Origin of the sequence: Chryseobacterium sp. JUb7 (assembly GCF_024806495.1) — a bacterium.
Taxonomy (GTDB): Bacteria; Bacteroidota; Bacteroidia; order Flavobacteriales; family Weeksellaceae; genus Chryseobacterium.
The window spans coordinates 57,672-115,342 of record NZ_JANUFF010000013.1 but is presented as its reverse complement, the minus strand read 5'-3'; the positions used below and the strand labels follow the sequence as shown (position 1 = coordinate 115,342).

Below are 57,671 nucleotides of genomic sequence, written 5' to 3'. Positions count from 1 at the left end.
CCTGACCAGAATTATCTTTCGAAATCAGAATGGTTAAAGTCATAAAAAACAAAAAGCAGTCTACTCAGACTGCTTTTTTATTTTGTGAGACAAACTGTATCGTAAAAGTGCTTCCTCTGGATGGCTCAGATTGTAAGGAAAGATTCCCCTGATGCATTTCGATAATTCTTTTGACAATCGATAACCCGATACCGTTTCCTTTTTCAAAATTTTTATTATTTCCTCTATAAAATAAGTCGAATATTTTTAGATGGTCGGCTTCCGAAATGCCAATTCCATGGTCTATAAAACGGATTTCCAGATTTCTGTTCTGAACTTCAATTTCTACATGACAGTTTTTATCAGAAGAATATTTACAGGCATTTTCCATTAAATTAAGAAAAGCAATCTGAAGTAAATAAGGGTTTCCATGAAAATCATAGTTGCTTTCATCTTTATCCGCCATATTATCCATATAATGAATTCCGATTTTATATGTTGAGTTTTTCTGAAGCAAAGCCACTTTGGCATCTGCCAAAATCTCATCCAAACGAAGATCTACAAAGCTGATTTGTGACACATCATAACTCGCTCTTGCAAAATCCAGCAATGCCGATGAAAGCTGTGAGGCATGATTGGCATCCTGTAAGGCATTATCTATCGATATTTTATAGTCATCCAGTGTTATATTTAGTTCTTTAGCAAGCTCAAGTTCAGCAATTAAGGTCGAAAGTGGTGTTCGGAATTCATGGGAAATGGTTGTCACAAATTGTCTGTGATTATTGAATGATTTCTCCAGACGGTTAAAGGTTGAATTAAAAGTTTCGGTGAGTTCGTAGATTTCATCTTTTGCCTTCGGAACAACCAGCCTTTTGTTGAGATTATGTTCCGAAATATCCCGAATCTGTAGAATAATATCCTTTAAAGGTTTCAGTGTATAATAGGAAAATAAAAAGCCGATAATGAAGATAATAGCGATGGAAATGACGTAGATAATGATAACATCTTTTTTAAATTCTTCGATATGAGCTTTCCCGGTAACATCGGTTGCACTTCCTATAACGTAGAAATTCTCACCGTTAAATTCATATTTAATGGCCATATACTGTCGGTCGCTGTTTTGCCAGGTGATCCTGTTTCGATTGGTTTTAATAATTTTATCCAGATATTTCTGGTTGCTTTCCAATGGCGGAATGTCTGTGAATATCAAAGCCTTATTAGCATCATAAACACTGATGTCAGCTTCGTTTAAAAGCTTTTTGTTGCGCTCGTGGAGTTCCCGGATTTTCGAATCATTAATTTTAGCATCAAAAATAAATTCTGATCTCCATGTAATTTTGTATCCCAAACGGTCATTAAACTCATCTTCCCTGTTTTTTTCTGAAACAAAATAAAGCACATAAGCGAAAACAAAAAGAATTCCCGCAGTAAGGATGGCATAATTGAGCGCTGTTCTGGTAGCTATTTTCATGATTGATGTTTAAAAATAAATCCCATTCCGGGTTTGGTATGAATAAGCTTTTCGTTAAAATCTTTGTCGATTTTCTTGCGGAGATAGGCAATGTAAACGTCAATGTAATTGGTTCCCGTGTCAAAATGATTTCCCCAGACATTTTCTGCTATTTCTTCGCGGCTCAAGACTCTTTCTGCGTTGCTCATCAGAAAAACTAAAAGCTTAAATTCCTTTGGGGTAAGGTTGATTTCTTTATCATCTCTGAAAACACGATTTGTATTTTTATTGACGATAAGATTTTGATATTCAATAATATTTGAAAGCTCATTTTTCTTTGGGGAAGAAGATTTTCTTAATAACACTGCTTTTATTCGGGCATACAGTTCTCTGATTTCGAAAGGTTTTACCATATAATCATCTGCTCCGGCATCGAATCCTTCTATTTTTTCATCAATAGTTCCCAAAGCTGTCAACATGATAATCGGAAGATCCGGATTTTTCTGTTTAATGATTTTGCTTAATTCAATGCCGTTCATTTGTGGCAGCATAATATCAGTAATGACTAAATCAAATGAAATTCTTTCTACCATGACCAAGGCATCTTCCGCGTCTTCCGAAATATAAATCTGGTAACCCTGACTTTCCAGCCCTCTTTTTAAAAGCGCAGAAACACGGGTATTGTCTTCTATAATTAAAACTTTCATGTGAAAATTGTTTCAGGACATTATTTCAATCTTAGAATAAAATAATTATTGCCAATAAGTTGATTGTCAGTTGTCCTTAGATTGTTGTACAAAGGTATTCTATATTTTTATTTTAAAAGAACAGATTAATTGTTTTAATAAATTTCTATAGTTTTTCTAATAGTTTTCTAACGATGTTCCTTGTTTTTCGAGCCTAATTTTGTCCCGTTGAAATCAACAACAAGGATTAAGAAAAAGAAAATATTATGAATAAAAAATCTGTTAAAGTCGGGCTCATTTTAATTTCAATAATGAGCGTTTGCTCAAAAGTTGACGCGCAAAAAAAGAACGATTTTAATAATCCGGGACTTACTCATTATCTGAATGATGAGCATACACGATATGTTTCTTTCAGTGGATACGCCGAGCTTTGGGCGAGATATACGCAGCTCAATCCGGGAAGTTTGATTAATAATGAAGCGAAAACTGATGCCTCAGATTTGTCACTTCGAAGAGTAAGGGTAAAAATGACCTACAAACCGACAGAAAAGTTGATGTTTGTTTTGCAGGGCGGGACAACGAACGTGAATGTAAATGCAAAAGGCAGTAACTATTTTGATTTATTGGATGCTTATGCAGAATATGCTTTTAATGATAAAATTGCTTTTGGAGCGGGACGTTCTACCTGGAGAGGGTTGTCCAGATTTACTACTGGACCTTTGAATACTTTATTGTATGATTTACCAGCCTATGCAACTTCCAATGCAGGAGCAACAGACTACACGGTAAGAGAGTTGGGAGCTTATGTGAAAGGTCAGTTAGGTAAATTTGATTATCGATTGGTTGTGGCAGATCCGTATACGATGTCTACTTCGGATCCTAAATATAATGTAGCCACTTTCAGTAAAAATTCGCCTCATAAAGATTTTTCAGGATACTTCAGGTATGCATTTCTGGATACAGAAAATATTTCAACACCTTTTAATTCCGGAACGTATGGCGGAAAAAAGAATGTTTTGAGCTTGGGTGCAGGTTTCGACTATATTCATAATGCAATGTGGCATCAGGATATTGATAAAAATACAGTGAATGATGATATGAAAAGTTTTGCCGTCGATTTATTTTACGATGCTCCATTAAACAAAGAAAAAGGAACTTCTGTAAGTGCTTACGGAATGGCAATGCACAATGATTACGGACCCAATTATATTCGTTACGTAGGAACAAATAACCCTGCAACTTCTGTGGATGCTTCGCTGGCAAGCCTTAACGGAGCAGGAAATGCAATGCCGGTTATCGGAACGGGGAATACTTATTATGTTCAGTTGGGAGGAACATTACCTTATTTAAACAAAGAAAAAAAGAGTCTTCAGCTTCAGCCTGCGGTAGGAATGCAGTTGTCTGATTTGAAAGGACTTCATGATAACGCGATTATTTACGATGCCGGAATTTCTTTGTTAATGAACGGAATGTCTTCGCGATTGACTTTTGATGCTCAAAACAGACCTGTCTTTACGGGGGATGCCAATAATAATGCGGTTGTTTCCGACAGACAGTGGCAGTTTGTTTTAAAATACAGAATTGATTTTAACTAAAAATAATTACAATGGAAAGAAGAAAATTTTTATTCCGTTCAGTGCAGGCTTCAGCGCTGTTGCTGATTTCAGGAAATATGTTTGCGTCTGCTTTACCTATGTTTAATCCTATAAAAAAGAAAAAAGTGTACTTCCACTATTTGTTGTTCTGGCTCAGAAAAGATTTGTCTGCAGCTGAGGTAAAAGAATTTGAAAATTTTTTTGAAGGTCTCAAAAAACTGCCTTATCAAAAAAATCTCCGTTACGGAAAACCGGCAGATTCAAGCCCGAGAAATGTTTTAGATAACACGTTTACATACAATGCTTCCATGGAGTTTGATACGTTGGAAGAACTTGAAGCTTATGGTCAGCTTCCTGAGCATTTGGCTTTGGTAAAAAAATATAAACCATTCTTTGAGAGAATGTTGGTTCATGATACTGTTTACAATTAAAAATAAAGATTTAAATTTATAATGAAAAATTTCGTTAAAGGCATTAGCCTCGTTTTAGCATTAAGCACTGTTGGATTTATGAACGGACAACAAAAAAAGCATAAAAATATAAGCGTAAGCACTGAAAAGACCAGTGAGTTTATTCCCGCGGTAAGACTGGTGAATAATCCTGATGGCTCTTGTACTTTCGAAAAAGGAAAAATTCCCACTTTAAAGCACATGAATACCACGACTTTCTGGATGAGTAATAAAACAGAAGAGTGGGAGAAGAATGCACATCCGGCTCCAAGAAGACAGTACGTAATTACGTTGAAAGGAAATATTAAGTTTAAAGTGACGGATGGTTCTACCTTTATGATTAAGCCGGGAACTATTCTGTTGGCGGAAGATCTGAAAGGAAAAGGGCATAGCTGGGATATGGTAAAAAGTAAAGAATGGGAGAGATTGTATATTCCTATTGCTGAAGATGCCGATGATTTTTTTATTTCGGATAAAGAAGCCGATTAATTTTTGATAATACTTTAGAGTTTTATATACTTCGTACAATGTTAAAAGCAGTCAAATTTGACTGCTTTTTTTATTTCCTCACACATATCAAACAGATTGGGCAGATGTCTGAGCTTAATTTAGAATTTAAGAAAACTTCTTAAAAATCAAGGTAGCATTATGGCCTCCAAATCCAAAAGCATTGCTCAAAGCGTACGTAATATTCTTTTCCTTAGCTTCTCCAAAGACAATATTAAGATCTTTAGGAATATTTTCGTCAATCTTATGAAGATTAATCGTCGGAGGAACAATTCCGTTTTCAATAGCTTTAATCGAGAGAATAGCTTCGGCCGCTCCGGCCGCACCTAATAAGTGACCTGTCATCGATTTTGTAGCACTGATGTCCAGATTTTTACTTCCTTTGAATAATTTATTAATACCATTCAGCTCAACTAAATCTCCCATCGGAGTAGATGTTGCATGGGGATTAATATAATCGATATCATTTATATTGATTTCTGCTTCATTCATTGCCAGTTGCATCGCTTTGATCGCTCCGACTCCATCCGGATGAGGTGCTGTCATATGATAAGCATCGGCTGTCATGGCTGCTCCTACCAATTCTGCGTAGATTTTTGCACCTCTTGCTTTTGCATGTTCATACTCTTCTAAAATTAAAGCTCCTGCGCCTTCACCCATTACAAAACCGTCTCTGTCTGCATCGTAAGGACGGCTTGCCGTTGCAAAATCATCATTTCTTGTAGACATCGCTTTCATAATGGAAAATCCACCTACAGAAGCCGGAGAAATCGCTGCTTCAGAACCGCCGCTCACAATTACTTTAGCTTTTCCTAAACGAATGTAATTGAAAGCATCCATTATTGCAGTATTTCCTGTCGCACAGGCAGAAATCGTAGTATAATTAATTCCCTGAAGACCAAATTTCATAGAAATCATTCCAGAAGCCATATTGGCGATAAATTTAGGAACGAAAAACGGATTGAATCTCGGTGTTCCGTCTCCAGCGGCGAAATTCATCACTTCACTTTCGAAAGTCCACATTCCGCCTTGGCCTGTTCCCCAGATTACGCCGGTGTCAAAAGGATCCATATTTTCCAGTTCAAGTCCCGAATCTTTCAGCGCTTCGGCTGTAGAATACATTGCATATTGTGAAAAAAGATCACTTCTTTTGATTTCGTTGTGCGTTAAATGAGCTTTTGGGTCAAAATTTTTAACCTCACAGGCAAAGTGTACTTTAAATTTTTCTGTATCAAAGTGCGTGATCACATTCGCTCCACTTACTCCGTTGATGCTGTTTTTCCAGAATTCTTCAACATTATTTCCCAAAGGCGTCACTGCGCCAAGACCAGTAATAACAACTCTTTTCATTTAATTATTGATTTTGAATAAATTAGAGGTTCCTCTTGCAATTAATCGTGTTTTGTCTGCGTTCCAAATTTCGCATTCTGCATTTACAAATTGCTTTCCTCTTTTAATGATTTTAGTTTCAGCTACAATATTATCATTTTCTTTTGCAGTTGAAAAATAATCAATGCTATTATTTATGGTTACGATGAATGTTTTTTCATTTAACGAAAACATGGTGGCTCCAATAACATCGTCAAAAATCGCAGCGGTAACTCCTCCATGCAGATTTCCCATAGGATTCAACCATTCCGGTCTTACGGTGTATTGAAATTCCAATTGCCCTTCTTCTACAGATAAAACGATGGGGTTCAGCCATTTCATAAATGGCGATGGTGACTGATCAAATTCCTTTCCGATGAATTGTTTTAATTGTGCTAATCTATCCATAATTTTATTTTTCTAAAATCATCGTTACCCCTTGTCCACGAGCGGCACAAATGGAAATAAATCCTTTCCCGCTTCCTTTTTCGTGTAAAATTTTAGCTAGTGTTCCGATAATTCTTCCGCCTGTTGCTGCAAAAGGGTGGGCTACTGCAAGACTTCCGCCTTTTACGTTTAATTTATTTCTGTCGATTTTTCCTAATGCTTTTTCCAGTCCGAATTTTTTAGCCAGATCATCATTTTCCCAGATTTTCAATGTTGCTAAAACCTGTGCTGCAAACGCTTCATGGATTTCATAATAGTCAAAATCTTCCAGATTCATTCCTGCTTTTTTCAACATTCTTTCGGCTGCAAAAACAGGAGCCAGCAATAAATTTTGTTGATTTTCAACATATTCAATTCCTGCAATTTCTGAGAAAGTGATATACGCCAAAATCGGTAAATTATTCGCTTTTGCCCATTCTTCACTGGCCAACAAAATTGCAGAAGCTCCATCGGTAAACGGGGTAGAGTTTCCGGCAGTTAAAGTTCCATTTTGCTTATCAAAAGCTGGTTTTAATGTTGCTAATTTTTCTAAACTTGTATCGCGACGAAGATTATTGTCTTTATCTAAACCATAAGCCGGAGTTATCATATCATCAAAAAATCCTTCATCATACGCTTTTGCCATGTTTTGGTGACTTCTAAATGCTAGTTCATCTTGGTCTTCACGGGAAATTTCGTAATATTTAGCAGTTATTTCAGTGTGACCACCCATCACCAAACCTGTTTTCGGTTCTTGTCCTTTATAAGGAATCGGCATCCAGTCTTTCAGTTTCGGACTTAATAATTGCTTGATTTTTCCAAATGTAGATTTTTCTTTATTGGCTTTTAACAAAGCTTTTCTCAATCTTGGCGAAGATTCAAATGGAATATTACTCATGGCTTCAACACCACATGCAATTCCGCTTTCGATCTGACCTAAAGCAATTTTATTTCCGATATAAACGGCTGCTTCAATTCCTGTATCGCAGGCCTGCTGTAAATCACAAGCCGGAGTTGCAGGATCCAGAGAAGTATTCATAACGGTTTCTCGGATGAGATTGCTTTCGGAAATATGCTTGATCGTTGCTCCTCCGGCAACTTCGCCGAGAAGTTTTCCTTTAAGATGGTAACGGTCGATTAAACCATTCAGAGCAGGAAGCAGTAAGTCCTGATTTCCTTTGTCTGTGTAAGCGGTATTCATTCTGGCAAACGGAATTCTGTTGTATCCTACAATTGCCACTTTTTTTGTTTCCATAGCGTGAAGTTTATGATGGAAGTATGTTTAATTCATTGTCAATCATCTGGGTGATTTTGTCTAAAGCAAGGTTTAAAAATTTCTCATCTCCTGTAGTTTTGGATAATAAAATTCCCCCCTCGAGAAGCATGATAAAGAGGGAAGCATATTCCTCAGCATTAGCTTTTTCATTTAAATCTCCGTTCTTTTGACCTTGAATAATAACCGATGAAATTTTTGCGGACCAGTCTTCAAATGATTTTTTAACCTGAATTTTAAGACTTGGAAAGATATCATCGGATTCTGTCGCAGCGTTCATCAACGGACAACCGCCATTTGAAAAAACAGATCGCCAGTTTTTTCTGTAAAAATCTACAAAAGCATGAAGTTTATTCATCGTTGTCGGAAATTCATCGCTGAATGATTTCGACATATTTTTACTCAACAAACCAGAGTTGTATTTGTACACTTCAATGGCTAATTCATCTTTGTTGGCGAAGTTTCCGTAGATACTTCCTTTCGTCAGATAGGTTGCCAGCGCAATGTCAGACAAAGTCGTGGAAAGATAACCTTTGGTATTAAACAAAGATGCCGTTTTCTCGATGATGAATTGTTTTGTCTTTTCTGCTTTTGACATTTTCAACTGATTATGATGCAAATATACAAAAATATACCAATCGGTATATTTATTTTGCAATTATAGATTATCTGTTTAATCTATTGGAATTTAATTATTAGAATTTTAATAGAAGACTAGGTCTAATTAATATAAATAGTTTTTTAAGTTTTTGCTAAAGCTGATTTGATGTTTTTAAATGAAAAAACGGGCTAAAGCCCGCTCCTATTGATGTAGAAGTTAGTACTTCTGTTTTTTTGCTATAAAGTTTGGTATTCTTAGTTAGCCAAAGTAGCTTCCAAAGTAATTTCAAAGTTGAAAGCTGCGCTTACAGGGCATCCTTCTTCAGCGATTTTAGCATATTTTTGAAATTCTTCTTCTGAAATTCCAGGAACTTTAGCCGTTAAAGTCAATTCAGATTTTGTGATTTTTCCGATGTTTGGGTCTAAAGTGATTACGGATTTTGTAGTCAATTCTTCAGGAGTATAACCTGCCTGAGATAATTCTGCACTCAATTTCATAGTGAAGCATCCTGCGTGAGCTGCAGCCAGTAATTCTTCAGGATTTGTCCCAACTCCGTCAGCAAAACGGCTGTTAAAAGAATATTGAGTTTGGTTTAATGTCGTACTTTGAGTCGTGATGTGCCCGTTTCCTTCTTTGATGTTACCGTTCCAAACGGCTGTTGCGTTACGTTTCATAATGTTTTTGTTTTATTTAATGTTGTTTGTTTTTGATGATACAAAGATAGAGTGGTTTATAAGTAGAATAAATAGATAAAAAGACCTAAATATTGTACTTTTTTCCCGAGATATAGGTTTTTTTGAAATTGGTAGGTGTATTTCCGATTTTATTGGTAAAAAGCCGGTTGAAATAAGCAGGATCTTCATATCCCAGATCGTAGGCAATTTCTTTGATCGGTTTATCCGTATAAAATAATAGCCTTTTCGCTTCCAGTAGAATTCTGTTTATGATAAGCTGGTTCGGAGATTCAAGATTTAAACTTTTGAATTTATGAGTCAGTGTTTTGGGTGCGATGTGAAGTAAATCGGCATAATCTGCTACATTGTGTTTTTCTCTGAAATGAGTTTCCAGATATCGGCTGAAGTCGCGAAAAATATCCAACTCATTACGGGGTATTTTTACGGTATCATTATCTAAGTTCTGCTTTTTCCATTTTCGGGTAGCCCGGATGATGATTTGTTTTACATAGGTTCTTATCATTTCCTCTGCGGAAGAATCTTTCCATTCCAATTCTTCTTTGATACTTTGAAATAAATTTTTAATGATTATATTTTCATTTTCATCAAGCTCGACAAAAGGAATTTCAAAAACATTATGGAAAAGAAGTCCGTCACAGGCTACTTCTTTATCATGGATCTGAATGCAGTAGAAATCTCTGTTGTAATATAAAAGGGTAGATTCTTTAATACCTTTCTCAATCTTTAAATGCTGATTGGTTAAAAAGAATAAAGTTGGGTTTTCAATTGCATAGTGTTTAAAATCTATGGTGAGCTCATATCCTTCAGGAACGTAAAAAACTTTGATTTCGGATTTGTATTTATTTTCTCTAAGCGTTTGAAGATTGTCTTCAGAAAAAGTTTCGAAACCCAGTTTCTTGTAGTGGTCTTCAAAGATAAGAGTCTGTGACATAGATTTACTTTATATAAAGATACAAAAAAGCATGGCTTCTTAATTATTAAATTATTGAAACCATGCTTTCATTATTTATATTTCCCCACAGATTTCTCAGATTACACGGATTTTCTGTGAGATTTGTGAAATCCGTGGGAAATTAATTTTAATTAAAAGTTTGAAAAATAATTAAATTTAATCATAACTCAAACTCTCAAACACCCAAACTTAAAAAGTCACATCAAGACCAACGTAAAAATTAGCTTTCATAATCGGGGCATATACCATTCCGCCATCAAAATAATTGCCGAAAGGATTTCTGAAGTCTACAATCGCATTTTTCTGATAATAAGAAGTAAGATTTTCACCTCCGACATAGGCTCTGAGCTTTTTGTTGAAATTTCGTGAAACCTGCGCATTCAGAACAGCATATGATTCAGAATAGGTAGGGAGTTGCAATTCTTCAGGATTCGTTGATGTATTGGGGATTCGTTGTTTTCCTACCCAGTTTAAAGTCGTATCAAAGCTCCAGAACCCGCCTTTATTGTTTTTATTGGTTGAATAAGCTAAATTCACAAAACCTCTGTGCTTAGCCATAAACGGAATTTCTCTTCTTCCATCTATATAATCTGCCTGAACATCATAGTATTTGTAAGCCAACCTTACATCAAAATTCTTAAAAGGTGTAAAATCCCACTGCGTCTGAAAAGAATTGGCGAAGGATTTTCCTTCTAAATTGTAAAAAGTCAGCTGTTGAGGAGAGCGGTCTAAATCTACCAATACCTGATCCTGGAAGTCTGTTCTGAAAAAGTCTGCCACAATTGTAGATTTTCTGCCAAAAATTTTAAACTCCTGTTGTAAACTTACCCCATAATTCCATGCAATTTCAGGTTTTAACCCATAAATATTCCCTCCGTTCTGTAAAATCTGAATCGAACGGTTTGATGCAAAATATTGCTGATTTTCAGCAAAAACATTAGCTGTTCTGAAACCTCTTCCTGCAGAAAGCCTTACAATAGTCTGAGGGGTAAAATCATATTTAAAATTTAACCTAGGTGTGAACTGGGTTCCTGCCAGATTGTGGAAATCAACCCGTGCTCCTGCTACCAAAGTATATTTCAAACCTGTTAAAGTATATTCTGCAAAAGCTCCGGGAACAATTTCGTTCCGCTTAAAATTATCAATGAGGTATTTTTCTTCATAACCGTCATACATGAAGCTTCCACCCACTTTATATTTATGATTGGTATTTCCTAAAATGCTTTCAAAAATTAAATTTGAATAATAGGTGTGCTGTTTTCCCGAATAATTTCTAAGCCCGAAAAAACTGTCCTGCTGATGGTACACATACTGGTTCATCCAGCCTAAACTTTGATAAGGTTTTCCTTTGAAAACATAGCCTGTTTTATTCCAAACCTGAAATCTGGAAATATCAATTCCCACTCCGTAAGCAGGTTGATCATCCTGATCTAAACTTTTATCAAAACCCGTTTGTCCTGCAGTTCTGTTGTCTTTGATGAAATTAATTCCGAAATGAGATCCCAATCCCGATTTTTCAAGATCATTATAGTTTAATAGATATGCTGCATTTATCTGGGTTCCTTTCGGTCTGTCCAGAAAACCATCGTTATTCATATCGGTATTCCCAAAAGTTCCGTTTCCGTGAAGCAGAAAGGTCTGGGACCATTTTTCATTAATTGGAGAAACACTTGTAATATTCGCTTCGGCCCGTCCATTGAAATCAGAAAATAAATTAAGTGACGTTTCCGGAGTTTTTGCATTTTTCAGAAGCTCAGTGTTGATTTGTCCCGTAATACTTTCGTAGCCATTTGTTACGGTACTTCCTCCTTTTGTCAGCTGAATGCTTTCAATCCACCTTCCTGGAATAAAATTCAATCCATAGGCAGAGGCCAATCCTCTGATTTCGGGTAGTAATTCTTTTGTTAAGCTGGTGTACTTTTGGTCTAAACCTAACATTTTAAGCTGTTTTGTTCCGGTCACTGCATTGCTGAAAGAAACATCTACAGTCGCATTCGTTTCGAAACTTTCAGATAAATTACAGCAGGCTGCTTTTAATAATTCTTTTTTATCAATATTAAAAACCAGGCCGGCTTCCTTTTTACTCAGAGATGTGGCTGGTTTTCCGCCTATTACGTTAACGCTTTCAATGCTTTTCTCATGGCTGTCAGGATTTTCAGCTGATGAATGATGATTGCTGTGCTCTGAATGTTCAGATTTTGAACCTTCTTCAACATGGACTTTCGGGTTGGCTTCTCCAAAAGGAATTTCACGGTCATACAGGCAGCATCCCGGTAACCCGCTATATACAGAGTCTGTTGATTTATGCTTTTCATTGTCGTGTCCAACGTCTGCGATTTTCTTTAAAATTTTATCTGCAGAAGTTTTTGAGGCGTCAAAATTTAAAGTAACCATCTGCTTTTCTGCGCTCCATTCTGCCGAACTTGCACCTGCGTCTTTAGCTGCCTTTTCAATTCTTACTTTGCATGATTCACAGTTTCCTTTTACATAAAACTCATTCTCTTTTTTGTTGTGATGATCATGATTTTCAGCAGACTTTGGCTGTAAATCTCTTTCGTAATGACAACATCGGGGAAGACTTTCGTACGTTTCATCGGAGGCTTTAAATTTTTCATTATCATGACCGGCTTCTGCAACTTTCCTCATAACATCATCTGCCGGAACGGTAGAATCTGTTTCTAAGGTTAGTGTTTGTAAATCAATCGAATAGACGGCTGTTTTTGCACCTGCTTTTTTAGCTGTGCTTTCGATTCTTTCTTTGCACATTGCACAGTTTCCCTTTACTTTGAACTGGTTTTGAGAAAGGTTTTGAGCTGATATAAATTGTGTAGATAATAGAAATAGACCAAGAATAATCCTGGAAATATATAATTTCATTTGTTTTAAATTTAGATTAATTAAAAAACTGTTCATTAAAAAATAATGAACTTCTGTTGATTGAATTAACCTATTTTTGGCGGTTGCCAGATTTCTTTCAAACGGTCTGAAATATGAGGATCAGAATACTGAAACTGTAAATTTTTGGTTGATTTGTAGTACGAAATCTCCAGTTGAAGGCTCTTTGAAAAAGGCGTTTCGATAAAAGTGTAGCATGCCACACAGGTTGAGCAGCAATCATCATTGCATGACGAAGATTTCTGTTCTTTTCCATGGTTGTCTTTTGAATGTTCTGAATGATCATTCTTACAGCAACTCATTTTTGAATCTGATTTGCAGCATGTCTCTTGCGAAACCTGTAAATAGAAATCATCCTTAGGAATCAGAAAAATCCCCAGGCAGAAAATAATAGCTATGATCTGAAATAATTTCACAGATGCAAAAATACAAAAATTATGGCAAAGCTTCACCTACTTTTACGCCGCAATTGTGCCAAGGTTCTCCATGCGCAGGGTTTAAAGCAGGCTTAGGACCTGTAGGTGCAGGAGTGGAAACTGGAGGAGTGTTCTGGGCAATTTGCTGAACGGGTTGAGGCTGCGGTGCTGCTGGAGCAGGTTTACTGTTTAATGGCTGTCCAACAGGGATATCGCATCTGTGTCCCGGCTGTCCGTGTGGAGGGTTCATTCCTGCGGCTACTTTTACCGGTTTTCCATCGTTTGGAATAACGAATTTGCCTTTAGGTAAAGTATTTGGATCTATCTGAACGGCATTTGGAACATTATTAACGGCAACATTCTGAGCTGCCGGAGCAGGTTTACTGTTCAAAGGCTGTCCGACAGGTATATCGCATCTATGTCCCGGTTGTCCGTGAGGAGGATTCATTCCGGGTGCGGTAACAGCAGCGGAGCTACTTTGGATAGGCTGAAGACCGGATTGATTAAGTAAAGAAGCTTTTGGAGCGTTATTAACAGTAACACCGGGCTGTTGAATAGCAGCTTCTTCTTTGATGTAGGTTGGTCTTTCGTCTTTTTTGCAAGAGACCATAAATATAGAAATAGCGACTAAACTTAAAAATGTATTCTTCATATCCTGTTGGTATGAAACAAAATTAGCAAAACATTTTTAATTGTTTTGCTAATTTTACATTTATAATGATATTTCGGAATTAATTTTTAACTAAAAGTCTAAATCCTTCTCCGTGAACATTGATAATTTCCAATCCTTCATCGTCTTTTAATAATTTACGAAGTTTTGCAATATAAACGTCCATACTTCTGGCTGTGAAATAATTCTCTTTTTTCCAGATTTTTCTTAATGCCAGATCTCTTGGCATAAAGTCGTTTCTGTGAATACAAAGAAGCTTCAGCAGTTCATTTTCTTTGGGTGAAAGTTTATATTCATTATCTCCGACTCTTAATTGTCTCAACATAGAATCAAAGAAGATATTGCTGATTTTAAACTGTTCCTGCTCCTCATTTTCCAATGTAGAGCTTCTTTGAAGTATCGCTTTGATTTTATATAAAAGCAGTTCGGTATCAAATGGTTTAGTGATATAATCATCAGCTCCCAATTGATATCCTTTTAAAATATCCTCTCTCATATTTCTTGCAGTCAGGAAAATGATGGGAGTATTTTTATCAATCTTTTTTACATCTTCGGCTAATGAAAACCCGTCTTTTTTAGGCATCATTACATCAAATATGCAGATGTCGAATTCGTTTTCCGTAAATTCTTTCAATCCCTGCTCTCCATCTGTGGCCAATGTAACCTCGAAGTTATTGATCGTTAAATAATCTTTCAATACTGCTCCGAAACTCTGATCGTCTTCTACTAATAATATTCTGTTGCTCATAGTTTTAAGTAATTAATAATTAACAAGTAAGAATGAATGGTATTCCTTCTCTTTTATAATATTTTGCTTTTGGGTCTTTTTTATAACTGATTTCTGCTTTTGTTTATTTTAACTCATCGGTAATTTTATCGTAAACACACTTCCTTCTCCTTTGTTTGAGTCTACTATAACCTGACCTTTATGTAATTCTACAATCTTTTTTACATAAGAAAGTCCCAAGCCCTGTCCTTTTACATTGTGAATGTTTCCTGTTTCTTCCCTAAAGAATTTTTCGAAAATCTTTGTTTTATTCTGACTTTCCATTCCCATTCCTTTATCTGAAACTTCAATCACATACAGATTTCCTTCGTTGCTGGTTTTTACATGAATTTCAGGTGTTTCCGGAGAGTATTTGTTTGCATTGTCCAATAAATTCACCAACATATTGGAGATGTGGAATTCATCAATTTTAAAGGTGTATTTATCAGCGGTAAATTCCTGTGTAAGAGTACCATTCCTCTGCTGTACAATCAGGTTGAATGATTCAGCTGTTTTCTTGATCAATTCTCTTACATTGGTTTCTCTTAAGAACAGCTTGACTTCATTACGCTCAAGTTTGGACATATTAAGAACGTTTTCAACCTGTTTTTTCATCCTTATATTTTCCTGTTTAATCAGCTCGGAATAATATTTCACCTTATCCGGATTGGTTGCGATTTTGTCATTGGCTAAAGAGTCTGTTGCTACGGAGATCGTGGCCAGTGGCGTTTTAAACTCGTGTGACATATTATTGATGAAATCTGTCTTCACTTCTGCCAGTTTTTTCTGTTTCATCATATAATTAATGGAAATAATGTAAATTCCCAGAATCGTTAATAATGAAAGGAAGGTTCCCAGTAGCATTGGCCAGTTATTCATGGCGAGTGAGTATTCCTTTTTAGGGAAAACAAGGGCCAGATTATATAAGGTTCTTTCTTTTTGATCGGTAAAAAGAGGATAACTGTAAGTGTTATTGTCCTTTTTTTCTTTATAATCCTTATTGACGATACTGGTCAGTGTATTATTTTTATCAATAATTCCATAGCCGAATTTGGCTGAAATCCCTCTTATCTTAAGCTCTTTAGTAATAACAGAATCAAGAATCTTTTCATCAACTCTTTTGGTGATGGGTAAGTTATTACCCAGAATTTTAGCATACTCTTTTAAGGAATAATCACCATTTTCCAGTGCCGTATTGATATCCGCTGTCAGAAGCTCACGGTTTGTCGTGTCTCTTTTTATCTTGTAAGCGGCTTCATCGGTGTATAATTTGGTCAGCTTAATCGAATCTCCCTGCTGCGAAATCGGAAGCTTGGTTTTTTCGATGATATTTTTTGAATATATGATTTGTCGTTGGGCACCCGAATCTTCTACCTGTTGGATGGTCGTTAATGAAGGTTTTTCGCTATTGGCCAAAATATTATTTCTAAAACCTTTATAATCAACGTTTAAATATTTGTCAACTTCAATTTCAGCCATGCTTTTGGAGGTACTTTCCAAAGCGGAGTATACTTTATTGGAAAAATCCTGCTCAAGTGCACCATAATAACGTTTCAGCCAATAAAATTGGAGCGTGACGAAGACAATCAATGAAATTGTCATAAACACCGAAATTATTGGGATGAATTTATTATTCATTAGAGTATTTTATAATGTTTTTGTAAAGATGAATGTTAAAATTAATTATTTTAAGACTTGATAAACAAAAAACGAGCCAAAAAATTGTGTAATTTTTCTTAAAACTGTGTTTTTTAACATTTATTTATAAATTTTTAATTACTTGTCATAGGAAAAGTGCCGTCACAGAATAAAAAACTAGCTTTGTTTAAAACAAAATAGTATTATGGAATCTGATATCATTTTTAACAAAGATTTTGATTCACACAGTGTATATGTCATGAAAATTTACAACACTGATGTTTCAAAAGTGTGGAATTATTTTACCAAATCCGAATTATTGGATCAATGGTGGGCTCCGGAACCCTGGAGGTGTGAAACTAAAAGTCAGGATTTTCGGGAGGGCGGAATCTGGCTGTATTCAATGGTTGGTCCGGAAGGAGAAAGACACTATGCACAGGTAAAATATGGCGAAATTATGGAGCACAGAAGTTTTGACGGTGTTGATACTTTTTGTGATGAAAATGGCCATGTGAATTCTGATTTTCCAGAAGCAAAGTGGTTATTTGGTTTCACAGGAGTAGAAGAGGGAACGAAAGTTACCGTTAATCTTCATTTTCAATCAGAACAAGCGATGAAGCAGTTGCTGGAAATGGGTTTTGAAGAAGGTTTCAAAATGGGACTGAATCAGCTGGAAGAGATTCTGATTTGAGAATTTGAAAATGGAAAAATTTGAAAAAAGATATTTTATAAATAGGAACAGGCATTAGCTAAAACTCAAAATAAAAAAAATGGAAAGTAATTTTTACTTTCCATTTTTTATTCAATACCATTTGAAAATTTTCAAATGATCTTATTTTCAAATTAATTCTTCATCCTGGAAATATTGAATAATTGCCTTTTTCATAAGCAGGGTCTGCTCGTTGGGTTTCAATTCCGGAAGTCCTTCCAGCTGATCAAAATGAGGCCAGCCATCTTCGTAATGCGAGAATTTATAGTATCCGAAAGGTTCTAATAATCTGCAAACGGCAATGTGAAGAATATTTAATTTATCGTCTTTTGTATATTTTTGCTGACCGCTTCCCAATTCCTGAAGACCTATTAAAAATAAATACGTTTCAATAGGAGCATCTTTTTCGGTGTCAAAATTTTCAATGAAAAAATCTTGTATTTTTTTCCAATATTCTGCGTCGTTAATCATAATTTATAAATCAATTCTCCTGATTGTTATTTTTATTTGCCCCTTCATCTTCTGATTTTGAAGAGTCTTGTTTTCTCGCAAGATCAAGAAGTTGTTCATATTTTTCATTTCTCTTTTCTTGCAAATATTCTTTCTTTTCAATCCTATTAATTTTACTTTTTTGAAAAAGATAATAGGCAATTGCAATACATAAAAAAATTACCAGAAGAATCAGCATTTTTAATAATTGTTTTCTAATTTCAATAAGAAGGCATATTCTAATGCATCTTCTTTCAGTGATTCAAATCTTCCGCTGGCACCTCCATGTCCTGAACTCATATCAGTCTTGAAAATCAAAAGATTGTCATCTATTTTTAATTCTCTTAATTTTGCCGTCCACTTTGCCGGCTCCCAATACTGAACCTGAGAATCATGGAGCCCGGTTGTAATCAGGGTGTGAGGATAATTTTTAGCTTCCACATTGTCATAAGGTGAATAGTCTTTCATGTAATGATAATATTCTTCATCATTAGGATTTCCCCATTCATCGTATTCTCCTGTTGTCAAAGGGATTGTTTCATCCAGCATCGTTGTTACAACATCCACAAAAGGAACCTGTGCTACAATTCCGTTGAATAGTGAAGGCTCGTAATTCATCACCGCGCCAACCAGCAGTCCGCCTGCGCTTCCGCCCATTGCATACAAATGTTTTGATGAAGTATAATTTTCTTTAATCAGATATTTTCCGGCGTCAATAAAGTCAAAGAATGTATTTTTCTTAAACAGCATTTTTCCGTCTTCATACCATTCCCGGCCTAAATATTCACCACCTCGGATGTGAGCAATAGCATAAATGAATCCTCTGTCTAAAATTGACAATCTTACATTCGAAAAACTTGCATCAACGGTATGTCCGTAGCTTCCATAGCCATATAAAAGCAAAGGAGTATCTGCCGATTTCTTAGTGTCTTTATGATAGACAAGAGAAATAGGAATTTTAACTTCTCCATCTCTGGATTCTGCCCATATTCTTTCGGAAATATAATTTTCCGGGAGAAACTTTCCGCCCAAAACTTCCTGTTGTTTCAAAAGCTTGGTGGTTTTTTCTTTCATATCATATTCGTAAGTAGAGCTTGGCTGCGTCAGTGAAGTGTAACCATAGCGTAAAACTTCTGTGTCGAATTCAAGATTAACACCGATATAAGCGGTATAAGTAGGATCTGAAAAAGGAAGGTAGTATGAATCCTGTGTTTTTTCGTCAATGATCTTTATCTGTAACAGTCCTTCTTCTCTTTCTTCAAGAACAAGATAGTGTCTGAAAATTTCAAAACCTTCCAACAAAACTTCCGGACGGTGAGGGATAACATCCACCCAGTTTTCCATTCCGCAATTACTGATTTTCGCTTTTACGATTTTAAAATTAAATGCGTCATCTGCATTGGTAATGATATAGAATTCATCTTCGTAATGTTCAACAGAATATTCCAGATCATCAATTCTTGGCTGAATGATTGTCCAGTCTGCAAAAACATTATTGGAAGGAATAAATCTGTGTTCGTCAGAAATCGTGCTTGAGCTTGCGATGAAAATATATTCCAGAGATTTAGTTTTGAAAACATTAACGTCAAAAGTATCATCCTCTTCATGGAAAATTAGAATGTCCTCTGAAGAATCTGTGCCCAATTTATGTCTGTAGACCTTAAATGCCCGCAGGCTTTCATCTTTTCGGATGTAAAAAACATGCTCGTTATCATTGGCCCAGACTGCTTTTCCTGTTGTATTTTCAATTTTATCAGAAAGAATTTCTCCGGTTTTTAAGTCTTTAAAATTTATAGAATAGATTCTTCGGCCTACGTTGTCTTCAGAGAAAGAAACCAGTTCGTTATTCGGGCTTACCGCAAGGCTTCCGACTTCAAAATAACTTTCGCCTTCCGCAAGGATGTTCACATCGACTACGATTTCTTCTTCGTTGTCTAAGCTTTTATATTTTCTACAAAAAATAGGATATTCTTTTCCTTCTTCATATCGAACAATGTACCAATATTCATTAAAGAAATAGGGTAAAGATTCATCATCCTTTTTATAACGGGCTTTCATCTCTTCAAAGAGCTCTTCCTGGAAATCTTCAGTGTCCTTCATGATAAAATCTGCATAAGCATTTTCTTCTTCAAGATATTTTATGACTTCAGGGTTCTCCCTTTCGTTGAGCCAGAAATAATTGTCAATTCTTTTATCTCCGTGTGTTTCCAGTATTTTTTCTATTTTTTTTGCCTGTGGAGCTTTCATTCAAATGTTTTAATTTTTTAACGCGCTGACCTATTTTTCTCCTTGAAAAAGTGGTTTTTGCAGGCGTTTCTTTCAATATTAATTCTTGTTCAAATTTAATTAAAAAAAAACCATCTTTCCTTTATGAAAAGACGGTTAGTTTGTATTTTATATTAAAATTCTACTTATGTAGAGCTTTAATGTATTTTTCCAGTGCCATGGTCATAGATGGTGTTTCCTTTGTAGGAGCCATTAAATCTACCTTTAATCCTGCCTCTTCTGCAGCGGCTGAAGTCGTTGTTCCGAAAACTCCGATCTTCGTTTCATCCTGTTTAAAATCAGGGAAGTTTTGCTGTAAAGATTTAATTCCTTGCGGGCTGAAGAAAATCAGCATATCGTAATCTTTGATATTGATATCAGTAAGATCACTGCAAACAGTTCTGTACATGATAGCTCTCGTCCATTCGATGTTTGCTGAATCTAACGTCTTAATAATATCCGGGCTCAGCACATCAGAAGATGGGAGCAGATATTTTTCCGTCGGGAATTTTTTGAAAAGAGGAGCCAGATCCGAGAAATTTTTCTCTCCAAAACTGATCTTTCTTTTTCTGTAAACAATATGTTTTTGAAGATAGTTGGCAATAGCTTCCGACTGACAGATGTATCTCATCGTGTCTGGAACGGCAAAACGCAATTCCTCAGCCAGTCTGAAATAATGATCAATCGCATTCTTGCTGGTAAAAATAATACCAGTATACTGCGTAAGATCTATCTTCTGTGTTCTAAGTTCTTTGTTGTCAACTCCTTCGACGTGGATAAAAGGACGGAAATCAATCTTTATTTTTTCCTTTTTCGCTATATCCAAGTATGGAGAAGATTCACTAGGCGCTGGTTGTGAAACCAATATAGACTTTATTCTCATCATTGACATTTATTAATAAAACAACAATTTCCAAAGCAACAAAAGTGGTGCGATTTGGAGGGTGCAAATATACAAAAATTTATAATACCATTTTTCAGGTAAGACATTGTTCTTGTGAAATAAATAGAAAAAAACCTTGAAAATGAATACAAAAGAAAAGAACAATAAATAGTAATAAAATATTTTACTTCTGTCTATGGGGAAATAATAGTGGGTTACACATAAAATTATTAGCAAAAAAGACAAAATGAAATAAAATTTTGTGGAGGTAAAATAAAAAACTGGCCATTTTTTTCCATCACCGATGCTTTGGTAAAACAAGAAGCCAAAAGATGATTTTAATAGATAAAATAAAACAACAACTGTTAGAGTATACCCGAATTTGTTCATCTGATAGCCCATAATCTGAAGATCGGCCACATATTTTGGGACCGTCGGTATGTATTGAGACAATAAAACAGCAAGTGTAAGAGCAGATACACAGGAAGTGATGACCCAACTGGGCAGGTTGTTGCTCGCGTCAAAATATTTTTGAAGCAGAAAGTCCTTTAAATTGGCATCTCTTTCTATGACATTCATCATAAAAATGAATAAAAAGATGCAGCCCAGCAGTATAAAAATTACCCAGTCATTGTTCTCAGGTATTCTTACATGGTTTGTGAAATTTTGTGATAACAGCAACGGAATGTTTTTTGCAAAATTATAGATTATTTTGTATAAAATAAAAAGGTTAAATAAACTATCTTTGCAAATTGAAATGAAAAAACTGGTCATTATCCCAACTTATAACGAAAAGGAAAATATTGAAAATATTATTTCCGCGGTTTTTGCATTGGAAGATGACTTTCATATTTTGGTAGTGGATGATACATCTCCCGATGGAACAGCTGAAGTTGTAAAAGATTTACAAAGAAGATTTCCTCACAATTTGCACCTTTCAATAAGGCATGTAAAAGACGGTTTGGGAAAAGCATATATTCATGGGTTCAAATGGGCTCTTCAAAATAATTATGATTATATTTTTGAAATGGATGCCGATTTTTCTCATAACCCCAATGATCTTCCTAAATTATATGAAGCTTGTCTTAATGCAGATATGGCGATTGGTTCCCGTTACTCAAAAGGGGTGAATGTGGTCAATTGGCCAATGGGAAGAGTATTGCTTTCTTATTTTGCATCAAAATATGTAAGATTTATTTTAGGACTTTCAATTCATGATACTACAGCGGGCTTCGTTTGTTTTTCAAGAAATGTTTTGGAGGAAATAGGATTGGATAATGTAAGGTTAAAAGGATATGGGTTTCAGATTGAAATGAAATTCAGAACTTTTAAAAAAGGCTTCAAAATTGTAGAGGTTCCTATTATTTTTACCAACAGAGTGTTGGGAGAAAGTAAAATGAACGGTGGAATTATTCATGAGGCTGTTTTTGGAGTTTTAAATTTAAAATGGAAATCATTAATCAACAGATTATGAAAAAACTGATCTTCATTTTTGTGTTATTAAGCATGTTTTCATGTGGAGATTATGTCGACAAGCCTAAAAATTTGATTGATGCAAAGAAGATGTCCGAAATTATGGCCGATATGTCGATCAGTGATCAGGCTACTTTTCTGTATCCGAATTCAAATATGGAGGCAGGAACAAGGTATGTCCTGAAAACACACAATGTGAAACCTGATGATTTTAATGCAAGCTTCAAATATTACGTCGTTAAAAATAAAATGAAGGGAATAGCTGAAGATGCTCAAAAAATAATATTAGAAAAAGATCCGAAGGCGGATCAATATGTAAAGGACAAGTTGAAGAAAAACGAAAATGTTCCGTCTTTCGCAAGATAATTATGATGCAAAAATTTTTTAATATAGAAAAAACCTCTGAGGGAAAGGCCAGAGCGGGAGAAATTACCACAGATCACGGTAAGATTCAAACGCCCATTTTTATGCCTGTAGGAACAGTAGCAAGTGTAAAGACTGTTCACCAAAGAGAATTAAAAGAAGACATTAAAGCCCAAATTATTTTGGGTAATACATATCATTTATACCTTCGTCCCGGAATGGAGACTATGCAGGATGCCGGAGGATTACATAAATTCATGAACTGGGATCTTCCAATTCTTACAGATTCAGGAGGTTTTCAGGTATTTTCCCTGGCGAGCAGCAGAAAAATGACGGAAGAAGGGGCAAGATTCAAATCTCACATCGATGGAAGCTACCATATGTTCTCCCCGGAAAAGTCAATGGAAATCCAGCGACAGATCGGAGCGGATATTTTTATGGCTTTTGATGAATGTACCCCTTATCCTTGCGAGTACAATCAGGCAAAAACGTCAATGGAACTTACACACCGCTGGTTAAAAAGATGTATTGACTGGACCGAGAATAATCCTGAATTGTATGGCCACAAGCAGAGACTTTTTCCAATTGTTCAGGGGTCTACCTATTCAGATTTAAGAAAAATTTCAGCTGAAGTGATTTCAGAAGCTGGAGCTGAAGGAAATGCAATCGGAGGACTTTCTGTAGGAGAGCCGGAAGAGGAAATGTACAGAATTACAGATGAGGTGACCGATATTTTACCAAAAGAAAAACCGAGATATCTGATGGGAGTAGGAACTCCGTGGAATATTCTGGAGTCTATCGGATTGGGTATTGATATGATGGATTGCGTAATGCCGACCAGAAATGCAAGAAATGCAATGCTTTTTACATGGCAGGGTGTGATGAACATGAAGAATGAAAAGTGGAAAAAAGACTTTTCGCCATTGGATGAATTTGGGACAAGTTTTGTAGATAGAGAGTATTCAAAAGCCTATTTAAGACATTTATTTGTATCTAAGGAATATTTAGCTAAACAAATTGCTTCAATTCATAACTTAGCATTTTATTTAGATCTGGTGAAAGTAGCAAGAGAGCATATTTTAGCCGGAGATTTCTACGAATGGAAAAACTCTGTAGTTCCTGTTCTTAGACAAAGACTTTAAAAAGAGTCTGAAAAAGACCATTTAAATAGGGTAGGACGGAATCCTATCAAATGATAAACATAAATAAAACGCAGTAAAATGCTAAAAATTATAGACAGATATATCATTAAAAAATACCTTGGGACTTTTAGTTTCATGTTGATATTGCTGTCTATAGTTGTTTTGGTAATTGATGTTCAGCAAAAAATCCCGAGGATCGAAAATGCTAAACTCATTGATCCAAAACTGGATTTGACCTATTTTCTTATCCATTTTTATCCTTTCTGGATTGTCAACCTGGTGATGACATTTTTGTCTATTCTGGTGTTTATTTCAGTGATTTATTTTACCTCAAGGCTGGCAAATAATACGGAAATTGTTGCGATAATCAGTAGTGGGGCGAGTTTTCACCGTTTTGCAAAACCTTATCTGCTTACTTCTCTGTTTATTGCTGTATTGTCGTTGGGAATCAATCACTTTGTATTGCCTTGGGCCAATATTCAGAAAAATCAGCTGGAAGCCTATACCTATAATGCAGCCAATAAAGAAAAAGTGCTGGGAACAGCGCCAGTTTCCGCACAGTTGAGCAGAACAGAGTATATTTTCATTAATTCCTGGAATAAAAGAGAGAAAAGAGGATCTGGATTTATCTTTCAGAAATTTGATAAAGACAGAAAGATGGTTTATGAGCTTAAAGCCTCTGATGTACTTTGGGACAAAACCAAAAAGAAATTTATACTCAATAGCTATCTTGAGAAAACTATTAATAAAGATGATTCTGAGAAACTGGCTAACGGCTATGAGTTAATAAAAAGTTATGGCCATGATCCTGAAGAACTTTTCCCAAATGAACTTTTAGGACAAAATAAAACCACACCGGAACTTTTAAAATTTATTAAAAGAGAAACGGAAAAAGGAAACAGTAACCTGAATGCGCACCTTAACGAGCTTCATCAAAGAACCTCAATGCCTATTTCTATTGTTATTTTAACCTTTCTTGCCTTGTCACTTTCTTCACAAAAGAAGCGTGGAGGATTGGGAATTAATCTTGCGCTTGGGATCTCCCTGGCTTTCGTATTTGTATTTTCATTCGAAGCATTAAAAGTGGTATCGGAAAATAAAAGCATGTCACCGCTATTGGCGATGTGGTTTCCGAATATTGTCTTTTTTCCGCTTGCCGCTTATTTATACTTTAAAAGAGCAAATCAATAAAGGAGTTTTATTTCTTTGTGGTAAAAAGGTTTTAATCCGTCTTTTTCCAGTTCGATCCAGAGTTCTCCTTTTTCGTCAGCATGTTTTATGATGCCATTTTGTCTTTCTTTTTCGATTTCGAAAACCGAAATCTGATCTTTACGGAATAAATGGTGGTTAAATTGTTCCATAATTTCCTGTTCTGAAGGAAGATTTTTTAATTTTTCTGTCAAAAAATCATGAAGCTTTAAGGTGAACTCTTCCAGCTCAAATCTTTGTCCTGTTTGCGTCAGAAGTGAGCCTGCGTTTGATATTTCATCGAATGTATCCTGAAGAACATTAAATCCGGCGCCGATGATGAAATAATTATTTTGATTAATTTTTTTCTTTTCAATCAGAATTCCGACTATTTTTTTATTTTTAAGAATTATATCGTTCGGCCATTTTATATGAACTGTATTTTCAGTCAATTTGGCAAGGAAATCCCTGATGATAATTGCGGTATAATAATTGAACATAAAATCGGAGACCTTAAAGTTCTGAGCTTTTACGGCTAGAGTGTACGCTAAATTTTTTTCAGCAGTAGAAGCCCATGTATTTCCATACTGTCCGCGACCTTTCGTTTGATTGAATGTGTGTAAACCAAAAAAATCAGAATTTTCGTAAAGTAAAAACTTTGATATTTCGTCATTAGTAGAAGAGCACTCTTTAAGGTAGAATAATTGACTCATTTAAGAAAACTTTAAGACTTTTAAAGGGTTAAAAATAAGGCTAAAGTAAAGAAAAAACAATAAATTTGCAGATTATAGATATTTTAATGAATAAAACAGCAGAAAAGCAAGCGCTAATAGATAAAATTGTAGAGGCTATCCAAGATGTAAAAGGTGAAGATATTATGATTTTCGATCTTTCAAACATAGAAAACTCTGTAGCAGAAACTTTTATAATTTGTAGCGGAAATTCAAATACACAGGTATCTGCATTAGCAGGAAGTGTAGAGAAGAAGGTGAGAAACGATCTTAAAGACAGACCTTGGCATGTAGAAGGTACAGAAAACTCGATGTGGGTTTTAGTAGACTATGTTACGGTAGTAGTTCATATCTTCCAGAAAGAAACTCGTGAATATTACGATATTGAGGAACTTTGGGGAGATGCGAAAATTACAAAAATTGAAAGCGAATATTAAATTTTAAAAAGTATAAATGAACAATAAAGGATTCAACTGGTTTTTTCCGATTGCAATCATAGCTCTTTTGTTATTTTTCGGTTCTAATTTTTTAGGAGGCGAAAGTGCAAAATCTATCGATGAAGATGGTTTCTTCAGAGAAATGCAATCCGGAAAAGTTCAGAACATTATAATTTATAAAGATACTGAGAAAGCCGATGTTTTCCTTACACAGGCAGCAAAAACGGCGATGGTGAGTAAAACCAAAGAAAACGATCCGCTTTCTGCTTTCTCAATGGCTCCAAAAGCAGATTATTCTGTGAAATACGGAGATCTTCAACTTTTTCTTCAAAAATTTGATCAGGTAAAAGCCCAAAATCCGGCAATTAAAACCTCGAAAGATTATGGTGCAGGCAAAAATCCGTTTATGGATATTTTGGTTTCAGCATTGATCTGGATCGCAATTTTGGGACTATTCTACTTCCTTCTTTTCAGAAAGATGGGCGGTGGCGGAGGTCCTGGTGGACAAATTTTCTCTATCGGGAAATCTAAAGCCAAACTTTTTGATGAAAAAGAAAGAATTCAGGTGACATTTAAAGATGTTGCCGGTTTGGAAGGTGCAAAAGAAGAGGTACAGGAAGTGGTAGACTTCTTGAAAAACTCTGAAAAATATACTAAATTGGGAGGTAAAATTCCTAAAGGTGTACTTTTGGTAGGACCTCCGGGAACAGGTAAGACGTTATTGGCAAAAGCAGTAGCGGGTGAAGCTAAAGTTCCTTTCTTCTCACTTTCAGGTTCTGACTTTGTGGAAATGTTTGTAGGAGTAGGTGCTTCTAGAGTAAGAGATCTTTTTGCTCAGGCTAAAGCTAAATCTCCTGCCATTATCTTCATTGATGAGATTGATGCCATCGGGCGTGCCAGAGGGAAAAATAATTTCTCAGGTGGAAACGATGAAAGAGAAAACACATTAAACCAGCTTCTTACTGAAATGGATGGTTTCGGAACAGATACCAACGTTATTGTAATGGCTGCAACCAACAGAGCAGATATCCTGGATAAAGCTTTGATGAGAGCCGGTCGTTTTGACCGTTCGATCTATGTAGATCTTCCGGAACTGCACGAAAGAAGACAGATTCTTGATGTTCACTTAAAGAAAATCAAGCTTGACGATAATGTAGACAGAGACTTTTTGGCAAAACAAACACCAGGTTTCAGTGGAGCAGATATTGCTAATTTATGTAACGAAGCAGCATTAATTGCGGCAAGAAACAATCATACTTCAGTAACAAAACAGGATTTCCTTGATGCTGTAGACAGAATTATCGGAGGTCTTGAGAAGAAAAATAAAGCGATTAAACCTTCTGAAAAGAAAAGAGTGGCTTACCACGAAGCTGGACACGCAACGATTTCTTGGTTGGTAGAACATGCTTCACCATTATTAAAAGTAACAATTGTTCCGAGAGGACGTTCTTTAGGGGCGGCTTGGTACTTACCGGAAGAAAGACAACTGACCACTACAGAGCAAATGCTGGACGAGTTATGTGCAACATTAGGAGGTAGAGCAGCAGAGCAGGTTATTTTTAACAATATTTCTACAGGTGCACTTTCAGATTTGGAAAGTGTGACGAAAAGAGCTCAGGCGATGGTAACGATCTATGGTTTGAGTCCGAATATTGGTAATATTTCTTACTATGACAGTTCAGGTCAGTCTGAGTACTCTTTTGGAAAACCATATTCTGAAGAAACAGCGAAAAAGATTGATGCTGAAATCAAAGGAATTATTGAAAATCAGTATAGCAGAGCGATTCAGATTCTGACTGATAATAAAGATAAACTTGATGCTTTAGCCAATAAGCTTTTAGAGAAAGAGGTGATCTTCCGCGAAGATTTAGAAGAAGTATTCGGGAAAAGAGCTTGGGATCCTGAATTGACAGAGAAACCGGTTACCAATACAATTCCTGATGCTAAAGAGCCGAGCGAGCAGATTATTATAAAAGATAAGGAAGAGGAAAGTGAAATTCAGGCACCTGAAAGTCCGACTCAGCTTTAAAATTCTTTGTAAAAACAATAAATTAAAACCTGACAATAGTAAAATTGTCAGGTTTTTTCATATTTAAAGGCAGATTTTTGGAGTCTATTATAATTAATTTTTTACTTTTGTATAAAGTTGACTAAAAATAAATTAAGTTGAATTTATTCAAGAGGATTGTAAGCAAACTTACCAACCAGCCTGAGGAGGAAGAAAAACCTAGCCTGGAGAAGTTAGGGGACTCGCTGAAAAATGCGGATCTCGACTATAAGTTTGCCCAATTGTTTACGCATTCGGGGGGATTTTTTAATTATTGTGCAGATGAAGCGGAAGCTCTACAGACTTTACATCAGATTATTAAAATAGAAGGTATCGGAAAAGTGTTTTGTTGGGATAAAGAGCTGCAAAACTTCTTAAACGTGGTGAAAGTTCCTTACACATCAGAAATGGAACATTCCAGCGATGCTGCTTTCATTACCTGCGAATATCTGATCGCTTATGACGGAAGAATAATGCTTTCCCATAATAACATCCTTCACTATCACTCATCAAGATTACCCAGCAAAATTATCATTATTGCCAATGTTTCACAGATTGTCAATAATCTTAATGATGCGATGGGAAAAATAAAGAGAAACGGAAATATTAAGAATCTTACTTCTATCAGTGGAAGCCAGTCGAAACTTGATACGTCTTCTCATGCCAATACAAAACTGTTTTTATTGTTGCTTGAAGATTAAGCATTATTTTCTAAATTTTAAATTTTGGACAAAAACCTCATTCAAAGAACCCTTTCCGGAATTGTGTACGTTGCTGTCATTATTCTGTGTACAACACCGCTGGGAGCTCAACTTATCAATAGTATTTCTCCGGAATTAGCAAAACAGGAGTATTTATACTATGGTTTAATTACATTTTTGCTGGCAGTAGGCTCTTGGGAGTGTGTGAAAATTATGAAGTTTGGAAACAGCTATGAAAAATGGGTTGTTTTTCCGCTCATAGGATTCATCTTTTATATTTTTTCAAAAAGGTATTTTCATCATGATTTCTTTTTCGATTTCAGATTCAGTGAGATTTTGGCTCTGGTCTTAATTGTCATTGCAGTGGTAACTTTATTCAAGTATCCCAATGAATTATATTTTGATAGCGGAAAGCTTATTTTTACTGTTATTTATGTGGCATTACCATTCAGTTTTGCGTTAGGCCTGCCAAAGTTTTCAAGCTATGAAGACCGCTTTTCTTTAGAGGTTCTTTTTTTATTTATTTTAATCTGGAGCAGCGATACTTTTGCCTATTTAACAGGAAAGTTTTTCGGAAAACATAAAATGGCACCCAAAATTTCTCCTAAGAAAACCTGGGAAGGGTATATCGGGGGGGTGGTATTGACATTAGTCCTGTCTTATTTCGTGGAACTGTACCATCCTGATCTTCGCGGAAACTGGATGGTCGTAGGATTTCTGGTAGCAGCCTTCGCTCCTGCAGGAGATTTGGTAGAAAGCCAGCTGAAAAGAAATTTCGCAGTAAAAGACAGTGGAAACATCATTCCCGGACATGGTGGCGTATTAGATAGGCTGGATAGTTTTTTAATCTGCGTTCCTGTCGTATATTTGTACTTTATTTTAGAAAAATTTATTTAATCTCATGAAATTACACAGAGAGTCAAAAGGAACAATTACCGTTGCCACCTTATTGTTTATCATTATTGGTGTGTTGGCTATTTATTTTCTTAAAATGTGGTCTTTAGTGATCATTCTGCCATTATTGGTGATTTACAGCTTGGTATTTTGGTTCTTCAGGGTTCCGAATCGTGAAATCCTGGAACACAGAGAGAATGTCATTGCTCCGGTTGACGGAAAAGTAGTAATGATCAAAGAAGTAGAAGAAGATGAGTTCATTAAAGGGAAAGCCATTCAGGTTTCTATCTTTATGTCTCCTCTAAATGTTCACATTTGCAGATATCCTGTTTCGGGAGAAGTTATTTACAAAAAATACCATCCGGGCAAATATCTGGTAGCATGGCACGAAAAATCGTCTACTGAGAACGAAAGAACGACTGTTGCTGTACAGAGTTTAACCAATCATAAAGTGGTTTTCAGACAAATTGCAGGTTATGTGGCGAGAAGAATCGTTTTCTACTGTAATGAAGGGGATAAAGCTAGAGCAGGGCATGAGTTTGGATTCATTAAATTCGGATCGAGAATGGATGTATTTCTGCCTTTGGACACTGAAATTATTTGTAAGATCGGAGATATCACAAAAGGTGGTTTGGATGTGATTGCAAGAATGAAAGATTAAGATCTATATTAAAATATTTAAAAGACTGTTTCTAAAGGAGCAGTCTTTTTCATTATATTTAGAAAAAAAATAATTTAAAAATATAGATTGATGAAATTTTTCCTTTTAAGTTTAATAATGCTTTGTTTTTATTCATGTACATCTTTCAGCCGGTATTCAACAGATACAAAAGAGGTAAAATGCGATAATGAAAAGCGCTATATTTGTTTTACTAACGAAGCCTTACATTGGAATTATCAGTCATTTGGAGCAATGAAAATAGCCAACACTAAGCAGCAATTTGATAAAATAAAAGTAAAAAAGACTCCAAAATTTAAAGAGGTGCTGTTGTATGGTCAATCATGGAATTTTGAAGGCGATTTTTATATTCTGTTGAATAATAAAAAAACTTCTGAAGATTATATTTTTAAAGATACTTTGATTAATGGAAACAAAATTACCATTGTTCTGAGTAAAAAAGTAACTCATGATATTAATAAATCTTTTCTCCTTAACGGATTAAAATGATCAGAATCACCTGATATATGTTTTAACTTCATTAATTAGGCTTAAAATAAATTCTACAGGCAAATCCTCTTCCATATCAATTAAAAGGATTTTAAACTTCTTTCTGCCTTCCTGAAGTAATTCCTGATAATCAAGCCTGTCTCCATGATAAAAACTTACATAATGTTTCCTGTATTTTTTGCTGTAATAAAGATAGCATAGCATTTTCTTTTTATACTTGAAAAAAGGTAATCCAAAGCTTAATGTTTCGGTGATATGTTCTGTATCAGACTCAAGAATTTTTTTACGTAAAAAAAGAAGAGTACTTCTATCAGGCTCTTCAATTCTGTAGAAATACTCTTGTATAGGGTTCATTTTAAATCGCGATTTAAAAAGTTTTAATCAAAATTCTGAAGCTCAACTAGTTTCTGGTAAGTTCCCTTCTTGGCAATAAGGTCGTGGTGAGTTCCCTGTTCCACGATATCTCCTTTTTCCATAACCACAATCCAGTCTGCTTTCTGAATCGTTGAAAGTCTGTGAGCGATCACCAGTGAAGTTCTGTTTTCCATCATCTTTTCCAGGGCGTCCTGAACAAATCTTTCTGATTCGGTATCTAAAGCAGAAGTTGCTTCATCAAGAATCATGATCGGTGGATTTTTTAAGACGGCTCTAGCAATGGAAACTCTTTGTTTCTGTCCTCCGGAAAGCTTGCCTCCATCATCTCCGATATTTGAATCATATCCTTCAGGCAGCCTTGTAATGAAAGCATCTGCGTTAGCGATTTTAGCTGCAGCAATCACTTCTTCTCTTGTGGCATCCGGTTTACCCATCAAAATATTATTGTAAACGGTATCGTTAAATAATACAGATTCCTGAGTTACCATTCCTAAAAGCTGACGGTAATCCTTTAAATTTAAATGTTTTATATTGATTCCGTCAATCAAAATATCTCCTTCTGAAACATCATAGAATCGTGCCAAAAGATTGGCAATCGTAGTTTTACCACTACCACTTTGCCCTACCAAAGCTACTGTTTTTCCTTTGGGAATGCTTAGTGAGAAATTTTTAAGAATCGTATGGTCTTTATCGTAATAGAAACCGATATTATTGAATTCAATGGACTTATTTAATGTAGAAATCGAAACAGGATTGGCAACTTCGTCTATTTTTACGTCTGCATCAAGGATTTCTAAAACTCTTTCAAGAGAAGCTTCTCCTTTCTGAACATTGGAAATCGACTGTGATAAACTTTTCACTGGAGGCAAAATCTGGAAGAAAATACCTAAGAAAACAAGAAAATCTGCAGGAGATATGCTTTGTTCCACGATAATTTGTTTTCCTCCGTACCATGCAATGATCAGGAAAGTAACAGAGCCTAGAAATTCGCTCATTGGCGATGCCAGTTCTTTTTTTCTGCCTAATCTTATTGAGCTGTTGATCCATCGTTGCATAGACTGCATGAATCGGGTGTCCATTATTTTTTCGGCACTGAAAATCTTAATTACTTTTGTAGATTTCAAAGTTTCATCTACGATAGAGAAGATATTTCCCATTTCGTTCTGAGCTTCATGAGAATCTTTTTTCAGACTTTTTCCGATCAACGCGATCATGGTTCCCATAACGGGCAATACCAAAAGTGAAAAAAGGGTCATCTCTGTACTCAAAAAGAAAAGAGTTACCAACGTACTTATTAACATGAACGGAGCATTGATCAATTCGACCAGGCTACCTAAAATGTTACCCTCTACTTCACCAACGTCATTTGACATACGGGACATAAGATCTCCCTTTCTGCTTTCTGTAAAGAACGAAACAGGTAACGAAAGAATCTTTCTGTACATGGCTCCGCGAAGGTCTTTGGTAACACCTACACGATAGTTGATCAGTAAAAATGAACCTAAATATCTGAAAATGTTTCTCAGTAAAAACATGAAAGCCGTTATTACACAAAGCCAGGCCAGCACAGTAAGTGCTCCATGTTCTGTCACTAAGCTCTGAACATAATAATTGGCATACTCTTTTACATAATCGAAGAAATCTAAAATATCTCCCGAATAAACAGGAGGAGCGCTGTATTTTTTGGCTTCAATGGTTCCGAAAAGCATTCCTAAAACCGGTAAGATGGTCCCTAAAGAAGCAATCTGAAATACAGAATACAAAATATTGAAGAATAAACTTCCGTAGATATATTTTTGGTGAGGTCTTGCGAACTTTAGTATTTTAATATATTGATTCATTCAATGAAAAAATTGGATAGCAAAATTACGTAATTTAAATGATAAGACGTTTTTTAATAGTCTTTTACTTTACCCTAATATGTTTCAGTTCTTGAGGATTTGTTACAGCCTTTGGATAATTGGTTGCCTTTAAGATGATTTTTTGTTTTGATATAAAATAAAAACCACCAAAAAATGGTGGTTTTCTTTATGATTAAAATTTTATTAAAATCTTACTTTGTCATTATATTTAGGTGCAAAATTCTTTGGAGTCAGTTTTTCTAATGTCTTTCCGAAGTTGTTGATGATCTGTGTAAGATTATCAAAATCTACCACGGTTACATCATCACTTACCTGATGGTAGTGTTTTATTTTACTCATGTCGGCTGTGGAAATAGAATGAGCGATAATTTTCTTTTTTACAAAACTTACATTGTCTGATCTGTAGAATAACTGTTCCTTAGCATATGGATCCGGATTTATTTTCAATCCGTTCACGGCATTTTTATTAAAGAGTTCAGCCAGATCAGAAAATTCATCTCCTGTCATGAATACTGCATTTTTTCCAAATTCAGATTCTGTTGCCACCATTTCAAAATTGAAAAGACTGGTCATGTTATTGTAAATTGGATCGAGATTTTTATCCTTAGCAATAGCTTTTGAACCCAGCATTCCCTTTTCTTCTCCATTGAATGCCATGAAAACCATTGAAAAATCAGGTTTTTTGTTTTTAAAATAGTCAGCGATTCCTACCAGTGTGGTGATTCCGCTTGCATCATCATCTGCCCCGTTGTAGATGTTGTCGCCATTCGTTTTGTTAGTAGTTCCGATATGATCGAAATGACCTGAGAATCCAAGGTATTTATCTGTTTTTCCCTTCTTGATTCCGCAAACATTATAAGCTGTTTTTCCTTTGTAATCAAATGGAACCAAGTAAGAATTTCCGGTACAGTATTCTAGATTATTTTCCTTGAAAAGCGTAGCAATATAATTGGCGGCATTATCATTTTCCTGAGTTCCGATTTCACGTCCTTTCATTTCGTCAGAAGCCAGCGTCGATAATACAGTCTGGATTTTTTCTTTTGAAACTTCCTGTGCAAAGGAGAAAACTGAAAACAGTGAAAAGGTAAGATAGGTTAGTTTTTTCATTTTAGATCAAATTTATAAATAATATGTCGTAGTTGAAACGCAAATGTTGCATCTAAATTTTTTTATTTCTTTCTCCTTCAAATCCTGTGGATTTTCACAGATGACTGAATGTGTCTTTTTGGTGAATCCTTGACAGGGATTGCATATTATATAGATCAAATCTGTATTAATTTAAAAATAAAAAAACAGCTCCTAAAAGAAGCTGTTCTTACTCAAAAAATCGTTGTACGGTTATCGAAGTCTGTCTACAGATTTTACGAGCCTTTCATCTTTCTTGATATAAACGTTTGAAATAATCAAACAGATAATCGCGATCAATGGGAAAATCGGCTCAATACCCTTCTCAGGAAATTGCATTCCTCCGGATAAGTTTTGTAACCAGTAAATCAATACACCAATCAACAAAGCGTTTATAATGATGCTGATGTTATTCAGCAAAATTTGTCTCTTTCTGTTTTTAAAGCTGAATACACTCAGTAACCCAACCAAAACAAGTACCACACAACCTATATTCAGCAAAGGAATAGAAGCTGAAATGATGACGTCCTGTCCTGTAACGAACAGAAACACAGCAGCCAAAACTGCTAAAAAAGTCCATATAGTCTGTATTCTTTGTAGCATCGAATATTAAATTCTAGGCAAAAGTACTATAAATTTTGCACAATTCAAAAATAAGTGTAGATTTGCATTATACAATGTACTTGAAAACAAAAGTCACCGGACTTACTTTTCTTACTCACAATTAATTACATTTTTACATTAAATATGTTTAACATAGAAACGTTAAGGTCAAAATCCGTAACGGAACTGACTAAAATCTTAAAGGATTTAGGCGTTAAAGTTGCAAGAAACAGCAATGAGAATGATAAAATCTTTGCTATTCTTGACTTTCAAGCTTCTAACCCTAAAGTTGCCAAAGATTATTTCAACGCCACAGAAGCCAGTATGAATACTGAGGAAGCGCCCGCTGAAAAACCAGCCAAAGCGCCTGTGAAAAAAGCTGCTCCAAAGAAACCTGCAGCAAAACCTAAGGCCCCGGCGGCAAAACCTGCTGCAGAACCAAAGGTAACAGCAGAAATAAAAACAGAAGAAAAAGAAATTGTTTCCGAAGAAGTAAAAGCTGAAGAGCCTGAAGAGGTAAAAGCAGAAACAATCACAGATGAAACTTCAAATGCTAACGCAGCGAAGAGAAAAAGAAAAAGACTTCCTGTAGCGGAAAACGGTAATACCGAATCCCCTCAACCCAAAACAGAAGCTCCTAAAAACACAGAACCTCAGGAATCTGCTCCAGCAGAAGAAAAGCCTAACATCCCTCAACAACAAACTCAGGCTAGACCTCAAAAAGGACAAAATCATCCGCAAAACAGCGGAAACCAACATAGAAATCAAAATCAAAACCCGAATCAAAACCAAAATCAGAATAGACAACAGCATTCTGAGAGACAGGAGGAACACCACGAGCACAAAAAAGAGTTCAGTTTCGACGGTATGGTAAGTATCGAAGGTGTTTTGGAAATTTTACCTGATAACTACGGATTTTTACGTTCGTCGGATTTCAGTTATATTTCGTCACCGGATGATGTGTATGTTTCGACGGCACAAATCAGAAATTTTGGTTTAAAAACAGGAGATACAGTAAGAGGTATTGTAAGACTTCCAAAAGAAGGTGAAAAATATTTCTCTTTACTAAAACCAACAGAAGTTAACGGACGTGATCTTGCTTTTATTAAAGACCGTGTTGCTTTTGAATATCTTACCCCGCTTTTCCCGGAAGAGAAATTTAATCTGACAGGAAATAATTCTACAATGTCCACAAGAATTGTTGATTTAATTGCTCCTATCGGAAAAGGACAGAGAGCAATGATTGTAGCCCAGCCAAAAACGGGTAAAACAATGTTACTTAAAGATATTGCCAATTCAATTGCTTCCAATCACCCCGAGGTGTATATGATGGTACTTCTTATTGACGAACGTCCGGAAGAGGTTACCGATATGGAAAGAAGTGTAAATGCAGAAGTAATTGCATCTACATTTGATGAAGCAGCTGAAAAACATGTGAAAGTAGCCAACCTTGTTTTAGCAAAAGCTCAAAGAATGGTTGAATGCGGACATGATGTTGTGATTTTATTAGACTCAATTACCAGATTGGCAAGAGCTTATAATACTGTTACCCCAGCTTCAGGTAAAGTTTTATCGGGTGGGGTTGATGCGAATGCTCTTCACAAACCGAAAAGATTCTTCGGAGCAGCAAGAAAAATCGAAGGTGGCGGTTCATTGACGATTATTGCAACAGCTCTTATTGATACGGGTTCTAAAATGGATGAAGTAATCTTTGAAGAATTCAAAGGAACGGGTAATATGGAACTTCAGTTAGACAGAAAAATTGCTAACAGAAGAATTTATCCGGCGATTGATCTGGTTGCTTCAAGCACCCGTAGAGATGATCTTCTTCTGGATGAAGTGACTTCGCAGAGAATGTGGATTTTAAGAAAGTATCTTTCTGAAATGAATCCTGTAGAAGCTATGGAATTTGTAAGTAAAAACATCAAAGGAACCCGTAATAACGAGGAATTCCTGATGTCTATGAATAAATAAATTAATTTAATATTGTTAATGAGAAGCACGGACCTTTGGGTTCGTGCTTTTTTGTTGGTTTTTTTTGGCTGGAAGAAAAGCGATGGAAGTTTTTAATGATTGCGTTTTATTTTTTTGTATTATTAAATTTTAATTTAAAAAATTAATTTTATATTAAAAGCAAAAAGACTGTTTTCAAACTTCAAAAACGTCCATCTTCCCGCATCCGACTTGCTTCCTCAGAAATTAAAATTATTCTAAATCAATATATCAATGTTAAAGATTTATTAAAGTAATCTCCATTTTTTGAATATAGCTTAATTTATGGCTAACTTTGGTTTATAACATTAAAAATAATAATTATGTCATTTGAATTACCAAAATTAGGATATGCTTACGATGCTTTAGAGCCAACAATTGATGCAAAAACTATGGAAATCCACCATACAAAGCACCACCAGGCATATATCGACAATTTAAATAATGCCATTAAAGGAACTGATTTAGAAGGAAAAACTATAGAAGAGATCTGCCAGACAGGAACTGATAAACCAGCGGTAAGAAACAATGGAGGAGGACATTTTAACCACTCTTTGTTCTGGGAAATCTTAACTCCTGGAGGAAGCAATGAGCCAGTAGGAAATGTGAAAGCTGCTATCGAAGCTTACGGAGGTCTGGAAAAATTCAAAACTGATTTTTCGGATGCTGCTAAAACAAGATTTGGATCAGGATGGGCTTGGTTGATAAAAAATGCTGACGGTTCTGTTTCCGTATCTTCAACTCCAAACCAGGATAACCCGTTAATGCCTGTTGCAGACGTGAAAGGAACTCCGGTTCTAGGACTTGATGTTTGGGAGCACGCTTATTATTTAAACTATCAAAACAGAAGACCTGACTATGTAGCAGCGTTCTTCTCTGTAGTAAACTGGGATAAAGTAGAGGAATTATTCAACAAATAATTTTTAGCTATTATAAAATGAAAAGGTTCAGAATTGCTCTGAACCTTTTTTATTAACCTTTATTTTTTAATTGTTTTTCCGGTAGAAATTCCACTTTTGGTAATTGCTTTTATGATATATGTGCCGCTGAGTTGCCTTTCTAAGCTTACACTGATCTCTTTTTCATTACTAAACGATTTTTCTAATACCGTTTTTCCATTCATATCTGCAATCTGAAGAGTTCCGGTTTCGGATTTATCTAAAATTATTTTAAATAAACCATTGTTAGGATTCGGAGATACTTTAATGGTTTTTATAGCCGGAGCTGGTCCTGTACTTGTCATCAAAGTTGGTCCTTGAGTAGATGTACTATTTGAAATATTTGCATTTCGGCTGCCTTGCTGGAAACAAGGTTTTGCAAATATGTGAACATCAGATCCGGACCGTGCATAAAACCCATCTTTCAGTATCACATAATCACCTGCATGGTAGCTGGCTGTAGCAGTGTTATAAATAATGTTATTGGCTACCAATCCTCCCATAGAAGCTTGTGAATCTGACGATGAAGGGAGTACAGGATTTGTTACATAGACGTCATTCCCATTGCAGCAGTCATAACTTAAATCATAGTTGAAAAAAGGATATGAATTGGTGTTTACCACAGATCCGGTCGTTAATCCGTTGGTGTATTCAAGATAAACTTCAAACTGATATGCCCCGGTTTGCGGGTTGGTTAAATCTCCCTGATTTATAAAAAAGGAAAAATCATTTCCAACCACTGATCCTACTGTGTTGGCAGGATAAACTGCTCCCGTGAAAATATTTCTAGTCCTTAATTTTATATTCGATACGCTTGCGCCTTGTGGTAGTGCTATTGTTCCAAATACAGGTAGCGGATAGTCTTGTCCGTAACACCATTCGCGAGGTTCGAAATAGAATTTGGCTTTGGCGGGTAAAATGGTGCAAATTGCAGTTGCCATATCTGTAATTTCGCTCTGGGTCAATTGAAAATTATACAGCGGCTTCTGAAGAAGTATTCTTGGAGTATGACCTCCATCAGGATCTATATCGTAGGATTCTGTTATTCCGTAATAAGAGCCTCCTGTGCTTGCAATTGTTGCAGCTGCATCAATTGCCGTTTGATTGCTGTTGTATAATACGACAGCAAAGTTCGCTCCCATATTATTTTTAAGGTTTACAACATTCTGAAACTTGGCGTTATTATTTGACGCATAATTGGTAGAATAATAATTTACAAGATAGCCGCCTCCCCATCCTCCGGTATTACGCTCAGAAGTTGTAAATAAAACAAAAATAAGAGGAACTGCCGGATTTCGGCTTAAAGATCCTACAGGACTTACAATAGCCGGATTGGCTGTACCGGTTAAAGCATTTTCAAGAAGTCCCAGAGTTTCATGAAACATAGATCCGCCACTGTTAAATCTCCTGCTGAAACTTAATGCAGTCAAGGGATCGGTAGTAAAATCGGATTCAAGATAAACCTTTGGAAAGTAATACGGTGCAGTTTGTGGGTCGCTTAGCTGGCTCATGCCATACTGGGCAACGGCCACTCTGTTGTTGCTGTTACAGTTCAGTAAAGTTTCTACTAATTTCCCGGCAGAAGACTTCACAATCTGGTAACTGGGATCACTAAGTTGATAATAAGAATTGTCTATGACAATCACAATATCAGCTCCTACGGACTGGGAATATGATCTATTCCATGAAAACAGGCTTATTAATAAAGCGAGTACTAGTATTTTTTTCATAATTCATTAATTTTTTAATGGTAAAACTTTAATGAATTATTTTTTAGATTTGCTTTGGCTCTCTAAAGCTTCAATCCTTTTTTGTTGTTCTTTAATCAGCTTATTCTGCTCTATGGTATATAAAGTAAGTTCTTCAACTTTTTGTAAAAGAAGCTTGCTCATTTGTCCCAGATCCATGCCGTTTTGCTGTATTTCCTTAGCAGATGGAATTTCCGGAAGGTGATGGTTGTCTTTTGTGAATTTTTCAATTTCTTCTAAAGTTGGCATCTGATATTCTGGCCATAGTACTGAAGTTCCTGTATAGTATTTTTGAAATACGTAATCGGGTGGAACGTTGGTGTCTACTTTTACTTCTTCAGCATGGATGCCGCCTTTCACTGTTAAGAAAGCGTCGGGATTTTTAGTTCCGATACCGATAAATCCGGTTGATGGATCTGAAGTAGGTCCGTCTACCGATCCGGTAGGTGTGAAAATTTGTGCAGATACTAAACCTGTTAGCAATACTGAGAATGCAAAAAATGCTTTTTTCATAAATAAATATTTAATTGGAATTTTAGATTATTAGTTTTGATCAACAAATTTCAACATTTGGTGATTTACAAAACTAATTAAAATTTTAAATAATTTTTAAAATATTTACAAAAAACATTCTATTGCGAAGAATAGCATAAAATATGTGCTTGTGTAGTGCTTATTTTATAAAAAAAGACTGTCCTTTTGAGACAGTCATTATTTTTGAATTATTTTTTTATGTATTCTTTCTGGACAATTGAAACTGCCGGAAAGTGGTCACTGTAACCTCCGGTGAACCTGTCACCGTCCCAAGAACGTAGAGGATATCCTTTCCATTGCCCTTCTTTATTAACTAAATAAGACGGAGCGTAGATTTCGGCCTTGAAGATACTGTAAGTCGGAGTAATTTTTTCAGGAGAATATAAATTCTTTGAAACAATAATCTGGTCAAACAAATTCGGAGCATCTCTGTAAGCAAGAGAAGCCACGCCTGCCTTAAACAATTTATACATTAAATTATAATAAGGATATTTATCAGATAATTCGCTCGAATCTCCCACTGCGCTTAGATATTTTTTCAAACTCGGACTTACAGGGTCATCGTTATAGTCACCCATTGAGAAAATTTTGATTCCCGGATTTTCAGCGGTGATTTTGTCCATTTCTGTTTTCAGTACAGTGGCTGCAGCATTTCTTTTGGCTTGTGAAATAGCTTCACCACCTCTTCTTGAAGGCCAGTGGTTCATTAAAACAGCTACTTTTTCACCATCTAATAAACCGATTGCAACTACAATATCTCTCGTATATTCTCTTCTTCCGTCTTCGTTGAAGATTTTAATTTCCTTTTTGTATGAATTCAAGACAGAGAATCTTCCTTTTTGATAAATAATTGCCACATCGATACCTCTTGAATCATAAGAATTGAAATGAACAATTCCGTAATTGCTTTTTGCTAAAGCCGGCTGCTTGATCAGGTCTTCGATAACCTGTCTGTTTTCAACTTCGATCAATCCGCAGATAGCAGGGTTGTCATTGGTATATTGTCTTCCCAGTTCGGAAATAACTTTAGCTTCGTTTTCAAGTTTTTGGTTGTAAAACTTCGTGCCCCATCTTTTTGGGCTGTTTTCGGTGAAATCATCTGCTAAAATCTGATGGCGAATCACTTTTTTGCCTTTCAGAAGCTCGTCATTCCATTCCCCTTTGTAATCTTCTGTTGTTTCTAAAAACTTCAGAGAGTCGATCGGTACACTTCTGTGGAATGCAGGATTAGAAACAGATAGTGTTCCGTCTATATAATCCGCAGAAGGAACAATGTCCCAAAGGTTTTCTACGTTCAAAAAACCTACAGCAGCTCTTTTTACTTGCTTTTGTTGTGAAAACGCAAATCCGTAGCAAAAAACTGCAGCAGCGATTAGATATTTTTTCATTCTCTTAGGTATATTCAAAAATTTAAGGGGTTAAAAATACTAATTTTATATAAGAATGAAGTTAAAAATATTTTAACAATCCTTTTTTACTAATTAAAAGTCTGTGGTTTACAGTTTTGAAGAAAATAGTTAACCTTAACAAAGATTAATAAAATAAATTATTTAAAATGTTTCTTTTATAATGATAAATTATTTAATGTAATTCTACCGTAATGTTAAAAATATTCATATGAGTTCATTTTTGCAATTGATGATAAACAGCTTGTTTTTTTATCGAAATAGTAGTGCGTTAAGAAAAATTAATAGAATAAAATATTAAAAATGTTTGAGTTAATGAAAATAGTTCTAAATTTGTTGCCCCTTAAATAAAGAAGGAGTTAAAAATAAGTTTATTATGATTAAAAAACTATCCCTAATCTCTTTGTTTACATTACTTCCGGCATCCTATTACTTTGCGCAAACTACTGTTTATGCATATGTTAAGGATCAGGATGGTAAGCCTGTAGAGAGAGCAGAAGTAGATCTAGCACAATCCAGCGATGACGTAACCGCGGATAAAATTGGGTACTTCCAGTTTGTGGATTTAAAACCTGGCCATTATCTTATTACTGTTACAAAATCAAGTTACGAATCTAAAATTCTGGAATTTGATGTAACAGATGATGAGAAGAGAAAAGACTTAGGTGTGATTACACTTAATTACAGTGTAGGATCAGATGCAGGAGTTGTTGTGATTGATGATTCTGCAAACGACACTGAAGATGGAGGTTCTGCTATGCAGCCTACTGTGGGACTTTTAAGTTCCGGAAGAGATGCTTTCCAAAATGTTTCTGCTTTTGAGTTGGGAGCATATTGGTTCAGACCGAGAGGGGTAGATAATAGATTTGAGGACGTTGTTTTTAACGGGGTTTCGATGTCTAAAAATGATGACGGCAGAATAGACTTCAGCAACTGGGGAGGTCTTAATGATGTGACGAGATACCCTTATGAAAATGTAGATAATATTACCCCTTCGGAGTATACTTTCGGGAATCTGGGTGGGGTTGTTTATTACAATACCAGGGCTTCAAGCTACAGAAAACAAACTTCACTGGCGTATTCATTTACAAACAGAAGTTATTTACACAGATTGATGGCAACTTATTCTTCAGGTCTTTCGAAGAAAGGCTGGGCATTTACTTTCTCTGCCAGCAGAAGATGGGGTGACAATGCAATCATTGATGGTGTTTATCAGGATGCGTATGCATACTTTGGCTCTATTGAGAAGAAATTCAGTGACAGACACTCGATCAATTTAACAGCCTTCGGTTCTCCCACTTACAGAGCATCAAACTCTCCGAATACTCAGGAAGTGTATGATATTATGGGAAAAGACTATAATTCGTATTGGGGATGGCAAGACGGAGAGCAAAGAAACTCAAGAATCAGAAAGGTTTTCGAACCTATGTTTATGTTAACCGATTATTTGAAAATCGGTAAAAATTCAAACTGGACAAATACGGTTTCCTATCAAATCGGAAGCGATGCGAGAAGCAGATTAGACTGGTTCCACGCATCAGATCCGAATCCAACATACTACAGAAAATTACCAAGCTACGGAATTTATTCAGCTGACGAATTCAGAGAGAGATCCCAAATTGACTGGGCATCACTTTATAATGCCAATAATATCAATAAATATGATATGAACGGAAATGAAAGAGGGGCTGTTTATACTATCGTAGAAGATGTAAATAAAGATAAAACTTTCAATTGGGCATCCCACTTTGATACAAGATTACAGGACAACTGGAAATTGAATATCAACTTCAATTATCAGAACTTAAAATCTGATAACTTTAGAAGAGTTAAAGATCTGTTAGGAGCTAACTATGCTTATAACCTTAATGCTTTTAATAATGATGTAAGATATGATGCCGATAATGATAATGAAAAGGTAAGAGAGGGTGACAGAACACAGTATTCTTACGAATTAACAAGAAATCACTATTCATTAAACATCTCTTCCGAGGTTGATTTTGCAAAATGGAACTTCGTCGCCTCTATTTTCTCTTCTTATTCGGAAGCATACAGAGAAGGTGATTTTAGAAGCGGGATTTTAAGATTCAGAGATAATTCTAAAGGTAAAAGTGCTGTTTATGATGCTCTAGATGCAGGGATTAAAGGTAAAATTACCTATAAAATCAACGGAAAAAACTTTATCGTTTATAACGGAGCATTCTTCAGTCTGGCACCGACCCTTAACGAGATCTACATCAACCCGAGAATGGTGGATTATGTAACTCCGGGCGTTAAAAACCAGATTATCAACTCTAATGATTTGAGCTACATTATGAGAGGTCAGATCCTGAAATTAAGATTGTCAGGTTATTATACAACGATCAGTAATGCTACTGAAATTTCAAGATATTATGCTGACGTAAATGATGGTACTTTAGGAAATTCATTCAGTACTTTGGTGAACGAAGCAATGAGTGGTGTAAACAAAAGATACATCGGAGCAGAACTAGGTTTTGACGTGAAAATTACACCTACTTTAAATGCAGTTGGGGTAGCGAGTGTAGGACAATATAAGTACACCAACAATCCTGAGGTTTCAACTTTTGATGACCTTAACGGATTCAGAGGAACCAACGTTTGGGGTAATGCCAATATTAAAGATTATAAAGTGGCAGGAACTCCGCAGTCGGCTTTCTCTTTTGGATTAAAGTATAACTCATCTCAGTATTGGTGGGTAGGTGCTTCTGCAAATTATTTAATGGATCAGTATTTAGACTTATCAGCATTGAATAAGACACCTTATATGTATACCAACCCACTGACGAATGATCCTTATCCGGGAGTAACGCCTGAGCTTATCCAGCAGATTACGGCTCAAAAGAAATTCGACAATCAGTTTATGCTGAATGCCAACGCAGGAAAATCTTTCCAGTTTGGTAAATACAGAATGGGGATCAGTATTTCTGTAAATAATATTCTGAATAACAGAAATTATGTAACAGGAGGATTTGAGCAGGGAAGAAATGTAAACTTTACTGATGCTCTTCAGGATGCACAGAGAGAGACTCCATACTTCGGACCAAAACTTTGGTATGACAGAGGAAGAACATTCTTTACAAACGTTTATCTAAGATTCTAATACAACTACTATGAAACAATATAATTCAATATTAAAATATATTTTCATTGTGATGGCTTCTCTTTTTATAACGGGATGTGTGCATGATGATAAATACGACGAACCTAATCTGGAGAACTTTCAGTGTGCAGATCTTGTAAAGACAATGACATTGACGGAGCTTAGAGCAAAATATACAAACACCGTTTATACTTTCCCGGATAATTCTACAGATGTTGTAGAAGGGTATGTTTCTTCAACGGATGAAACAGGAAATATTTATAAAACAATCTATATTCAGGATAAAGCTGTAGATCCTACACAGGGTTTCGTAATCAGTGTAGATATGGTAAGTTCATATACTCAGTATCCACAGGGATCTAAAGTGTATATTAAACTGGCAGGTCTTTCATTGGGAACTTACGGTGGAGTAGTACAGTTGGGTGTAAAAGATCCTACAAGTACAACTTCGGTACTGAGAATCCCTGAAAAATCTGTTCCTTCGAAGATTTTCAGATCTTGTACGGTCAGAGAAAAGATTGTTCCTAAGATTATGACTTCAGCGCAAATGGTTTCTGCTAACGACCAGTACATCGGGTGTCTTATCCAAATGGATAATGCAGAGTTTGACAGCAGAGTATTATGTGCAAACTATGCTCCAAACGGAGTTACTGTTGACAGAGTAATCAGAGATAACAGTACAGCTACAACCAGAGTGGTTAGAAATAGTGGTTATGCCTCTTTTGCAAATCAGATTTTACCTTCAGGAAATGGTAAGTTTGTAGGGATTTACAGCAAATTCAACACAACTTATCAGATGTATATTAATAAGGTTACGGATTTGGAGATGAATAATTTCCCTCGTCTTGATGGTATTGCATCCAATCCTTGTGAATTTAGTGCAAACGGGTTGACGGCAAAAACAATTGCTGAGATCAAGCAAATGTATACCGGAGGAAACTGGAATCAGATTACAGGAGATTTCTATGTGAAAGCTCAGGTGGTGGCTAATGACGAAACCGGAAATCTATATAAGTATCTGTATATTGAAGATGCAACAGGAGGTTTAAGAGTAAACATCAATAAAGTTGATTTATATCTTGATAACCGTTTCAGATTAGGGAAAGATGTTTATATTAAACTTAAGAACCTTTATGTAAGAAACGTGAGCGGTGAAATTCAATTGGGTGCATTATTCAACAGTGATACTCAGTTTGGACAAATCGAGGAAGTAAATATTTACAAATATTTCTTTGATACCAATTCGCCTTCAAGAGCTGTAGTTCCAACAGAAAGAACAATTTCTCAGCTTACTGCTGCAGATGTAGGAAGATGGATTAAAATTAAAGACCTTCAGTTCATTGATGGAGATTTAGGTAAAACTTATACAGATGGAAGTGCTACTTCAAACAGAACACTGGAAGACTGTTCAGGAAATAAAGTGACACTGAGAACAAGCGGACTTGCAGATTTCGGAACAAGTGCAACGCCAATGAAACCCGGTACCACAGAAATTGAAGGAGGTAAAGGTGATGTGTATGCTATTTTAAGTGCATTTAACGGTACTTATCAGCTATGGATTACAAGATTGGCTAACGTTGATTTAGATAATCCTAGATGTGACGGAACAGTTTATACACCGCTCCCTGTAATTTATGGTGATGCTTTTGCTGCAGGAGGTTTCAGTTCAGACTGGACGACAGTAAATGTTGCCGGACCTCAGGTTTGGACAACTTCCAATCAAGGGAACGGATCAAATTATTATGCTGTTATGACCGGTGTTTTAAATAACGTAAACGAAGACTGGTTGATTTCAAAATCGGTAAGCTTAGTAGGAAAAACAAAAGCGGTTGTTAACTTTACAACAGACGTTAGATATTCAGGAAATGCTATACAGGTTTACGCGACAGAAAATTATACTGGAACTCCGTCGACTACCACTTGGGTACAGTTACCGGCAACTTTAGATACCAATACTGCTGCATTTGGAGATTGGGTAAGCTCTGGAAACGTAGATTTAAGTGCTTTCTTAGGTAAAAATGTAAGAATAGCATTTAAATATACCTCTACTGCTACTGCTGCTGCAACATGGGAGATTGATGATTTTAAAATTAAAGCTCAATAAAATTGACTTTTAAATCATAAAGAAAAGGCGAACCAAATGGTTCGCCTTTTCTATTTTTGTGAAAATTAATGAAATAAAATAAGTGAATATTTTTAAAATTTTTGTCAGGGATAATTATTTGTGTAATTTGTTGTCGGGAGAGCAGTATGAGTCCGTTAAATTATTTTATATAGGATAAATATAAGGAACACAATTGCTGAGGTCGCTTTTGACGATTAATAATAAAGGAAATGCTTATGATAAGGTTTTGGTTTGTATTTGATTTTGAAAATTATAAAAATCCTCCTGGAGGACTTAAATTGGGCTGTGGAGTTACTGCTATATCAAAAGAGGATGCCTTAAATATATTAAAAGAAAAAATATTTAGAGATAGGTTGCCTCCTATTTTAAATGTGGTAGAAAATATTAAGATTACAGATCTTGATAATAACGATGTTTTGCCTAATATGAATTCACCCGTTTTTAGAGGGATTTGGTTTCCTATGGGATATGATAATGGATAAATATTAGTTTCTATTTAATTAAAATAAAAAACCACAACCGAAAAGTTGTGGTTTTTATTTCTTACTGGTACTTTGCTTGGATTTAATTATATTTCCAGATCCCGGAAATAGTAAGTAAAGTCAGTCCCGGTTGTTTTTCTCCATAACTGAATACACAGATATATTTAGAATGGCATGAAATACAGCTGGTTCCAAAATATAAAGTTGGTAAATTATTGACTGTTAATTCGCCAAAGTGAATCATGTTTTTTGGAGTCTCGGAAACCAATCTGTTCTCAAGCAATTCATTTTTGGATAAGACTTTATCTTCATGGAAAAGTTGGAAAACAGGAAAGCCTGTTTCATAAGGTTTGATCTCAACAACATTTTCATGACCACAGTCGCAACATGTAAACTTTACCACAGCAGATGGAATGATTTCGTCATTGCTGAAATTGTTTTTAGTAACGGAAGCCTGCTTTCCAAGGCTTATTTTATTTGATATTGAATACATCTGGGTTGTTTTATTACTGAACTACGGTACCTGCCAAATTAGGATATTTTCCACTCGGACTTTTTTTGATGGTTACTTTTACATAGCCTTCCTGCGCAAGTTTATTCCATGTTTTCTGATAGCCTGTTGTGATATCGATCGGGATTTTCCACATGGTCTGCTTTCCTTTACCCACCTGGCCAAACCAAGGAATAATATCTGCTGTCTGACCTTTGAAAGGTAATAAATTATTTAAGACCTCGATCTCATAATAAAAATCATATTTGTCCTCAGACTGATTAAGTGCTCTTTGTGTAAAAGTGTAAGTATATCCATTGATAATCGGGCTTGTGAAACTTCCCCCCAGTGTAGGTGTTCCTGTTCCTGTATAGTTTCCGACAGCCCCACTGTATCGGTCGTATTTTTGCCCGGCAGAGAAAGTGATATCGTCCACAATATTATATCCACCGTTAGCAGGTGGCCAGCCTCCATTTAAATTATTATTTTTAAACAGCGTCTCCAGTTCACCCCATTTTCCCTGTTTGTATAATTCAAATGCCTGATCTTTGATAGCCTGGCTTAAAGTTCCGCTCGTATCATAAGTAGCGGCAAATTCATCAGCATTTTTGTAGAATACACTCGTAACATCACTTGGTGTTTCTTCGATGTTTTCGTCTCTGTCTGAGCTACAGGCTACAGAAAATGTGAACGTTGTTAAAAGTAAAAAATACTTTAAAAAGTTTTTCATTGATAGATTCATGGTTTAATTGTTTCGTTATCCTACTCGTTTGGCTTTTCGGTTCCGCCTTATTTTTATGGGAGGTTTAATTTTAAAGAGTAATCTTTCCCCTTTTCATTTATGATAATGATGGTGAAAGGCTTTCTATAACGGTACAATTGAAAAATATCAATGCGATAAAATTAAAATAAAAATGTCAAATAATCATGAGTTTTCGTAAATAAAATGGGATTGTCTCATCGCGCAGAACAATATTCATATCTTAAAGTATAGTCATATTGAAATAAGGTTTCCGGATTTGAAAGAAGAGCAGTTTAAACTCCACAAAAAATCCCTGTTTCAAAACTGAAACAGGGATTGATTTATTCAAAATTAAATTCGTTTAAAAAGAAACCTCATTGACTTCTTTTCCTCTCTGGAAGCTCATTGTTTTCTGGCTTCCTTTATAGGCAATGTTTACCAGATTTACCTGTTTAGGAAAAGCGCTTAAAAGGATCGTGTTTTTAATCTTTAAGGTATTAATATCAGAAACACCTCCGGTTTCAAAATATACCCATACAGTTTCTCCGCTTACCTGACTTCCGGTGAATGTTATCGTTTTTGGAGAGCCATTAACATACACATCAAAATTATTATTTACATATTTTTTAACCTCTGCTTCAAATCCGGCTGTATTCGAATTGATTTTTATGGCATCTGAAATATGATTGGTATTCATCTTTGTGGTAAACTTTAATGTCTTGCTTCCATCTATATAATCCACTTTCGTCATCGAAGAGAAAAAGTCTACATTCATAAAACTCATCAACACAAAAAATGTTAATATTCCTAAGATATATAAAAGTTTTTTCATCTTAATTAATAGATTTACAATCATGCTTGCTATTTATAGGTCACAAATAATATGCCAATTAAAAATTAACATTTACAGAATACTTATCATAAAATGCCTTAATATGCGCTACGGCTTCATCGGCAGTATCTACCACACGGTATAAATCAAGATCTCCTTCAGAAATCATTCCGTCTTTTAATAACGTTTCTTTAAACCAGTCTAATAAACCTCCCCAGAAATCAGATCCTACCAATACGATAGGAAATTTTCCGATTTTATTCGTCTGAATAAGTGTCATTGCTTCTGTCAGCTCATCTAGAGTTCCAAATCCTCCGGGCATTACTACAAAACCCTGAGAATATTTTACAAACATTACTTTTCTTACAAAGAAATAATCGAAATTCATGGAATACGATTTATTGATATAAGGATTGAAATGCTGTTCAAAAGGGAGATCAATATTTAATCCGATTGATTTCCCCTGTGCATTGAAAGCTCCTTTATTTCCTGCCTCCATAATTCCGGGACCACCTCCCGTAATGATTCCAAAGCCAATCTGGGTGATTTTTTCTGCAATTTCTACCGCCATCTTGTAATATTTACTTTGGGGCTTTAACCTTGCAGATCCGAAAATGGAAACACATGGACCTATTTTGGCCAGTTTTTCATAGCCGTCTACAAATTCAGCCATGACTTTAAAAACCATCCAGCTGTCTTTAGTGATGGTTTCATCCCAGGCTTTTTGTCTTAGGCTGTTGTGTAATTTCGTTTCATTTATATCAAGTTCCGGATTTATTAAGCTTTCGTCTCTTCCGTCGATTTCCATCACAAAAAATTATTTAAAATGTTTTTCGGCTTCTATTACAGATTCGGGTCTTCCGACATCTATCAGGATGCTGTCGTGCACAAATCCATGGATGTGTTCTGTCAGCATCAGATCCAGATATTCTTCCATAACAGAAAATTTGCCTGTTCTTTTTATTTTTTCAAAGATAGTGGGGTTGATACAGTGAACTCCGCTAAAAGCCAGTGCTTTGAATCCCTTATTGAATTCCGCGAGCCTTTGTTCTCCTGTCTGTACATTTAGCCAACCTCTTAAAACCATTTCATCGTTGAAAAGGAGTTTTCTCGAACTTTCTCTGTCCGAGACGGCTAAAGTAGCAAAATCTTTCATCTTTTTATGATATTCGACCAGCATATTGATATTTATATTGGTAAGAATATCAGCATTCATGATTAAAAAATCTTCCCCATGATCAAGAAATCTTCTAGCAAAAATCAAACCACCGCCGGTTTCAAGAAGTTCATTAGACTCATCAGAGATTTCAATACGGCAACCGAAATTGTTATTTTGCTTTAAAAAATCAACTATTTGATTTCCAAAATGGTGGATATTAATAACAAAATCATTTATTCCAAAACTTTTGAGATAAGTGATATTCCTTTCTAAAAGTGGAATTTCATTGACCTTGGCCAATGCTTTTGGATGGTGATCTGTAAAAGGTTTAAGACGTGTGCCTTTCCCTGCTGCGAAAATTAAAGCCTTCATAATTTTAAATTAAAAATTAAGAATGAATAATGAAAATTTACCAGACGGATTTACCATTCTTAATTATTCATTATTCACTCTTCATTATTTATTAAGTTGGTGCTGCTCGTCATGGTGAAGGCTGATCTCCACTTTTTCACCGTATTTTTCTTCTACAAAATGAGCGATTTTTATAGCAGAATAAACAGACCTGTGCTGTCCTCCTGTGCAGCCGAAGTTGATCTGCAGGTTTTCAAAACCTCTTTCCAGATAGTTATCAATATTGATGGAAATGATGCTTTTAATTAATTCTAAAAACTTTGGCATTTCAGTTTTTGTTTCAAGATATTCCTGAACACCTACATCGTTTCCTGTCTGGATTTTGTACTCTTCAACTCTTCCGGGATTTAAAATTCCACGGCAGTCAAAGGTAAACCCGCCTCCATTTCCTGTTTCATCTTTTGGAATTCCTCCTTTTTTATACGAAAAACTGTGTATATCGATGTGTAGCATTATCTTTTATTTAAATTTTGAACAAATTAAGTTCTTGTTATTTATTATTAAATTTTTTGCTGTGCTTTTGTCATTCTGTATGAATCTAAGCATAGTCTGTTTTTTAGTTTAAGAGATCCTTCGACTGCTTCGCGCTCAGGATGACATTGCTAATATTAATCGTTAAATTCTTCTTTCAATAAGAGATTCAATAAGACGCAATTCAATCACTGTCAGTCTGAACGGAACCGAAGGCTATATTATTTTAATATTTCCTCAATTTTCAACTTCGTTTTCTCTGAATTCAATTGTTGGATCACTTTTTCCAGCTCAGGATAATCTTTCATATTTTCCCAGGTTTTAGCAAACTCGGAAATGTTTTCAATCCCTTTTTCAATACTTGAAATGAAATGCTGCTTTCTCTGAATCAAACCTCTGAATCCATAAGCGCCCAATACCTGAAGGAATCTCATCAACTGAATTGGTTTAACCGAATTTTTTAGTTGATTCTGATGTTCTGTATTTTCAAACTGCTGAATGTAACAGGTAAGCATTTCATTTTTAAAACTTTCAGGAAAATTTGCTTTGGCCTGAAACAAAAAAGAAATAACGTCATACATCAGCGGGCCTTTCATTGCAGATTGATAATCGATAAATGAAACGTCATTATTTTCATTAACCATAATATTTCTCGCCTGAAAATCACGAATCATGAGTCCTTTAGGCTCAAGACTTTCAATGAGGTTTACAATTTTTTTAAACTCCTTGAGAAGGGAAGATTTGTGGTATTCCAATTCCAGAACATCGGCTATAAAATTTTTGAAATAATATAAATCATGAGTTACCGGCAGGTCATCGTAGCTTTCATATTCAAAAGTTCTGCTGTAATCTATGGTATTATCGGTTTCATTCTGAAGCCTGAACAGGTTTTCTAAAGTCTGTTTTACTAAAGATTTAGTTCTTTCAGATAATCCTTCCTTTGATATAATTTCTGAAAGTGTATTTTCACCCAAAAACTCCTGGACATAAATTTTTCTGTCATCTGAAACAGCAAAAATAGTAGGAGTGTTTAAGTGGAGATTGGTAAAGATTTCAGAGTAATATAAAAAACTTTCGTTCTCTTGGGTGTTTTCATTGTAAGTAATAATATACTGCTTATTGTCTGATTTAGCCCAAAAATTAACCCTAGCAGAGCCGCTTTGAGCTAAAATTTTAAATTCAGATGATTTTTTGCCTGTATAATTTTCAAAAAATCTTTTTGCGTATTCGGAAATCATAGTCGGAAACAAATATAGTAAATTACAAGCTAATTTTTATATTTGCATATGCTAAAGGACTTTAAGCCAATTTTAGGAATTCTTTTGAGGTTCATCATCATTTATCTGGTGCTGCTTTTTGCGTATCAGTTTTATCTGAATTCTTTTAAAGAATCGGGGCTTGATCCTTTTTCCCGATTGATTGCAGAACAGGTAAGGTATATTCAGAATTCGATGGGTTTACCAACTCAGCTGTACAACGATGTAAAAGGGGAGCAGGTCTGGTTTTACGTGAAAAACGTTTATGCTACAAGAATGGTCGAAGGGTGCAATGCCATTTCTGTGATGATTCTTTTTCTGTCTTTTGTATTTGCATTTTATAAAGGTTCCAGGACTTTTATTTTTGCTTTCGTAGGCTTAATTCTTTTGTATATCATGAATTTGCTGCGTATTGTGGGGCTTAATTTGGTAATGACGGATTATAAAGAATACGGAAAGGTAGTCCATGATTTTGTTTTCCCTGCTGTGATTTACGGGAGCGTTGTGGTGCTTTGGCTGGTTTGGATAAAATTCTTTGCTTTGAAAAATGAAAATTCTTAATTGGTTTTTAGTATTTGTGGGCGTCTGCGGTCTCATTGGAGTGCGTGCATTTGAGGAAAGTATGTTCTACGATCCTTTTCTCAATTACTTTCATGAAGTGAATAAAAACCTTCCTTTTCCTTCTTTTGAATGGGGGGAATTGATTTTTGGGCATCTTTTCAGATTTATTTTAAATCTTTTTTTCTCATGTGCCATCATTCATTTTTTATTTAAAAATAAGCAATGGACTATTCAGGGAGCAATATTAATAGCAATCATTTTTGCCATTACTTTTCCTATTTATCTGTATTGTATTTATGATCGGTTTGAGGTAGGGTATTTGTTCTCATTTTATATGAGAAGATTTGTTATTCAGCCTTTAATTTTGTTGTTGATTGTGCCGATGTTTTATTATAGAAAGCAAGTTGAAAAACACAAAGTAGGATAAGCTTTCTGTCAATTAAATAGTCTTCGTCAAGCTTAGATTGAATCTGGTTGAATTCCTTTTTAATGGTATTGTAGCCATCCTGAGCACGAAGCAGTCGAAGTATTATTTATCTAAAAAATATTTCACGAATAAATATTGGGATATTATTTCAATAAAAATACTATTAATTGAGATTAATCCACTGTGTGTTTCTCAACGCTCGTTACATTTTCCGGAGTCCATATCACTCTTTTCACAAATTCTTTTTCACGGACAGGACAATCTTTAATCTGGCAGACAGGGCAGGAGATAGGTTTGCAGTCGTCCATATGAAAGTTGAACTCAATGCTTCTTTTTATATTGTTGGCTAAAAGAAGTATCATCTTTTCCATTTCGTTATGAGCTTCACGAAGACTGTAGTACCAGGGAAGGGTAATGTGGGCATCAATATGCAGAGAAGCTCCGAACTGCTGGATTTTCATGTTATGAACATCAATCCATTCAACTCTCCGGTTGTCTTCTAAAACTTTAATGATTTGATTTAAAAGATCGGGATCCTGTTCGTCCATAATACCGCTTAAGGATTTTCGGACGATCTTGTACCCTACAAAGATGATATAAAGCCCGAATATTAAAGCTACAACAGAATCCAGCCAATAAATCTTTGTAAAGTATACGATGATTAAGCTGATCACAACACCCAATGTGGTGATGGTGTCTGACTGAAGATGCTTTCCGGAAGAAATGAGCACTAATGAATTTTCATTTTCCCCCTTTTTAATAGAAATATATCCTAAAAAATAATTAACCACTGCAGTAGCTGCAATAATCCAGATTCCCCAATCAAGTTTATTTAAAATCTTTCCGACAATTAAACTGTTGATGCCTTCGTAAATAATCATAACACCAGCAATGGCAATCAAGGCACCTTCTATTCCGGAGGTTACAAATTCCACTTTTCCGTGACCGTAAGGGTGGTCTTCATCTTTTGGTTTTGCTGCGAGATAGAGAGAATATAATCCCATAAATGCACTGATCACATTGACGATACTTTCCATGGCATCGGAAAAAACAGCATCAGAGTTTGTGAGCTTCCAGGCTACAATTTTTCCAATAAAAAGAATCACTCCAAAAACAGCAATAAGTTTTTGAAAGGCTAATTTATCTTTTTTATGAGTCTTTTGAACGTTCATAGGTTTGATAAAAAAAAGAATCTCAATTTTGAGACTCTTTTTTATTTTGTTAGTTTAAACTAAGTTATTTGATACTAAGTATTCTGCGATCTGTACTGCGTTCGTTGCTGCTCCTTTTCGCAGATTGTCTGCCACAATCCAGAGATTCAGTGTTTTCGGCTGTGAGAGGTCCCGTCTGATTCTTCCCACGAAAACTTCATCTTTTCCTTCAGAATAAAGTGGCATTGGATATTCGTTGTTTTTGACGTTGTCCATTACTACGACTCCTGGAGTTTCAGATAAAATTTTTCTTACCTCGTCAAGATCAAACTCGTTTTCGAATTCGATATTCACACTTTCTGAGTGACCTCCCTGTACAGGAACTCTTACTGCAGTTGCTGTCAAATTAAATGTATCATCTCCTAAGATTTTCTTAGGCTCTTTCATTAATTTAATCTCTTCTTTAGTATAATCATCATCTGCAAAAACATCACAGTGTGGCAATGCATTTTTGAATATCTGATAAGGATATACTTTTGCAATAGAATCGTCACCGCTGATCTCTCCGTTTAATTGGTCTACGGCAGCTTTACCGGTTCCGGTTACAGATTGATACGTAGATACGATTACTCTTTTTAAATCATATTTTTTGTTCAGAGGTCCTAAAACCATTACTAACTGAATAGTAGAACAGTTCGGGTTTGCAATGATTTTATCTTCTTTTGTCAATACATCAGCATTGATCTCAGGAACGACCAGTTTTTTAGAAGGATCCATTCTCCATGCAGAAGAATTGTCGATCACCGTTGTTCCTGCTTCAGCAAAAAGAGGTGCAAATTCAAGAGAAGTATCACCACCAGCTGAGAAGATTGCAATATCCGGTTTGGCAGCTATAGCGTCTTTCATGCTTACAATCGTAAATTCTTCCTGTTTATACTTCACCTTTTTACCAATAGATCTTTCCGATGCTACCGGAATTAATTCTGTGATAGGGAAGTTCCTTTCTTCTAGAACTTTAAGCATAACTTGTCCAACCATTCCTGTTGAACCGACTACAGCTACTTTCATTGATTTAATTAAAAATTATTTTGTTAATATATTTATGCCCCGAAGACTCTTGTCCAAGGGAACGCGAATGCAAATAAGCCAACCGCAATAAGACCCATAATGACAATTCCTAAAGAAATTGTAGGGTTTACTTTTACTTTCTTGTTAACAATCGTCAACAAAACAGCTGCAATTAACATTGAAAATGGATGTTCTACGTATTGAAATCTTAATGCAGAATTTTTCATCACTTCACCCATATTCAATCCGTTTGTAAAATTGATCACCAACATAATGATCCCGATTAAAAATTGAACGTGGAAGAAGATCATCGTGAATAAAGTTGTTTTCTTTAAAAACTTGTTCACTTTTCCGCTAAATCCAAACATTGTAGCTAAAAGTGCAATCACAAATAATGATGTTAAAAGTAATTCTAAATACCCAAATCCTTTGTGAGCACTAAGCAAAATTTTGTAAAAATCCATATTTAGTTTTTTTCTGTTTTTTTCTGACACAAATATAGCAAAAATCCCGGCGAAAAGCCGGGATTGATATTTATAAAATCTAATATTTTAATTAATTAGAAGTTGAATGATAGGTTAGCAGCCCATGTTCTTCCAAATCCGAATAATACACGGTTTGAAGGATCAATACCTTTATATAAAGATGCTTGATAAGCTTCGTACTGTGCTGCTGTAGCAAATTGATCACCTGTTTTAGTGAATACATTTGTTGAAGCATCAGAAATGTAAGTGGTGTCAAATAAGTTATAAACATTTGCACCAATTGTAAAGTACTGAGCATTATCTTTAAGTCTGATCTTGTAAGAAACACCTAAATCAAACAAGTTGAAATCTGGTAACTTCATTACACCTTTTTCTTGTGCTGCTTCATTAGAGAATGTTGCAATATCAATTGATGAATAAAGTTTACCTACGTATCTCCAAGTTCCGAAGATGCTAAGGTCTTTTACCGGCTTTACAGTTGCGCCTAATGATGCTGTCATTTGTGGAATACTGTTGTTACTTGTTCCTCCAACTTTTACTTTATCTAAATAAAGTGTTGTAGATGTAGAAGTTCCGGATAGTGTAAGTGGGTTGTTGTTGTCATCAAATGCAGCTCCTGTAGCATTACCTTTATAATAGTAATCTCCCCACGAGAACATACCTTGGAATTCTAAGAAATTAGTTGGTCTGTAAGTTGCATCAAATTCAACTCCCTGGTGTATTTCAGTAATACCACTGATTTCCGCATATCCTGTAGTAGTTGTGTTGTCAGGAAGAGTAAAAGTCTGGTTTGTTCTTCTTAACCATCTGTCTCCCCAAGAAGTTCTGTAGATGTTAACATTAGCACTAAGTTTTGAAGATCTGAATCCATATCCAACTTCAGCAGAGAAGATTTTCTCATTCGTTAATGTTGGGTTAACTACTTGGAAATTACTTGGATAAACAGAGTTGAAGAATGGCTGCTTGCTATAGTAACCTACATTTGCAAAAACATTATGATTGTTGTTGATGTTATAGTTAGCACCTCCTTTAATGTTATATCCAAAAAGGTTTTTAAATCCTGTTTTTGTATTAACAACCTGTCCTTGCTGCTTAGTTACTCCGTCTTGAACGAAGTTGTCAATTCTTTGATATCCTTGGTTAGAAACTGATCCCTGAATGAAAGCTGATAAATTGTTTTTTGAATATTCAACTTGTCCGAATCCACTGTACCAGATTACTTCACCGTCATTACTGTAACCGATCTGATCTCCAATTGGAGCCGTTTTTCCTCCAAATGGATTCCATGCTAACTTTTGATAATCGTAAGTTTTGCTTACAACATTAGGAGCTATATTTTTATTGTTGCTATCCTTGTATCCTGAAGCTCCATATAAATCTGATGCAACCTGATAGTGATATCCATAGTAATATCTGTCATCTGTACCTACTGAGAAGTTCCAGTTATCATT

Annotated in this window: 59 protein-coding genes (2 of these 59 cut by a window edge); 22 read left to right on the top strand and 37 right to left on the bottom strand. The window is 35.5% G+C overall.

What is annotated here, in order from left to right; translation table 11 throughout:
• Positions 1-45 carry the 3' portion of a murein L,D-transpeptidase catalytic domain family protein gene (locus M2373_RS19400; protein WP_259112912.1) on the top strand. The gene continues 711 nt to the left of window position 1, outside the view, so only the last 45 of its 756 coding nucleotides appear in the window; its start codon lies beyond the left edge, outside the window; its stop codon occupies positions 43-45.
• Positions 46-64: 19 nt separating this feature from the next.
• Here the strand turns inward: M2373_RS19400 and M2373_RS19395 are convergent, their stop codons facing one another.
• Both M2373_RS19395 and M2373_RS19390 read right to left on the bottom strand, forming a co-directional pair.
• Positions 65-1,450 (bottom strand): HAMP domain-containing sensor histidine kinase, encoded by a 1,386-nt coding sequence (locus M2373_RS19395; protein ID WP_259112911.1) that lies wholly within the window; start codon positions 1,448-1,450, stop codon positions 65-67.
• On the bottom strand, positions 1,447-2,136 hold the full coding sequence (locus M2373_RS19390; RefSeq protein WP_259112910.1) for a response regulator transcription factor: 690 nt from the start codon (positions 2,134-2,136) through the stop codon (positions 1,447-1,449). The genes M2373_RS19395 and M2373_RS19390 overlap by 4 nt, the downstream gene beginning before the upstream one ends.
• A gap of 245 nt (positions 2,137-2,381) precedes the next feature.
• On the opposite strand from M2373_RS19390, the gene M2373_RS19385 reads away from it, so the two are divergent.
• The 3 genes from M2373_RS19385 to M2373_RS19375 are packed head-to-tail and all read left to right on the top strand — an operon-like array spanning position 2,382 to position 4,648.
• Positions 2,382-3,710 carry a hypothetical protein gene (locus M2373_RS19385; protein ID WP_259112909.1) on the top strand — a complete coding sequence of 443 codons (1,329 nt, stop codon included), beginning with the start codon at positions 2,382-2,384 and terminating at the stop codon, positions 3,708-3,710.
• Positions 3,711-3,721: 11 nt separating this feature from the next.
• On the top strand, positions 3,722-4,141 hold the full coding sequence (locus tag M2373_RS19380) for a Dabb family protein (RefSeq protein ID WP_259112908.1): 420 nt from the start codon (positions 3,722-3,724) through the stop codon (positions 4,139-4,141).
• Between the two features lie 21 nt (positions 4,142-4,162).
• Positions 4,163-4,648: a hypothetical protein gene (locus tag M2373_RS19375; protein WP_259112907.1), complete on the top strand. Its 486-nt coding sequence runs from the start codon at positions 4,163-4,165 to the stop codon at positions 4,646-4,648.
• Positions 4,649-4,774: 126 nt separating this feature from the next.
• Here the strand turns inward: M2373_RS19375 and fabF are convergent, their stop codons facing one another.
• The 11 genes from fabF to M2373_RS19320 all read right to left on the bottom strand — a co-directional run bounded on the left by fabF (position 4,775) and on the right by M2373_RS19320 (position 16,366).
• A complete protein-coding gene (gene fabF / locus M2373_RS19370) occupies positions 4,775-6,016 on the bottom strand; it encodes a beta-ketoacyl-ACP synthase II (RefSeq protein ID WP_259112906.1) in 1,242 nt (413 codons plus the stop codon).
• Complete coding sequence (locus tag M2373_RS19365; protein WP_259112905.1) at positions 6,017-6,442, bottom strand: PaaI family thioesterase; 426 nt, start codon at positions 6,440-6,442, stop codon at positions 6,017-6,019.
• 4 nt (positions 6,443-6,446) lie between these two features.
• The gene (locus M2373_RS19360) at positions 6,447-7,715 is read right to left on the bottom strand and encodes an acetyl-CoA C-acetyltransferase (RefSeq protein ID WP_259112904.1); all 1,269 of its coding nucleotides are present in this window, start codon (positions 7,713-7,715) and stop codon (positions 6,447-6,449) included.
• Positions 7,716-7,725: 10 nt separating this feature from the next.
• Entirely contained in the window at positions 7,726-8,331 is a 606-nt protein-coding gene (locus M2373_RS19355; RefSeq protein ID WP_259112903.1) for a TetR/AcrR family transcriptional regulator, read from the bottom strand.
• A gap of 257 nt (positions 8,332-8,588) precedes the next feature.
• Positions 8,589-9,008: an OsmC family protein gene (locus M2373_RS19350; protein ID WP_034677843.1), complete on the bottom strand. Its 420-nt coding sequence runs from the start codon at positions 9,006-9,008 to the stop codon at positions 8,589-8,591.
• A gap of 85 nt (positions 9,009-9,093) precedes the next feature.
• Positions 9,094-9,960, bottom strand: coding sequence for an AraC family transcriptional regulator (locus tag M2373_RS19345; protein ID WP_259112902.1), 867 nt, complete (start codon positions 9,958-9,960; stop codon positions 9,094-9,096).
• Between the two features lie 210 nt (positions 9,961-10,170).
• Positions 10,171-12,858, bottom strand: a complete 2,688-nt coding sequence (locus M2373_RS19340; protein WP_259112901.1) for a TonB-dependent receptor domain-containing protein — start codon at positions 12,856-12,858, stop codon at positions 10,171-10,173.
• A gap of 65 nt (positions 12,859-12,923) precedes the next feature.
• Complete coding sequence (locus tag M2373_RS19335) at positions 12,924-13,178, bottom strand: hypothetical protein (protein ID WP_259112900.1); 255 nt, start codon at positions 13,176-13,178, stop codon at positions 12,924-12,926.
• Between the two features lie 133 nt (positions 13,179-13,311).
• A complete protein-coding gene (locus M2373_RS19330; protein ID WP_259112899.1) occupies positions 13,312-13,944 on the bottom strand; it encodes a hypothetical protein in 633 nt (210 codons plus the stop codon).
• 79 nt (positions 13,945-14,023) lie between these two features.
• Positions 14,024-14,710 (bottom strand): response regulator transcription factor, encoded by a 687-nt coding sequence (locus M2373_RS19325; RefSeq protein ID WP_027380477.1) that lies wholly within the window; start codon positions 14,708-14,710, stop codon positions 14,024-14,026.
• Positions 14,711-14,818: 108 nt separating this feature from the next.
• Positions 14,819-16,366 carry a sensor histidine kinase KdpD gene (locus M2373_RS19320; RefSeq protein ID WP_259112897.1) on the bottom strand — a complete coding sequence of 516 codons (1,548 nt, stop codon included), beginning with the start codon at positions 16,364-16,366 and terminating at the stop codon, positions 14,819-14,821.
• A gap of 205 nt (positions 16,367-16,571) precedes the next feature.
• Between M2373_RS19320 and M2373_RS19315 the strand changes: the two genes are divergently transcribed.
• The gene (locus M2373_RS19315) at positions 16,572-17,057 is read left to right on the top strand and encodes an SRPBCC domain-containing protein (RefSeq protein ID WP_259112896.1); all 486 of its coding nucleotides are present in this window, start codon (positions 16,572-16,574) and stop codon (positions 17,055-17,057) included.
• A 147-nt stretch (positions 17,058-17,204) separates the two neighbouring features.
• Here M2373_RS19315 and M2373_RS19310 read toward each other — a convergent pair whose 3' ends face one another.
• The 5 genes from M2373_RS19310 to M2373_RS19290 form a co-directional block, all read right to left on the bottom strand.
• Positions 17,205-17,546: a hypothetical protein gene (locus tag M2373_RS19310; RefSeq protein WP_259112895.1), complete on the bottom strand. Its 342-nt coding sequence runs from the start codon at positions 17,544-17,546 to the stop codon at positions 17,205-17,207.
• Positions 17,547-17,556: 10 nt separating this feature from the next.
• Positions 17,557-17,763, bottom strand: a complete 207-nt coding sequence (locus M2373_RS19305; protein ID WP_259112894.1) for a hypothetical protein — start codon at positions 17,761-17,763, stop codon at positions 17,557-17,559.
• A gap of 2 nt (positions 17,764-17,765) precedes the next feature.
• Complete coding sequence (locus M2373_RS19300) at positions 17,766-19,811, bottom strand: S9 family peptidase (RefSeq protein ID WP_259112893.1); 2,046 nt, start codon at positions 19,809-19,811, stop codon at positions 17,766-17,768.
• A 160-nt stretch (positions 19,812-19,971) separates the two neighbouring features.
• The gene (locus M2373_RS19295; protein WP_259112920.1) at positions 19,972-20,712 is read right to left on the bottom strand and encodes a uroporphyrinogen-III synthase; all 741 of its coding nucleotides are present in this window, start codon (positions 20,710-20,712) and stop codon (positions 19,972-19,974) included.
• Positions 20,713-20,724: 12 nt separating this feature from the next.
• Positions 20,725-21,486, bottom strand: coding sequence for a DUF4271 domain-containing protein (locus tag M2373_RS19290; RefSeq protein WP_259112891.1), 762 nt, complete (start codon positions 21,484-21,486; stop codon positions 20,725-20,727).
• Here M2373_RS19290 and M2373_RS19285 point away from each other — a divergent pair.
• From M2373_RS19285 to M2373_RS19270, 4 genes are all read left to right on the top strand, one after another.
• On the top strand, positions 21,470-22,186 hold the full coding sequence (locus tag M2373_RS19285) for a polyprenol monophosphomannose synthase (protein ID WP_259112890.1): 717 nt from the start codon (positions 21,470-21,472) through the stop codon (positions 22,184-22,186). The two genes, M2373_RS19290 and M2373_RS19285, sit on opposite strands and share 17 nt — an antisense overlap.
• Positions 22,183-22,551 carry a DUF4296 domain-containing protein gene (locus M2373_RS19280; protein ID WP_259112889.1) on the top strand — a complete coding sequence of 123 codons (369 nt, stop codon included), beginning with the start codon at positions 22,183-22,185 and terminating at the stop codon, positions 22,549-22,551. The genes M2373_RS19285 and M2373_RS19280 overlap by 4 nt, the downstream gene beginning before the upstream one ends.
• Positions 22,552-22,556: 5 nt before the next feature.
• Positions 22,557-23,690: a tRNA guanosine(34) transglycosylase Tgt gene (tgt, locus tag M2373_RS19275; protein WP_259112919.1), complete on the top strand. Its 1,134-nt coding sequence runs from the start codon at positions 22,557-22,559 to the stop codon at positions 23,688-23,690.
• 78 nt (positions 23,691-23,768) lie between these two features.
• Positions 23,769-24,881, top strand: coding sequence for an LptF/LptG family permease (locus M2373_RS19270; RefSeq protein ID WP_259112888.1), 1,113 nt, complete (start codon positions 23,769-23,771; stop codon positions 24,879-24,881).
• On the opposite strand, the gene M2373_RS19265 is transcribed toward M2373_RS19270, so the two are convergent.
• Positions 24,875-25,591: a biotin--[acetyl-CoA-carboxylase] ligase gene (locus M2373_RS19265; protein ID WP_259112887.1), complete on the bottom strand. Its 717-nt coding sequence runs from the start codon at positions 25,589-25,591 to the stop codon at positions 24,875-24,877. The genes M2373_RS19270 and M2373_RS19265 overlap by 7 nt on opposite strands.
• Positions 25,592-25,677: 86 nt before the next feature.
• Between M2373_RS19265 and rsfS the strand changes: the two genes are divergently transcribed.
• The 6 genes from rsfS to M2373_RS19235 all read left to right on the top strand — a co-directional run bounded on the left by rsfS (position 25,678) and on the right by M2373_RS19235 (position 30,856).
• Positions 25,678-26,046, top strand: a complete 369-nt coding sequence (gene rsfS, locus M2373_RS19260; RefSeq protein WP_072953881.1) for a ribosome silencing factor — start codon at positions 25,678-25,680, stop codon at positions 26,044-26,046.
• Between the two features lie 16 nt (positions 26,047-26,062).
• Positions 26,063-28,075 carry an ATP-dependent zinc metalloprotease FtsH gene (gene ftsH, locus M2373_RS19255; RefSeq protein ID WP_259112886.1) on the top strand — a complete coding sequence of 671 codons (2,013 nt, stop codon included), beginning with the start codon at positions 26,063-26,065 and terminating at the stop codon, positions 28,073-28,075.
• Positions 28,076-28,212: 137 nt separating this feature from the next.
• Positions 28,213-28,794 carry a lactate utilization protein gene (locus M2373_RS19250; protein WP_259112885.1) on the top strand — a complete coding sequence of 194 codons (582 nt, stop codon included), beginning with the start codon at positions 28,213-28,215 and terminating at the stop codon, positions 28,792-28,794.
• A 24-nt stretch (positions 28,795-28,818) separates the two neighbouring features.
• Positions 28,819-29,691 carry a phosphatidate cytidylyltransferase gene (locus tag M2373_RS19245; protein ID WP_259112884.1) on the top strand — a complete coding sequence of 291 codons (873 nt, stop codon included), beginning with the start codon at positions 28,819-28,821 and terminating at the stop codon, positions 29,689-29,691.
• 4 nt (positions 29,692-29,695) lie between these two features.
• Positions 29,696-30,349 (top strand): phosphatidylserine decarboxylase family protein, encoded by a 654-nt coding sequence (locus tag M2373_RS19240; RefSeq protein ID WP_259112882.1) that lies wholly within the window; start codon positions 29,696-29,698, stop codon positions 30,347-30,349.
• A 90-nt stretch (positions 30,350-30,439) separates the two neighbouring features.
• On the top strand, positions 30,440-30,856 hold the full coding sequence (locus M2373_RS19235; RefSeq protein WP_259112881.1) for a hypothetical protein: 417 nt from the start codon (positions 30,440-30,442) through the stop codon (positions 30,854-30,856).
• Positions 30,857-30,862: 6 nt separating this feature from the next.
• Here the strand turns inward: M2373_RS19235 and M2373_RS19230 are convergent, their stop codons facing one another.
• The 4 genes from M2373_RS19230 to M2373_RS19215 form a co-directional block, all read right to left on the bottom strand.
• A complete protein-coding gene (locus tag M2373_RS19230) occupies positions 30,863-31,210 on the bottom strand; it encodes a DUF1801 domain-containing protein (protein WP_259112880.1) in 348 nt (115 codons plus the stop codon).
• A 23-nt stretch (positions 31,211-31,233) separates the two neighbouring features.
• Complete coding sequence (locus M2373_RS19225; protein ID WP_259112879.1) at positions 31,234-33,072, bottom strand: ABC transporter ATP-binding protein; 1,839 nt, start codon at positions 33,070-33,072, stop codon at positions 31,234-31,236.
• Between the two features lie 204 nt (positions 33,073-33,276).
• Positions 33,277-34,200 carry a M28 family peptidase gene (locus M2373_RS19220; RefSeq protein WP_259112878.1) on the bottom strand — a complete coding sequence of 308 codons (924 nt, stop codon included), beginning with the start codon at positions 34,198-34,200 and terminating at the stop codon, positions 33,277-33,279.
• A 231-nt stretch (positions 34,201-34,431) separates the two neighbouring features.
• Entirely contained in the window at positions 34,432-34,821 is a 390-nt protein-coding gene (locus M2373_RS19215; RefSeq protein WP_259112877.1) for a DUF4293 domain-containing protein, read from the bottom strand.
• Positions 34,822-34,965: 144 nt separating this feature from the next.
• Here M2373_RS19215 and rho point away from each other — a divergent pair, with 144 nt between their 5' ends.
• Both rho and M2373_RS19205 read left to right on the top strand, forming a co-directional pair.
• The gene (rho, locus tag M2373_RS19210) at positions 34,966-36,795 is read left to right on the top strand and encodes a transcription termination factor Rho (protein WP_259112876.1); all 1,830 of its coding nucleotides are present in this window, start codon (positions 34,966-34,968) and stop codon (positions 36,793-36,795) included.
• Between the two features lie 341 nt (positions 36,796-37,136).
• Positions 37,137-37,733 (top strand): superoxide dismutase, encoded by a 597-nt coding sequence (locus tag M2373_RS19205; RefSeq protein ID WP_055985200.1) that lies wholly within the window; start codon positions 37,137-37,139, stop codon positions 37,731-37,733.
• 59 nt (positions 37,734-37,792) lie between these two features.
• Here the strand turns inward: M2373_RS19205 and M2373_RS19200 are convergent, their stop codons facing one another.
• From M2373_RS19200 to M2373_RS19190, 3 genes are all read right to left on the bottom strand, one after another.
• Entirely contained in the window at positions 37,793-39,481 is a 1,689-nt protein-coding gene (locus M2373_RS19200) for a 3-coathanger stack domain-containing protein (RefSeq protein WP_259112875.1), read from the bottom strand.
• 36 nt (positions 39,482-39,517) lie between these two features.
• Positions 39,518-40,012, bottom strand: coding sequence for a hypothetical protein (locus tag M2373_RS19195; RefSeq protein WP_259112874.1), 495 nt, complete (start codon positions 40,010-40,012; stop codon positions 39,518-39,520).
• A gap of 209 nt (positions 40,013-40,221) precedes the next feature.
• Entirely contained in the window at positions 40,222-41,421 is a 1,200-nt protein-coding gene (locus tag M2373_RS19190) for an endonuclease (protein ID WP_259112873.1), read from the bottom strand.
• Between the two features lie 394 nt (positions 41,422-41,815).
• Here M2373_RS19190 and M2373_RS19185 point away from each other — a divergent pair, with 394 nt between their 5' ends.
• From M2373_RS19185 to M2373_RS19175, 3 genes are all read left to right on the top strand, one after another.
• The gene (locus M2373_RS19185) at positions 41,816-44,560 is read left to right on the top strand and encodes a carboxypeptidase-like regulatory domain-containing protein (RefSeq protein WP_259112872.1); all 2,745 of its coding nucleotides are present in this window, start codon (positions 41,816-41,818) and stop codon (positions 44,558-44,560) included.
• Between the two features lie 10 nt (positions 44,561-44,570).
• Positions 44,571-46,664: a DUF5689 domain-containing protein gene (locus M2373_RS19180; RefSeq protein ID WP_259112871.1), complete on the top strand. Its 2,094-nt coding sequence runs from the start codon at positions 44,571-44,573 to the stop codon at positions 46,662-46,664.
• Between the two features lie 236 nt (positions 46,665-46,900).
• Positions 46,901-47,167: a hypothetical protein gene (locus M2373_RS19175; RefSeq protein WP_259112870.1), complete on the top strand. Its 267-nt coding sequence runs from the start codon at positions 46,901-46,903 to the stop codon at positions 47,165-47,167.
• Between the two features lie 82 nt (positions 47,168-47,249).
• Here M2373_RS19175 and M2373_RS19170 read toward each other — a convergent pair whose 3' ends face one another.
• The 7 genes from M2373_RS19170 to M2373_RS19140 form a co-directional block, all read right to left on the bottom strand.
• Positions 47,250-47,660: a hypothetical protein gene (locus tag M2373_RS19170; RefSeq protein WP_259112869.1), complete on the bottom strand. Its 411-nt coding sequence runs from the start codon at positions 47,658-47,660 to the stop codon at positions 47,250-47,252.
• 13 nt (positions 47,661-47,673) lie between these two features.
• A complete protein-coding gene (locus tag M2373_RS19165) occupies positions 47,674-48,387 on the bottom strand; it encodes a TNT domain-containing protein (RefSeq protein ID WP_259112867.1) in 714 nt (237 codons plus the stop codon).
• A 373-nt stretch (positions 48,388-48,760) separates the two neighbouring features.
• Positions 48,761-49,231 (bottom strand): DUF6702 family protein, encoded by a 471-nt coding sequence (locus M2373_RS19160; RefSeq protein ID WP_259112866.1) that lies wholly within the window; start codon positions 49,229-49,231, stop codon positions 48,761-48,763.
• 58 nt (positions 49,232-49,289) lie between these two features.
• Complete coding sequence (locus tag M2373_RS19155) at positions 49,290-50,039, bottom strand: TIGR00730 family Rossman fold protein (RefSeq protein ID WP_259112918.1); 750 nt, start codon at positions 50,037-50,039, stop codon at positions 49,290-49,292.
• A gap of 9 nt (positions 50,040-50,048) precedes the next feature.
• Complete coding sequence (locus M2373_RS19150) at positions 50,049-50,762, bottom strand: nucleotidyltransferase family protein (protein ID WP_259112865.1); 714 nt, start codon at positions 50,760-50,762, stop codon at positions 50,049-50,051.
• A gap of 84 nt (positions 50,763-50,846) precedes the next feature.
• Positions 50,847-51,254 (bottom strand): RNase adapter RapZ, encoded by a 408-nt coding sequence (locus M2373_RS19145; RefSeq protein ID WP_259112864.1) that lies wholly within the window; start codon positions 51,252-51,254, stop codon positions 50,847-50,849.
• Positions 51,255-51,493: 239 nt separating this feature from the next.
• Positions 51,494-52,510 (bottom strand): aminoglycoside phosphotransferase family protein, encoded by a 1,017-nt coding sequence (locus M2373_RS19140; RefSeq protein ID WP_259112863.1) that lies wholly within the window; start codon positions 52,508-52,510, stop codon positions 51,494-51,496.
• A 48-nt stretch (positions 52,511-52,558) separates the two neighbouring features.
• Here M2373_RS19140 and xrtF point away from each other — a divergent pair, with 48 nt between their 5' ends.
• Both xrtF and M2373_RS19130 read left to right on the top strand, forming a co-directional pair.
• Positions 52,559-53,089, top strand: a complete 531-nt coding sequence (gene xrtF, locus M2373_RS19135) for an exosortase family protein XrtF (protein WP_259112862.1) — start codon at positions 52,559-52,561, stop codon at positions 53,087-53,089.
• Positions 53,076-53,516: an exosortase F system-associated membrane protein gene (locus tag M2373_RS19130; protein ID WP_259112861.1), complete on the top strand. Its 441-nt coding sequence runs from the start codon at positions 53,076-53,078 to the stop codon at positions 53,514-53,516. The genes xrtF and M2373_RS19130 overlap by 14 nt, the downstream gene beginning before the upstream one ends.
• A gap of 173 nt (positions 53,517-53,689) precedes the next feature.
• Here M2373_RS19130 and M2373_RS19125 read toward each other — a convergent pair whose 3' ends face one another.
• From M2373_RS19125 to M2373_RS19110, 4 genes are all read right to left on the bottom strand, one after another.
• Positions 53,690-54,688, bottom strand: coding sequence for a cation diffusion facilitator family transporter (locus M2373_RS19125; RefSeq protein ID WP_259112860.1), 999 nt, complete (start codon positions 54,686-54,688; stop codon positions 53,690-53,692).
• Positions 54,689-54,742: 54 nt separating this feature from the next.
• Positions 54,743-55,735 carry an aspartate-semialdehyde dehydrogenase gene (locus tag M2373_RS19120; RefSeq protein ID WP_259112859.1) on the bottom strand — a complete coding sequence of 331 codons (993 nt, stop codon included), beginning with the start codon at positions 55,733-55,735 and terminating at the stop codon, positions 54,743-54,745.
• 32 nt (positions 55,736-55,767) lie between these two features.
• Complete coding sequence (locus M2373_RS19115) at positions 55,768-56,199, bottom strand: hypothetical protein (RefSeq protein ID WP_259112858.1); 432 nt, start codon at positions 56,197-56,199, stop codon at positions 55,768-55,770.
• A gap of 95 nt (positions 56,200-56,294) precedes the next feature.
• Positions 56,295-57,671 carry the 3' portion of a TonB-dependent receptor gene (locus M2373_RS19110; protein WP_259112857.1) on the bottom strand. 1,200 nt of this gene lie beyond the right edge of the window, so 1,377 of the gene's 2,577 nt are visible here — the last part of the coding sequence; its start codon lies off the right edge, out of view — the gene reads right to left on this strand; its stop codon occupies positions 56,295-56,297.

Coding starts and splice junctions, on each gene's coding strand:
- M2373_RS19265 (WP_259112887.1), bottom strand. CDS start 25,591: ATGAGTCAATTATTCTACCTTAAAGAGTGCTCTTCTACTAATGACGAA.
- M2373_RS19325 (WP_027380477.1), bottom strand. CDS start 14,710: ATGAGCAACAGAATATTATTAGTAGAAGACGATCAGAGTTTCGGAGCA.
- M2373_RS19385 (WP_259112909.1), top strand. CDS start 2,382: ATGAATAAAAAATCTGTTAAAGTCGGGCTCATTTTAATTTCAATAATG.
- M2373_RS19380 (WP_259112908.1), top strand. CDS start 3,722: ATGGAAAGAAGAAAATTTTTATTCCGTTCAGTGCAGGCTTCAGCGCTG.
- M2373_RS19280 (WP_259112889.1), top strand. CDS start 22,183: ATGAAAAAACTGATCTTCATTTTTGTGTTATTAAGCATGTTTTCATGT.
- M2373_RS19360 (WP_259112904.1), bottom strand. CDS start 7,715: ATGGAAACAAAAAAAGTGGCAATTGTAGGATACAACAGAATTCCGTTT.
- M2373_RS19235 (WP_259112881.1), top strand. CDS start 30,440: ATGAAATTTTTCCTTTTAAGTTTAATAATGCTTTGTTTTTATTCATGT.
- xrtF (WP_259112862.1), top strand. CDS start 52,559: ATGCTAAAGGACTTTAAGCCAATTTTAGGAATTCTTTTGAGGTTCATC.
- M2373_RS19145 (WP_259112864.1), bottom strand. CDS start 51,254: ATGCTACACATCGATATACACAGTTTTTCGTATAAAAAAGGAGGAATT.
- M2373_RS19240 (WP_259112882.1), top strand. CDS start 29,696: ATGAAATTACACAGAGAGTCAAAAGGAACAATTACCGTTGCCACCTTA.
- M2373_RS19335 (WP_259112900.1), bottom strand. CDS start 13,178: ATGAGTTGCTGTAAGAATGATCATTCAGAACATTCAAAAGACAACCAT.
- M2373_RS19165 (WP_259112867.1), bottom strand. CDS start 48,387: ATGAAAAACTTTTTAAAGTATTTTTTACTTTTAACAACGTTCACATTT.
- M2373_RS19300 (WP_259112893.1), bottom strand. CDS start 19,811: ATGAAAGCTCCACAGGCAAAAAAAATAGAAAAAATACTGGAAACACAC.
- M2373_RS19320 (WP_259112897.1), bottom strand. CDS start 16,366: ATGAATAATAAATTCATCCCAATAATTTCGGTGTTTATGACAATTTCA.
- ftsH (WP_259112886.1), top strand. CDS start 26,063: ATGAACAATAAAGGATTCAACTGGTTTTTTCCGATTGCAATCATAGCT.
- M2373_RS19220 (WP_259112878.1), bottom strand. CDS start 34,200: ATGAAAAAACTAACCTATCTTACCTTTTCACTGTTTTCAGTTTTCTCC.
- M2373_RS19215 (WP_259112877.1), bottom strand. CDS start 34,821: ATGCTACAAAGAATACAGACTATATGGACTTTTTTAGCAGTTTTGGCT.
- M2373_RS19190 (WP_259112873.1), bottom strand. CDS start 41,421: ATGAAAAAATATCTAATCGCTGCTGCAGTTTTTTGCTACGGATTTGCG.
- M2373_RS19150 (WP_259112865.1), bottom strand. CDS start 50,762: ATGAAGGCTTTAATTTTCGCAGCAGGGAAAGGCACACGTCTTAAACCT.
- rho (WP_259112876.1), top strand. CDS start 34,966: ATGTTTAACATAGAAACGTTAAGGTCAAAATCCGTAACGGAACTGACT.
- M2373_RS19155 (WP_259112918.1), bottom strand. CDS start 50,039: ATGGAAATCGACGGAAGAGACGAAAGCTTAATAAATCCGGAACTTGAT.
- M2373_RS19270 (WP_259112888.1), top strand. CDS start 23,769: ATGCTAAAAATTATAGACAGATATATCATTAAAAAATACCTTGGGACT.
- M2373_RS19180 (WP_259112871.1), top strand. CDS start 44,571: ATGAAACAATATAATTCAATATTAAAATATATTTTCATTGTGATGGCT.
- rsfS (WP_072953881.1), top strand. CDS start 25,678: ATGAATAAAACAGCAGAAAAGCAAGCGCTAATAGATAAAATTGTAGAG.
- M2373_RS19345 (WP_259112902.1), bottom strand. CDS start 9,960: ATGTCACAGACTCTTATCTTTGAAGACCACTACAAGAAACTGGGTTTC.
- M2373_RS19305 (WP_259112894.1), bottom strand. CDS start 17,763: ATGCTGATTCTTCTGGTAATTTTTTTATGTATTGCAATTGCCTATTAT.
- M2373_RS19115 (WP_259112858.1), bottom strand. CDS start 56,199: ATGGATTTTTACAAAATTTTGCTTAGTGCTCACAAAGGATTTGGGTAT.
- M2373_RS19340 (WP_259112901.1), bottom strand. CDS start 12,858: ATGAAATTATATATTTCCAGGATTATTCTTGGTCTATTTCTATTATCT.
- M2373_RS19175 (WP_259112870.1), top strand. CDS start 46,901: ATGATAAGGTTTTGGTTTGTATTTGATTTTGAAAATTATAAAAATCCT.
- M2373_RS19195 (WP_259112874.1), bottom strand. CDS start 40,012: ATGAAAAAAGCATTTTTTGCATTCTCAGTATTGCTAACAGGTTTAGTA.
- M2373_RS19185 (WP_259112872.1), top strand. CDS start 41,816: ATGATTAAAAAACTATCCCTAATCTCTTTGTTTACATTACTTCCGGCA.
- M2373_RS19390 (WP_259112910.1), bottom strand. CDS start 2,136: ATGAAAGTTTTAATTATAGAAGACAATACCCGTGTTTCTGCGCTTTTA.
- M2373_RS19290 (WP_259112891.1), bottom strand. CDS start 21,486: ATGACCAGTTTTTTCATTTCAATTTGCAAAGATAGTTTATTTAACCTT.
- M2373_RS19350 (WP_034677843.1), bottom strand. CDS start 9,008: ATGAAACGTAACGCAACAGCCGTTTGGAACGGTAACATCAAAGAAGGA.
- M2373_RS19200 (WP_259112875.1), bottom strand. CDS start 39,481: ATGAAAAAAATACTAGTACTCGCTTTATTAATAAGCCTGTTTTCATGG.
- M2373_RS19140 (WP_259112863.1), bottom strand. CDS start 52,510: ATGATTTCCGAATACGCAAAAAGATTTTTTGAAAATTATACAGGCAAA.
- M2373_RS19225 (WP_259112879.1), bottom strand. CDS start 33,072: ATGAATCAATATATTAAAATACTAAAGTTCGCAAGACCTCACCAAAAA.
- M2373_RS19315 (WP_259112896.1), top strand. CDS start 16,572: ATGGAATCTGATATCATTTTTAACAAAGATTTTGATTCACACAGTGTA.
- M2373_RS19355 (WP_259112903.1), bottom strand. CDS start 8,331: ATGTCAAAAGCAGAAAAGACAAAACAATTCATCATCGAGAAAACGGCA.
- M2373_RS19295 (WP_259112920.1), bottom strand. CDS start 20,712: ATGAGAATAAAGTCTATATTGGTTTCACAACCAGCGCCTAGTGAATCT.
- M2373_RS19130 (WP_259112861.1), top strand. CDS start 53,076: ATGAAAATTCTTAATTGGTTTTTAGTATTTGTGGGCGTCTGCGGTCTC.
- M2373_RS19170 (WP_259112869.1), bottom strand. CDS start 47,660: ATGTATTCAATATCAAATAAAATAAGCCTTGGAAAGCAGGCTTCCGTT.
- M2373_RS19375 (WP_259112907.1), top strand. CDS start 4,163: ATGAAAAATTTCGTTAAAGGCATTAGCCTCGTTTTAGCATTAAGCACT.
- M2373_RS19365 (WP_259112905.1), bottom strand. CDS start 6,442: ATGGATAGATTAGCACAATTAAAACAATTCATCGGAAAGGAATTTGAT.
- fabF (WP_259112906.1), bottom strand. CDS start 6,016: ATGAAAAGAGTTGTTATTACTGGTCTTGGCGCAGTGACGCCTTTGGGA.
- M2373_RS19330 (WP_259112899.1), bottom strand. CDS start 13,944: ATGAAGAATACATTTTTAAGTTTAGTCGCTATTTCTATATTTATGGTC.
- M2373_RS19310 (WP_259112895.1), bottom strand. CDS start 17,546: ATGATTAACGACGCAGAATATTGGAAAAAAATACAAGATTTTTTCATT.
- M2373_RS19285 (WP_259112890.1), top strand. CDS start 21,470: ATGAAAAAACTGGTCATTATCCCAACTTATAACGAAAAGGAAAATATT.
- M2373_RS19160 (WP_259112866.1), bottom strand. CDS start 49,231: ATGAAAAAACTTTTATATATCTTAGGAATATTAACATTTTTTGTGTTG.
- M2373_RS19230 (WP_259112880.1), bottom strand. CDS start 31,210: ATGAACCCTATACAAGAGTATTTCTACAGAATTGAAGAGCCTGATAGA.
- tgt (WP_259112919.1), top strand. CDS start 22,557: ATGCAAAAATTTTTTAATATAGAAAAAACCTCTGAGGGAAAGGCCAGA.
- M2373_RS19395 (WP_259112911.1), bottom strand. CDS start 1,450: ATGAAAATAGCTACCAGAACAGCGCTCAATTATGCCATCCTTACTGCG.
- M2373_RS19125 (WP_259112860.1), bottom strand. CDS start 54,688: ATGAACGTTCAAAAGACTCATAAAAAAGATAAATTAGCCTTTCAAAAA.
- M2373_RS19205 (WP_055985200.1), top strand. CDS start 37,137: ATGTCATTTGAATTACCAAAATTAGGATATGCTTACGATGCTTTAGAG.
- M2373_RS19120 (WP_259112859.1), bottom strand. CDS start 55,735: ATGAAAGTAGCTGTAGTCGGTTCAACAGGAATGGTTGGACAAGTTATG.